This is a genomic window from Desulfuromonas carbonis, assembly GCF_054658035.1.
Window position 1 is genome coordinate 449,925 of sequence record NZ_BAAHXR010000002.1, and the last position, 57,260, is coordinate 507,184.

Annotated in this window: 52 protein-coding genes and 1 other RNA gene (1 of these 53 only partly in view); 6 read left to right on the forward strand and 47 right to left on the reverse strand. The window is 60.3% G+C overall.

Going from position 1 to position 57,260, the window contains the following annotated elements:
- Positions 1–159, reverse strand: partial view of a hypothetical protein gene (locus ACYQ8E_RS04440; protein ID WP_066727344.1) — the beginning only. It extends 615 nt beyond the left edge of the window; 159 of the gene's 774 nt are visible here — the first part of the coding sequence; the start codon lies at positions 157–159; its stop codon lies beyond the left edge, outside the window.
- A gap of 628 nt (positions 160–787) precedes the next feature.
- Here ACYQ8E_RS04440 and ACYQ8E_RS04445 point away from each other — a divergent pair.
- On the forward strand, positions 788–2,296 hold the full coding sequence (locus ACYQ8E_RS04445; RefSeq protein WP_015721260.1) for a Fic family protein: 1,509 nt from the start codon (positions 788–790) through the stop codon (positions 2,294–2,296).
- Positions 2,297–2,319: 23 nt separating this feature from the next.
- A complete protein-coding gene (locus ACYQ8E_RS04450) occupies positions 2,320–2,463 on the forward strand; it encodes a hypothetical protein (RefSeq protein WP_153307311.1) in 144 nt (47 codons plus the stop codon).
- Positions 2,464–2,502: 39 nt separating this feature from the next.
- Here the strand turns inward: ACYQ8E_RS04450 and ACYQ8E_RS04455 are convergent, their stop codons facing one another.
- Entirely contained in the window at positions 2,503–2,928 is a 426-nt protein-coding gene (locus ACYQ8E_RS04455) for a hypothetical protein (protein ID WP_459860241.1), read from the reverse strand.
- 467 nt (positions 2,929–3,395) lie between these two features.
- Between ACYQ8E_RS04455 and ACYQ8E_RS04460 the strand changes: the two genes are divergently transcribed.
- The 3 genes from ACYQ8E_RS04460 to ACYQ8E_RS04470 all read left to right on the forward strand — a co-directional run bounded on the left by ACYQ8E_RS04460 (position 3,396) and on the right by ACYQ8E_RS04470 (position 6,269).
- Complete coding sequence (locus tag ACYQ8E_RS04460; RefSeq protein WP_459860243.1) at positions 3,396–4,460, forward strand: integrase core domain-containing protein; 1,065 nt, start codon at positions 3,396–3,398, stop codon at positions 4,458–4,460.
- A gap of 204 nt (positions 4,461–4,664) precedes the next feature.
- Complete coding sequence (locus tag ACYQ8E_RS04465; protein ID WP_459860244.1) at positions 4,665–5,987, forward strand: ATP-binding protein; 1,323 nt, start codon at positions 4,665–4,667, stop codon at positions 5,985–5,987.
- Positions 5,988–6,116: 129 nt separating this feature from the next.
- Positions 6,117–6,269: a hypothetical protein gene (locus tag ACYQ8E_RS04470; protein ID WP_459860246.1), complete on the forward strand. Its 153-nt coding sequence runs from the start codon at positions 6,117–6,119 to the stop codon at positions 6,267–6,269.
- Between the two features lie 13 nt (positions 6,270–6,282).
- Here the strand turns inward: ACYQ8E_RS04470 and ACYQ8E_RS04475 are convergent, their stop codons facing one another.
- The 14 genes from ACYQ8E_RS04475 to istA form a co-directional block, all read right to left on the reverse strand.
- Positions 6,283–7,251 (reverse strand): calcium/sodium antiporter, encoded by a 969-nt coding sequence (locus ACYQ8E_RS04475; RefSeq protein ID WP_459860248.1) that lies wholly within the window; start codon positions 7,249–7,251, stop codon positions 6,283–6,285.
- Positions 7,252–7,804: 553 nt separating this feature from the next.
- Positions 7,805–8,842, reverse strand: coding sequence for a Fic family protein (locus tag ACYQ8E_RS04480; RefSeq protein WP_459860249.1), 1,038 nt, complete (start codon positions 8,840–8,842; stop codon positions 7,805–7,807).
- Between the two features lie 18 nt (positions 8,843–8,860).
- Entirely contained in the window at positions 8,861–12,109 is a 3,249-nt protein-coding gene (locus ACYQ8E_RS04485; protein WP_459860251.1) for a type I restriction endonuclease subunit R, read from the reverse strand.
- On the reverse strand, positions 12,106–13,515 hold the full coding sequence (locus ACYQ8E_RS04490) for an RNA-binding domain-containing protein (protein WP_459860253.1): 1,410 nt from the start codon (positions 13,513–13,515) through the stop codon (positions 12,106–12,108). Before ACYQ8E_RS04490 ends, ACYQ8E_RS04485 begins: the two co-directional genes overlap by 4 nt.
- A gap of 79 nt (positions 13,516–13,594) precedes the next feature.
- The gene (locus ACYQ8E_RS04495; protein WP_459860254.1) at positions 13,595–14,140 is read right to left on the reverse strand and encodes a hypothetical protein; all 546 of its coding nucleotides are present in this window, start codon (positions 14,138–14,140) and stop codon (positions 13,595–13,597) included.
- Positions 14,137–15,150, reverse strand: a complete 1,014-nt coding sequence (locus ACYQ8E_RS04500) for an AAA family ATPase (RefSeq protein ID WP_459860256.1) — start codon at positions 15,148–15,150, stop codon at positions 14,137–14,139. Before ACYQ8E_RS04500 ends, ACYQ8E_RS04495 begins: the two co-directional genes overlap by 4 nt.
- An 85-nt stretch (positions 15,151–15,235) precedes the next feature.
- The gene (locus tag ACYQ8E_RS04505; RefSeq protein WP_459860257.1) at positions 15,236–16,999 is read right to left on the reverse strand and encodes an ABC-three component system protein; all 1,764 of its coding nucleotides are present in this window, start codon (positions 16,997–16,999) and stop codon (positions 15,236–15,238) included.
- Positions 16,996–17,223 (reverse strand): ABC-three component system middle component 6, encoded by a 228-nt coding sequence (locus ACYQ8E_RS04510; RefSeq protein ID WP_408998232.1) that lies wholly within the window; start codon positions 17,221–17,223, stop codon positions 16,996–16,998. The genes ACYQ8E_RS04505 and ACYQ8E_RS04510 overlap by 4 nt, the downstream gene beginning before the upstream one ends.
- Complete coding sequence (locus ACYQ8E_RS04515) at positions 17,220–18,002, reverse strand: HNH endonuclease (protein WP_459860260.1); 783 nt, start codon at positions 18,000–18,002, stop codon at positions 17,220–17,222. The genes ACYQ8E_RS04510 and ACYQ8E_RS04515 overlap by 4 nt, the downstream gene beginning before the upstream one ends.
- Positions 17,999–19,201: a restriction endonuclease subunit S gene (locus ACYQ8E_RS04520; protein WP_459860261.1), complete on the reverse strand. Its 1,203-nt coding sequence runs from the start codon at positions 19,199–19,201 to the stop codon at positions 17,999–18,001. Before ACYQ8E_RS04520 ends, ACYQ8E_RS04515 begins: the two co-directional genes overlap by 4 nt.
- Complete coding sequence (locus ACYQ8E_RS04525) at positions 19,198–21,312, reverse strand: class I SAM-dependent DNA methyltransferase (protein ID WP_459860263.1); 2,115 nt, start codon at positions 21,310–21,312, stop codon at positions 19,198–19,200. The genes ACYQ8E_RS04520 and ACYQ8E_RS04525 overlap by 4 nt, the downstream gene beginning before the upstream one ends.
- A gap of 2 nt (positions 21,313–21,314) precedes the next feature.
- Positions 21,315–21,743, reverse strand: a complete 429-nt coding sequence (locus ACYQ8E_RS04530) for a helix-turn-helix domain-containing protein (RefSeq protein WP_459860266.1) — start codon at positions 21,741–21,743, stop codon at positions 21,315–21,317.
- 65 nt (positions 21,744–21,808) lie between these two features.
- A complete protein-coding gene (istB, locus tag ACYQ8E_RS04535) occupies positions 21,809–22,564 on the reverse strand; it encodes an IS21-like element helper ATPase IstB (RefSeq protein WP_066723645.1) in 756 nt (251 codons plus the stop codon).
- A gap of 14 nt (positions 22,565–22,578) precedes the next feature.
- Positions 22,579–24,105 (reverse strand): IS21 family transposase, encoded by a 1,527-nt coding sequence (istA, locus tag ACYQ8E_RS04540; RefSeq protein ID WP_066723643.1) that lies wholly within the window; start codon positions 24,103–24,105, stop codon positions 22,579–22,581.
- 393 nt (positions 24,106–24,498) lie between these two features.
- On the opposite strand from istA, the gene ACYQ8E_RS04545 reads away from it, so the two are divergent.
- A complete protein-coding gene (locus tag ACYQ8E_RS04545; protein ID WP_459860268.1) occupies positions 24,499–24,687 on the forward strand; it encodes a hypothetical protein in 189 nt (62 codons plus the stop codon).
- 114 nt (positions 24,688–24,801) lie between these two features.
- Here ACYQ8E_RS04545 and ssrA read toward each other — a convergent pair.
- The 31 genes from ssrA to ACYQ8E_RS04700 all read right to left on the reverse strand — a co-directional run bounded on the left by ssrA (position 24,802) and on the right by ACYQ8E_RS04700 (position 57,144).
- Positions 24,802–25,155, reverse strand: a transfer-messenger RNA (tmRNA) gene (gene ssrA, locus ACYQ8E_RS04550).
- Between the two features lie 114 nt (positions 25,156–25,269).
- Positions 25,270–25,728, reverse strand: a complete 459-nt coding sequence (smpB, locus tag ACYQ8E_RS04555; protein ID WP_459860271.1) for an SsrA-binding protein SmpB — start codon at positions 25,726–25,728, stop codon at positions 25,270–25,272.
- 8 nt (positions 25,729–25,736) lie between these two features.
- Positions 25,737–26,180, reverse strand: coding sequence for a SoxR reducing system RseC family protein (locus ACYQ8E_RS04560; protein ID WP_459860273.1), 444 nt, complete (start codon positions 26,178–26,180; stop codon positions 25,737–25,739).
- A gap of 101 nt (positions 26,181–26,281) precedes the next feature.
- Entirely contained in the window at positions 26,282–27,535 is a 1,254-nt protein-coding gene (locus ACYQ8E_RS04565; protein WP_459860274.1) for an amidohydrolase family protein, read from the reverse strand.
- Between the two features lie 31 nt (positions 27,536–27,566).
- A complete protein-coding gene (gene panP, locus ACYQ8E_RS04570) occupies positions 27,567–29,210 on the reverse strand; it encodes a pyridoxal-dependent aspartate 1-decarboxylase PanP (protein ID WP_459860276.1) in 1,644 nt (547 codons plus the stop codon).
- A 2-nt stretch (positions 29,211–29,212) separates the two neighbouring features.
- On the reverse strand, positions 29,213–30,067 hold the full coding sequence (panC, locus tag ACYQ8E_RS04575) for a pantoate--beta-alanine ligase (protein ID WP_066729781.1): 855 nt from the start codon (positions 30,065–30,067) through the stop codon (positions 29,213–29,215).
- Between the two features lie 67 nt (positions 30,068–30,134).
- The gene (gene panB / locus ACYQ8E_RS04580; RefSeq protein ID WP_066727370.1) at positions 30,135–30,938 is read right to left on the reverse strand and encodes a 3-methyl-2-oxobutanoate hydroxymethyltransferase; all 804 of its coding nucleotides are present in this window, start codon (positions 30,936–30,938) and stop codon (positions 30,135–30,137) included.
- A 294-nt stretch (positions 30,939–31,232) separates the two neighbouring features.
- A complete protein-coding gene (locus ACYQ8E_RS04585; RefSeq protein ID WP_066727373.1) occupies positions 31,233–31,817 on the reverse strand; it encodes a flavin reductase family protein in 585 nt (194 codons plus the stop codon).
- Complete coding sequence (locus ACYQ8E_RS04590; RefSeq protein ID WP_066727375.1) at positions 31,814–36,565, reverse strand: NAD-glutamate dehydrogenase domain-containing protein; 4,752 nt, start codon at positions 36,563–36,565, stop codon at positions 31,814–31,816. The genes ACYQ8E_RS04585 and ACYQ8E_RS04590 overlap by 4 nt, the downstream gene beginning before the upstream one ends.
- A gap of 86 nt (positions 36,566–36,651) precedes the next feature.
- Complete coding sequence (locus ACYQ8E_RS04595; protein WP_066727376.1) at positions 36,652–37,566, reverse strand: peptidylprolyl isomerase; 915 nt, start codon at positions 37,564–37,566, stop codon at positions 36,652–36,654.
- 18 nt (positions 37,567–37,584) lie between these two features.
- A complete protein-coding gene (gene rsmA, locus ACYQ8E_RS04600; protein WP_066727378.1) occupies positions 37,585–38,382 on the reverse strand; it encodes a 16S rRNA (adenine(1518)-N(6)/adenine(1519)-N(6))-dimethyltransferase RsmA in 798 nt (265 codons plus the stop codon).
- A 128-nt stretch (positions 38,383–38,510) separates the two neighbouring features.
- Positions 38,511–38,969 carry a DUF2062 domain-containing protein gene (locus ACYQ8E_RS04605; RefSeq protein WP_459860280.1) on the reverse strand — a complete coding sequence of 153 codons (459 nt, stop codon included), beginning with the start codon at positions 38,967–38,969 and terminating at the stop codon, positions 38,511–38,513.
- A gap of 33 nt (positions 38,970–39,002) precedes the next feature.
- Complete coding sequence (gene tsaD, locus ACYQ8E_RS04610; RefSeq protein ID WP_066729782.1) at positions 39,003–40,025, reverse strand: tRNA (adenosine(37)-N6)-threonylcarbamoyltransferase complex transferase subunit TsaD; 1,023 nt, start codon at positions 40,023–40,025, stop codon at positions 39,003–39,005.
- A 91-nt stretch (positions 40,026–40,116) separates the two neighbouring features.
- Positions 40,117–41,433 (reverse strand): PhoH family protein, encoded by a 1,317-nt coding sequence (locus tag ACYQ8E_RS04615; RefSeq protein WP_066727382.1) that lies wholly within the window; start codon positions 41,431–41,433, stop codon positions 40,117–40,119.
- A 39-nt stretch (positions 41,434–41,472) separates the two neighbouring features.
- Positions 41,473–41,760 (reverse strand): hypothetical protein, encoded by a 288-nt coding sequence (locus ACYQ8E_RS04620; protein WP_066727384.1) that lies wholly within the window; start codon positions 41,758–41,760, stop codon positions 41,473–41,475.
- 34 nt (positions 41,761–41,794) lie between these two features.
- Positions 41,795–42,949, reverse strand: coding sequence for an aminotransferase class V-fold PLP-dependent enzyme (locus ACYQ8E_RS04625; RefSeq protein ID WP_066727386.1), 1,155 nt, complete (start codon positions 42,947–42,949; stop codon positions 41,795–41,797).
- A gap of 17 nt (positions 42,950–42,966) precedes the next feature.
- The gene (locus ACYQ8E_RS04630; RefSeq protein WP_066727387.1) at positions 42,967–43,905 is read right to left on the reverse strand and encodes an SPASM domain-containing protein; all 939 of its coding nucleotides are present in this window, start codon (positions 43,903–43,905) and stop codon (positions 42,967–42,969) included.
- Positions 43,906–44,068: 163 nt separating this feature from the next.
- Positions 44,069–45,073 (reverse strand): GeoRSP system radical SAM/SPASM protein, encoded by a 1,005-nt coding sequence (locus ACYQ8E_RS04635; RefSeq protein WP_066727389.1) that lies wholly within the window; start codon positions 45,071–45,073, stop codon positions 44,069–44,071.
- A complete protein-coding gene (gene pqqD / locus ACYQ8E_RS04640; RefSeq protein ID WP_066727391.1) occupies positions 45,066–45,380 on the reverse strand; it encodes a pyrroloquinoline quinone biosynthesis peptide chaperone PqqD in 315 nt (104 codons plus the stop codon). The genes ACYQ8E_RS04635 and pqqD overlap by 8 nt, the downstream gene beginning before the upstream one ends.
- A 22-nt stretch (positions 45,381–45,402) precedes the next feature.
- A complete protein-coding gene (yedE, locus tag ACYQ8E_RS04645; protein ID WP_066727393.1) occupies positions 45,403–46,470 on the reverse strand; it encodes a YedE family putative selenium transporter in 1,068 nt (355 codons plus the stop codon).
- Positions 46,471–46,481: 11 nt separating this feature from the next.
- The gene (locus tag ACYQ8E_RS04650) at positions 46,482–47,024 is read right to left on the reverse strand and encodes a hypothetical protein (RefSeq protein WP_066727395.1); all 543 of its coding nucleotides are present in this window, start codon (positions 47,022–47,024) and stop codon (positions 46,482–46,484) included.
- Between the two features lie 9 nt (positions 47,025–47,033).
- The gene (locus ACYQ8E_RS04655; protein WP_066727397.1) at positions 47,034–47,951 is read right to left on the reverse strand and encodes a phosphate/phosphite/phosphonate ABC transporter substrate-binding protein; all 918 of its coding nucleotides are present in this window, start codon (positions 47,949–47,951) and stop codon (positions 47,034–47,036) included.
- Positions 47,948–49,036, reverse strand: coding sequence for a right-handed parallel beta-helix repeat-containing protein (locus tag ACYQ8E_RS04660; protein ID WP_066727399.1), 1,089 nt, complete (start codon positions 49,034–49,036; stop codon positions 47,948–47,950). The genes ACYQ8E_RS04655 and ACYQ8E_RS04660 overlap by 4 nt, the downstream gene beginning before the upstream one ends.
- Positions 49,033–49,818 (reverse strand): NosD domain-containing protein, encoded by a 786-nt coding sequence (locus ACYQ8E_RS04665; protein ID WP_066727400.1) that lies wholly within the window; start codon positions 49,816–49,818, stop codon positions 49,033–49,035. Before ACYQ8E_RS04665 ends, ACYQ8E_RS04660 begins: the two co-directional genes overlap by 4 nt.
- Positions 49,809–50,276 (reverse strand): hypothetical protein, encoded by a 468-nt coding sequence (locus ACYQ8E_RS04670; protein ID WP_066727401.1) that lies wholly within the window; start codon positions 50,274–50,276, stop codon positions 49,809–49,811. The genes ACYQ8E_RS04665 and ACYQ8E_RS04670 overlap by 10 nt, the downstream gene beginning before the upstream one ends.
- Entirely contained in the window at positions 50,273–51,784 is a 1,512-nt protein-coding gene (locus ACYQ8E_RS04675; RefSeq protein WP_066727402.1) for a 4Fe-4S binding protein, read from the reverse strand. Before ACYQ8E_RS04675 ends, ACYQ8E_RS04670 begins: the two co-directional genes overlap by 4 nt.
- A gap of 64 nt (positions 51,785–51,848) precedes the next feature.
- Positions 51,849–52,748 carry a HEAT repeat domain-containing protein gene (locus tag ACYQ8E_RS04680; protein WP_066727404.1) on the reverse strand — a complete coding sequence of 300 codons (900 nt, stop codon included), beginning with the start codon at positions 52,746–52,748 and terminating at the stop codon, positions 51,849–51,851.
- Positions 52,748–53,506: a peptidase associated/transthyretin-like domain-containing protein gene (locus ACYQ8E_RS04685; RefSeq protein ID WP_459860287.1), complete on the reverse strand. Its 759-nt coding sequence runs from the start codon at positions 53,504–53,506 to the stop codon at positions 52,748–52,750. The genes ACYQ8E_RS04680 and ACYQ8E_RS04685 overlap by 1 nt, the downstream gene beginning before the upstream one ends.
- A 19-nt stretch (positions 53,507–53,525) precedes the next feature.
- On the reverse strand, positions 53,526–54,554 hold the full coding sequence (locus ACYQ8E_RS04690) for an ethylbenzene dehydrogenase-related protein (protein ID WP_066727408.1): 1,029 nt from the start codon (positions 54,552–54,554) through the stop codon (positions 53,526–53,528).
- Positions 54,555–54,717: 163 nt separating this feature from the next.
- Entirely contained in the window at positions 54,718–56,082 is a 1,365-nt protein-coding gene (locus tag ACYQ8E_RS04695; RefSeq protein ID WP_066727410.1) for a sigma-54-dependent transcriptional regulator, read from the reverse strand.
- Positions 56,083–56,091: 9 nt separating this feature from the next.
- Positions 56,092–57,144 carry a sensor domain-containing diguanylate cyclase gene (locus ACYQ8E_RS04700; protein ID WP_066727411.1) on the reverse strand — a complete coding sequence of 351 codons (1,053 nt, stop codon included), beginning with the start codon at positions 57,142–57,144 and terminating at the stop codon, positions 56,092–56,094.
- Positions 57,145–57,260 lie beyond the last annotated feature (116 nt).

A 57,260-nucleotide genomic window follows, 5' to 3' on the forward strand; every position in this document is an offset into this window, starting at 1 on the left:
ACCCACCCGGACCCAGGCGAACTTCCTGATTTCAAGATTGGTGGTGACGAAAAGGGACTGGCAGTTTTCCGAAGTCTCGGAAGCGGTGATGCTGGCTTGGCTGTCGGCTTTGGAGGCATCCGTGCCGAGGTGACGGATCATGGTGGTCAGAAGGCTCATGGTAATTTCCCTGGAAACGTTGGTAGTCATCGTTTCCGGTTACTTACCGGAGCCCCTGAGCGGGTGACGGAGCTGTAGAAAGGGGTTTCTACGCCGCCACCCTTTCTACGGTACCTTTCTACAAGTAAAAAAGATGTATGTAATCAATAGGTTATGATTATTCTTGTAGAAAGTGTAGAAAGGTAATGGAAGTTACTTACCGCACGGGGATTTTTTCCGTAAGCCAGCTCCAAGGTCGTGGAGCAGAAAAAATCATGAGTCAGGGGGAGTGATCCCGGAAACCTTTCTACCCTTTCTACGCTTCCGAAGAAAATCGATTAAAACCAATTGGTTGCTGCGTAGAAAGTGGCTCCCGGGACATTCTACGGCGTAGAAAGGTCTTTCTACGGGAGGCTGTGCGTCGTCTGCCGGTATCTCGACGGTTTTGATAACTGTTTTTCTTGAAGAATGCCTATTTGTAATCGTATTTTACGATACAAACACGTTTTTTGAGAACCGCTCCCGTTTTGACCTCACCCCAGGCATCCCAAACAATTCTCTTGAAAGTTGCTGCCAATGTAACTATATTTTTAGCGTAAAGGCTTTTGGTAATCATTTTTTGAGATCCGTAACGATTTTTTGAGGTGTGATGACATTGGACACGACACAGAACCGGCTGGCAGGCTATGCGTTTCTGATAGAGCAATACGACTTGAGCGCTTTGCCGAACTGGCACACGTCCTCAGTCAGCCCGACGGGAACGCTGCGCTCGACTATTCAGGATGGGCAGGTGGAATCCGTCTATCCCCAGTCCTATTGGCCCGGAGACGGGACGGGAGACCATCTGGAGTTCGCCCTCAAGTACGACGGCGTCAATCTTGGCATCCTGTCGGCCCTTTTCGACGTGGTCCCAGAAGACGAGATAGCGGCCTGGATCAGCTCGAAGCCAACCGGGAAATACGCCCGCAGGATCTGGTTCCTGTATGAATTCCTGACCGGACGGGAACTCCCGCTGCCGGATCTGACCAAGGGGAATTACACTCCGCTGCTTGAGCCGGACCGTTACTACACCGCAGCGCCCGGTCGTCGCATGCAGCGTCAGAGAGTCATCGACAATCTGCTTGGCGGGAAAGATTTTTGTCCAATCATCCGGCGCACCGAAAAGCTCGCCGCCATGGAAGGAATCGACCTGCAGAAAAGGTGCGAAGAGGTCGTGACCTCCTATCCACCGGAGCTTCTCAGACGGGCACTAAGCTACCTGTATAACAAAGAGACCAAGTCCTCATTCGAGATCGAACACATCAAGCCGAGCGCCTCCCGGACAGAGAAATTCATCGGCTTGCTGGAGATGGCCGAGCACAAGGACTTTTGCGAAAAGCCTCTCCTGATCGACGTGCAGAACCGCATCGTCGATCCCCGGTTCCGGGACACGGACTACCGAGCCAACCAGAACTACGTCGGTCAGACTATTTCCTACCAGAAGCAGCTCGTTCACTATGTCTGCCCGAAGCCCGACGACCTCCCGGAACTGATGGCGGGACTGCTCGCTGCCCACCAAGTGATGAAGGAGGGCGCGGTCCCCGCCATTATCCATGCCGCCGCCATCTCCTACGGCTTCGTCTTTATGCATCCCTTCGAGGACGGCAACGGCCGTATTCACCGGTTTCTCATTCACAATATCCTGTTCCTGCGCGGCGAGATCCCGAAAGGGCTCATGTTCCCGGTCTCCGCCGCCATGCTGAAAAATCCGGCGCTTTACGATCACTCCCTGGAGGCGTTCTCAAACCCGCTGATGCGGCTGGTTGAATACGACCTGGACGATCTCGGCCAGATGACGGTGCCGGGTGAGACCGGACTTCTGTACAGGTACATCGACATGACCGCTCAGGCAGAGGCGTTGTACGATTTCGTTAAGCTCACCATTGAGCACGAACTGGTGGAAGAACTCGATTTTCTGGCGAATTACGACAGGACCAAACAGGCCATTCAGGAAATCGTGGACATGCCTGACCGCCTCATTGATCTTTTTATCCAGCTCTGCCTACAAAACAATGGTCGCCTTTCGGCGAGAAAGAGGGAATCGCATTTCGGGTTTCTGACCGATGACGAGTTGGCCGACATGGAAAATGCCGTCCGGGAAGGATACGCGAGGAACTGAGGTTCAAAGCAATGGGGGTATGAATGAAGAGAATCGATCAAAACGAGCAGAGCAAGCATTCTGTTGCGCTACAAGAAATCCTGGCCCTTGGCGAACGCCAGATCAGGGACGGCAAGATCCAGCCTGCCGCCGATGTGATTAAGAGATTGCGAAAACGACGGGGGTAATCTGAAGGAGAAAGGCGTCCTTCTTTGACAGCTACCGGCTCATTCAACGCGACGGATCGTGTAGAGCTTGGTGCCGTATCGCTTCTGGCCTATTTCAATGTCGAACCCTGCCCCTCGAATAGTCTCCAGATCATTCACCAGCCGCTGTGCGAATTGCCGGGATGAGTCCATCTCGAAACGCAGACCGAAATCCCGAGCGACTCGCTTGAGGGCCACGAACAGGTCCCGGGAAAGAACCTCTCGTAAACTTCCATCGTCTTCAAAACGAATCTGATACCGCTGGACGAACTCCTGAACCGGGTCCGTCCGGTGGTCTCCGTAAACATCCCGCGCATTGGTTTCGGTCGCGGTGCGCCATGCGTTGAACAGGGTCGCCAGCGCGGTGGCCGTATGGTTTGAATCCCGGGCCGTATCCCGACTGGTCCGGTTGAGCGACTCGATCTGCCGAGCGAATGCCGGTGCCAACGCTTCCAGCTGGAGGGAGCGGCGACCTGGCGCAAAACAGCCTCCATCCTCAACTTACCCCATAACTGGAGGGTGCGTCGACCTGGCGCAAAACAGTCTCCACCCTCGACTTGACCCGTAAACTACTGATGTAACATGAGAAATAATGCCCGCCGACATCCGGCGGCGGTTCATGTCAAAGGAAGCGATTTTCTCCCCCGATTTCCCTGCACCGGACGAGGATAACGGGTTTGCAGTCCAACCGGACACCGAAAATCGCGCTCCAACTTCCCCGTCTTATTGCCTTCCATCGACATCGTTTCGTTGTATTTTTACCCGATCCGTGGCATGGATTGTCGGCTTCTTTTCGGCTCGGTTTGCCGGAGGGGAGAAACCGGGTCTTTACTAGGGGTGCGGAAACATATGCACCATTTAAACACTATTGAAATCAGCAGGATATGTATCCTGTGCAGCATCGTGGGTTGGGCATGAAATTCAATCTTTTGTTCGTTCTTTTCACCTTTATGGCGCATCGGTTTCTGCCGAAATACGACGTCCGGATGCAGCTGCTGATGTTTCAGATCAAGATGCTGCGTGACCGGATCGACGATCAGCGCATTGTCCCCACGCCGGAGGAGCGGGCGGAGCTGCTGCGGCTGGGAAATGAGATCAACCACGACGTCGCCGACGTCATGCTGGTGGTCAAGTCGCAGACCTACCGGCGCTGGCTGAGTCCGAAAGCCAAAACCCGCACTCCGAAACCGGTTGGCCGCCCCGGCACCGCCGAAGAGATCGTGGCGCTGATCCTGCGCATGGCGACCGAGAATCTCTCATGGGGCTACAAGCGCATTTTCGGCGAGCTGAAAAAGCTCGGCATTTCCGTGGGGCTGACCACCATCCGCGATATCCTGAAGCGGTCCGATTGTCCGCTGCCTCCCGAGAAGACCAAGAGCATGCCTGCCCTTCCCTGGTCGAAATTCGTCAGCGCCCATATGGAATCGCTGGTGGCCTGCGACTTCTTCACCAAGCCGGTCTATACCCTGCGTGGCAAGTTCGACGCCTATGTGCTGGTCTTCCTGCATCTCGGCAGCCGCCGGGTCTACCTGAGCCAGCCGACCTTTCACCCCGATGAAGCCTGGGTAATGCAACAGGCGCGGAATGTGACCATGTGGCTCGATGACCACGGCATCGAAGCCAGGTATCTGATCCGTGACCGCGACACCAAGTTTACCCGGCAGTTCGATGCCTTCTGGAAAGGAGTCGGGGTGCGCTGTATCCGCATCCCGCCGAAAGCGCCGCAGGCCAACGCCTTCTGCGAATCCTTCATCGGCACCTGCAAGCACCAGTGCCTGAACCACTTCGTCTGCTTCGGTTTGGGCCAACTGGCCCACATCAACCGTGTCTGGCTCGATTACTACCACACCCAGCGTCCCCACCAGGGCACCGGCAACAACGTCATCACCGCCGATTTCCGGCACACATCCAAAGGTCCGGTCAAGCGTCAGGAGCGACTCGGCGGTACCGTCGCCTGGTACGAGCGCGAAGCGGCGTAAACAGCGCTTCCTCCTATGTAACATCCGCGCCTGTTTTCCGCAAAGCTGGATTGTTCCTGGCAAAGATTTCGGACGGCGGTTCGGTTCCCGAAAGCGGAATCGAATGGAATCGACTGCCGTTTCGACAAACCATTTGCTTTTTTCGGCACACCAAGCATGAATGACAGCGGTTGCCAAAACGAACAGGGAGCACCGGGCCATGTCATGATCGAATGCCTGAAACGAATCATCTGCGAATACCAGAACCTTGAGCCTCCGGGCGGACTGCTCCCCCGGCGTGTCGCCATTGGCAGCCTGCCGGGTAAGGTCTCGGTGGTCACCGGCGTCAGGGGTAGCGGCAAGACCGCCTTGCTGCGTCAACGCATCCGTCAGCTGATCGAGAGCGGTGCTCCCCGCGAGAACATCCTCTATCTCGATCTTGCCGATGACCGGCTTTACTGGCTGCGACACGAAAACCCGGATCTCATCCTGAAGGCATACTTTGATATCCACCCGCAGAAACGCGGCAGCGTGACGGTACATTGCTTCCTTGACGAGGTGCAGGCCCTCCCGCACTGGCAGCTCTTCATCGACCGCTTGGTGCGCTCGGAAAAGTGCGAGATCACCGTGGCCGGTTCCTTGCTGCCCGCACTGGAGGAGGAGACCGCCCACCCTCTGACCGGCCTGATCGTCTCCTGGGAGATCTTCCCGTTGTCGTTCAGGGAGTTTCTCGACGGCAAGGGCATCGAAAGCGACGGCCCCTTATCCACCAAGCAGCGGCAGACCATCCAGAAGGCGTTCGATGACTATTGGCAGGTCGGCGGCTTCCCCGGCGTGATTCAACTCGACCTGCGCCAGCGCAGCGAGGCTCATCAGGCCAACTGGGATACCATACTCGCCAGCATCATCGGCTACCACAACATCTCCCACCCTCGGGCTGTGGTCGACCTGGCCCACTGTCTGGTGGACAACTGCGGCTACTTCTACGCCATCAGCCACCTGACCGATTACCTGAAATCCCTTGGCCACCGGGTGCGCAAAAGCTCGGTGGTCGATTGGCTCGTCGCGTTCGAGGATGCCGGGTTGCTGTTCAGTGTGAACATCTTTTCCAGCTCGCCGACCCGGATCAGCGTCAATCCCCGCAAGGCCTACTGCATCGATCATGCGCTGGCGGCCTCAGTCAGCTCCGGCATCCTCACCAACCGCGACAGCCTGCTGGAGAATCTGGTGTTCACCGCGCTGCGCCGGGTGACGCCGGAAATCTTCTACCACAAGACCAAGTCGGGCCGGGAGGTGGACCTTGTCGCGCTGCTGCCGTCAGTGCCGGGACAGGAACGAACCATACTGCTGGTCCAGGTCTGCGCCTCACTGGCCGATCCCCGCGTCAAGCAGAGCGAGGTCCGCTCCCTCTCCGAAGCCATGGTCGAACTGGCGGTGGCGGAGGGGACCATCGTCACCTGGCGCACCGATGAAACCATCCCCGTGGGTTTCGGCACCATCCAGGTGGTGCCGGTCTGGCGGTTTCTGATGGATCTACCGCAGAGCTGATTCAGGACGCATGCAGCGCGGACCATCCAGACAAACCGCCGCCATTTGTGAATATCTGGTGTCGATTTGTCCGGAAGCATGGAATACTGACCAGACATGAAACCACTACCACTGATAGGAGATGAGAAGATGCTTCAAGCCTCTGTTAACGGCGATCCTGCAAAAGCAACCTTCGCATTACTGGAGATTCTGAGACGTGGCGAGCTGCAGATACGGGATGGCAAGGTTCGGCCCGCTGCCGAAGTCCTCAATGACCTGCGCCAACAGCGTAAATCCACTTGAATCCCAAGTCGGCCTATCCGAACACCGTGCTGACCAGGTAGACCGTGTAGCCCACATAACAAGCCAGCAACAACGCGCCCTCGATGCGGTTGATACGTCCCGGCCCCCGGAACCCGTAACCGATGACGAACAGCGACAAGGTCAGCGCGGCCATCACCAATATGTCGCGATTAAAAACCTCCGGCCCTACTGCCATAGGATGAATCGCGCCAGCGATACCCACCACCGCCAGGGTGTTGAACAGATTGGAACCGAGCACGTTACCCAGGGCGATGTCGTGTTCTCCCTTGCGGGTGGCAATAATAGACGAGGCCAGTTCCGGCAGCGAGGTGCCGACTGCGACGATGGTCAGGCCGATGATCAAGTCGCTGACTCCGAATCCATGAGCGATCTCCACCGCACCCCAGACCAGGATGCGGGAACTGACAAGCAAAAACGCCAGCCCGACCACCAGCCAGAAGACCGCCCGGCGGATCGGCATGGCGCGGACGTCCAGCTCCTGCTCCATCTCGCTTCCAAGCGCATCGGCTTTTTTCTGCATACCCTGCCAGATGGTCCAGGCCATCAACCCGCCGAATACACAGAGCAACACCACAGCATCGAACCGGGTGATCTCGCCATCCCAGAGTTGCCATGCCGCCAGCGCTGTCACCACCGTGAGGATGGGCAGCTCCTTGCGCAGTACCTGCGAATGTACGGCGATGGGGCTAATCAAGGCCGTCACCCCCAGGATCAGGGCGATGTTGGTGATGTTCGAGCCGTAAGCGTTGCCCAGAGCGATGCCCGGGTTACCCTGCGAAGCGGCCAGGGCCGACACCACCATCTCCGGCGCGGAGGTACCGAACCCGACAATCACCATGCCGATCAAAAGCGGCGGCATACCGAAATGGCGAGCGGTGGAGGCCGAGCCCTCCACAAAACGGTCAGCGCTCCAGACGAGGAGCGCCAAACCAAAAATTACAGCGATAAAGGCGAGTGTCATACCGTTCCTGTTCTCATCTACAGACCGGGTTCCCCCGGAATTGCCGAAAATCACCCTCAACGACGGGCGTGAACCTACTTGGTCGGTTACTTGGTCGTTACTTGATCGGTGAGGCGGCGGGACGCTCCGGTCGGAAGCCGTGTCGTGGGCTTCCCATGACAGTTGTTAAGCGGTGCTTAATAGCTCGGTCCATCCGCGCATAAACTTCATGCCGTGATTCGTGTCGCGAGTTTGTCGCAAGTTCACCCCCCAAGTCAGCCCTCAAGTCGAGCCCGTCTCAATATGGGCCGGTTTGCTACTGACGGCAGTTATCCGGGTTTTCCGGATAATTGAACCTCTATTCGACTTCAGATCACATCTGCCTCTTTGCCTCCAGACGAGCTGTCAAGGATTACTTGACAGCTGCCCTCAGCCCTCCAAGGCATGAACTATCCGGAATTCCAGGACAGTTGCCACACCAGGCCGTTTTCTCCGTAACTGCGACCTTGTCGCAAGCAGTGTCGTGAGCCTGTCACAAGTTTTGTCGCGAGTTTGTCGCAAGTCACCCCGGAAGTCACCCGGGAAGTCGATAGACCAGCTGATTGGTCGCCCCCTCGGCGGTGATCAGGTTTTTGTCCAGCATTCCCTTCAGATCCCGCTGCAGGCTGCGGCGGTTGACGGTCGGGCAGAGCGCTTCGAAGTCCTGGATGGCCAGCTTGCCGTGCTGGAGGAGATAGCCCAGCGCCTTGCCCTGGCGCTCGTTCAGTGCGTGCTGTTTCACCAGCACATCGCGGCGGATGATCTGCTCACTGCGTTCGCGCACCTCGACCATCTGGGTTTCCAGGCCGGTGACGAAGTAGTCGAGCCAGCCGGTCATGTCCATGCCGTTGTCGCGCACGCTCTGGATCGACTTGTAGAAGGTCGGCCGGTTGCGGTCGTAGTATTCGCTGATGGTGAACAGCCGCTTGAAATCGTACCCCGCCTTGTAGAGGCAGAGGGTTGAGAGCAGCCGCGAGGCGCGACCGTTGCCGTCCAGAAACGGATGGATATGCACCAGTTGGAACTGGGCGATGCCGCTCACCAGCACCGGGTGGATATCGAGTTCGCCGTTCAGCCACTTGACCAGCTCCGACATCATCACCGGCACTTCCACCGCCGTGGGCGGGGTATAGATGACCTGGCCGGTGCCCGCATTGACCACGTAGTTCTGGATACGCCGGTATTCCCCCGGTGCGGCACTGCCGCCACGCACGCCCTCCACCAGCTTGCGGTGGATCTCGCGGATCATCCCCTCGGTGATCGGGTCGCCGCTGTCCAAGCACTCGGAGACAAACTCAAAGGCGGTGCGGTAGTTGAGCAGCTCCCGCGCATCGTCTGGGTCGGCCTCCGGCACCGTTTCGCCCTTCCACAGGCGCTCAGCCTGATCCAGGGTCAGTCGGGTACCTTCGATGTGGGTGGTGTGGTGCGCCTCCAGAATCAGCGCCTGCTCGCCCACTTCGCGCACCCAGTCGGCGGAAAGCTGCGCCGCGTCCAGGAAGCCCCGCGCCCGCTCGATGCGGGTGATCGCCTGGGTCATGCGGTTGGTGATAGTGAAGTTCGGGTTAAAGCTCATATCGTCCTTCGCTACTCTCTACGACGCCATGCTGACGTAGTAGGGTGACGGCACCGTTGGGTACGCCCGGAAGACATGCACGAAAACCGCCTCTGTCTTGTCCCGCACGTCCTCCTCTGAATAGGTTTCCGGCAACCCGGTTTGCTCGCTCCAGAGATAATCCTGAATCGTCAGTCGGACCGCGTCCCGGGTGGATTCCTTGTCGCGCCAGTGATCGATCCGCAGTTTTTCCGCCTTGAGTGTTTCGAGCAGTTCAACGGCCACGGCCTTGATGCGTTTGATGTCACCGGGCGTCAGGTCTGGCTTTCTCAGCAGGTCGAATACGGCAAGACTCTCCTCATCGAGCCCTTCCCGCACGGCGCGGCTCTCCTCATCGTCCATCTCATCCATTATCTGCAGAAGTGCCTCAAAGGTCTTCTCGATGGTCACCCGATCCTTCTCGCGGTTGTACTCGGCGACGATCTCCTCGTAATGCCTTTGGAAATCGGTCCGCAAGGGATTCTGCTGGAGCAGACGTTGCAGGCGTTGTTCGATCGCGGTTTTAAGATTCTGCACGGTGGTGCGTTTGGCCGGGCTGCGCTCGAACTCTCGGCGCAACCGGTCGAAATCGATCTTGCTGATATCATAGATACCGCCTGCGCTCTCAACAGGTCCTTCCCTAACCTCAATGGCACCATCCACAACCTGATGCAGTTGCCGGATGATATCGGAGATATCCGCCTGCTCCCGATCCTGTTGCAGGCTCTTATAGACGATGTTGATCGCGTCGAAGTCTGCCCGGCAAGCATTGACGCCTTCGATGGTGATGCAGGCCTTGAATTTCGAGAACACCGCCCGGCACATCACCTCAAAGCGTTTGCGCGTCTCGTCGTTTTCGTTCGCCGCCTCCTTTGCCGCGAGAATCGCCGCATTTCGGGCAAAACCGGTCTGCCCGATAATCCCATTCAAAGACGCGCTTCGCTCTTCCAAGAAGGATCGGACAAAGGCAATCGCTTCACGAAGATCGGCCAGCAGTTCCTCATCCGGCTTGGCCGGTTCGGTCTCGCCCCCTTCGCCACCGCGCCCGTCGTCGCCCGTTCCGGCAAAGGTCGCGAGCGCCTTGCGTAGGTTCTTCAGGATGCCGCAGTAATCGACGATCATTCCGTTGTTCTTGCCCTCGCTCACCCGATTTGCCCGGGCAATGGCCTGCATCAACGTGTGCGCCTTGAGGGGCTTGTCCAGGTATAGGGTGGAGAGACTGGGAACGTCAAAGCCGGTCAACCACATGGCACAGACGATAGCCACGCGAAACGGGTGCTCATCGGCCTTGAACGCCTCATCCAGCGACAGCCGCTGCATGTTCTGGAACTGCGGCTGTTTCCGCATCGCTTCCGGCAGGTCGATGCCCTCCTTGATCAGGCGGCGGTGCGGGGTGATGTCCAGTTCCCATCTGCGAAACTTCTCGACCTCGCCCTGTTCTTCGCTGACCACCACCGCTATCTGCGTCTGCCGCATCCACTCGATCTGGCGTCGCCGGTACTGTTCGTCCTGCTCATCCGTGGCCTGGGGCAACTGCGCTTCCAACTCGCCGATTCTCTCGTTCCAGTAGAACTCGACCAGCTTGTGCATGCGAACGCAGGTGACCTTGTCGATGCAGACCAGCATCGCCTTGCCGGTTTCCCAACCCAAAGAGTAGTGCTGCACAAAATCGCGGGCCACCTGGTCAAGGCGTTTCCCGGCCGTGATGATGTGATAATCGCGCTTAAGCTCTTGTTCCAGGCACTGTTCCACATCGATATTGCCGGTTTCCAGTTCCTCCAGCTTTTCGGCGATCCGCTCGTTCAGATCACCGACCGCCACGCCGAGCTTGTCGCCACGCGCATCGTAATAGAGCGGCACCGTGGCCTTGTCTTCCACGGCCCGCTGAAAATCGTAGGTGGAGACGTAATCACCGAACACCCGCCGGGTGATTTCGTCGTCCTTAAAGAGCGGCGTGCCGGTGAAGCCGATATAGCTGGCTTTCGGTAAAGCGTTGCGCATGTTGAGCGCCAGGGTACCGTACTGGGTGCGGTGGGCCTCGTCGGTGATGACGATGAGGTCGTCACGCCGGGAGTAGGCTTCACCCTCGCTAACTGTCTGATTGAATTTCTGGATCAGCGAGAAGACGTGCGACTTGTGCTGGGCCAGCAGCTGCGCGAGATGCTCGCCGCTCGCAGCCCGGCACGGGTCGCGGTCGTTGTCCACCACGCCGCACCCGGCAAAGGTCTTGTAAATCTGCGTGTCCAGGTCGTCGCGGTCGGTGAGGATCAGAAAGGTGAAGTTGCCGCCCAGCTTGCGATGCACCTTGCGGGTGAAGAGCACCATGGAATAGCTCTTGCCCGAACCCTGGGTATGCCAGAACACTCCCAGCTTGCCGCTCCTGAGCTTCCTGTCACGGACCGCCTCGATAGCCCGGTTGACGCCCAGGAACTGGTGGTTGCGGGCCAAAATCTTCCGCGATTCCCCGGCCGAGTCGTCGAAAACGATGAAGTTCTCCACCAGGTCGAGGAAATTGGCTTTCGCGCACACCCCCTTGAGCAGCGTCTCCATGGCCACGATGCCCGGTTGATTCTCCGCCAATCGTTTCCACTCGTGGAAATGTTCGAAGCGGCTGGTGAGCGAGCCGAGTTTGGCATCCACCCCGTTGGCCAGCACAACAAAAGCATTGTGATGAAACAGGTGCGGGACGGTGTCCTTGTAGTCCAGAAAATTCTGCTCATAGGCGGCGCGGATATCCTTGCTGACATTCTTCAGCTCCATGAACAGCAACGGCAGGCCGTTGACAAACCCGACGATGTCCGCCCGGCGGCGGTACAGATCGCCGCGCACCCACAGCTCGCGCACGCAGAGAAAATGGTTGTTCTCGGGAACATCGAAGTCGAACACCCGCAGCCGCTGGCGCACCCGTTCGCCCTTGGCATTGCGAAAGGTGACCTGCACCCCGTCCTTGATCAGCTCGTACTTCTCGCGATTGGTGGCGGCCATGGTCTGCGTAGCAGAAATCGTGACAATCTGGCGCACGGCATCTTCATAGGCCGTGGCGGGCAGACCGGGATTCAATTCTTCGATTTTGGCCCGCAGGGTGCGAGTCAACACCACCTCACGATCCGATTCCCGGCCCAGCAGGCTGTCCGGCCCGAAATCCTCGTTGTTGTAGGCGTACACCGACTGCCAGCCCAGTTCCTGTTCCAGGTACTCGGCGGTGGTCTGCTGAACGAGGGTGTCTTCGGTGTAGGGGATGGGGGTCATTCCATCACCTCCCAGTGCCCGGTTTTTTTGGAGCCCACACGCCTCAGAATGCCTGCATCCTTCAGCTTTCCGATATTACGCATCACAGTGGTGCGGTACTTTTGGGTCATGTCCGCCAGTTCGTCATAGGAAACAGCCGGATTTGACCGAATAAAATCCAGCAACCGCACCTGGAGACCAGATAAAGAGGCTTTTACAGGTGCACCATGCATCTTTATTGCACCTTTATCCGCTAACTCCAGCTCCTCCACCGGTTTCCGGTGAACCGTGGCGGTGAACAGGCAGCCATCGTGGTCGTCGGTAAAGTCGATGGCCGACCACTTCTCCAGCGCCCTTTTGATGCCCGAACCCAGGCCGTGGTAGGGGAGCAGCCCCTTGGCGACATAGGAAACCAGGATCGGATTGCGGATATTGGAGTTTCCGGCCCGGATCTTCTCCACCGTCAGGTTGTTGGGCAGGTGGCCGGGACTGATGATCTCGATGCGGTTGTCGAAGACAAACAGGCGGATCGGGGCGCTGACCAGATAATCGCGGTGCACCAAGGCGTTAACCAGCAGCTCCTCGAAAACCGCCTCGGGAATCTCCGGCGTACCGGGCGCGTTCACCCCGCGACCGGCCTGCACCTTGTGCAGGTTGCGCATGACGAAGGCCAGCGCCCCCTCGAAAAGCTTCGGCAGCGGACCGGAAAAATCCTCGGTGTCAAGGTAGTCGGTGGCGTGGATTTTGTTGCCGGGGTAGCGGATCGCCTTGACCACGAATTGCGGCACGATCCACTCCGGCTGCTCAGCAAAGAGCAGCACCCCGGCCAGGTTCAACCTGCCATCATCGGTGGCCAGATTCATGTTTTGCAACAGGCGGGTCAGCTCGTCGGGGGAATCGGGATAGTCCTGTTTGTAGACATCCCGCAGAAAATCACGGAAGCGCAGCTTGTCCAGCTTGTCGATTCCCGCCTTGGTGGGCAGTTCGTCGGCATGGAACTGGTTGGAGAACTGAAACAAGCGGCGCAGCTCCTCCTTGGAGTTCACCCGCCGCTTATCGGCCCCGGCCTTGAGCCAGATCACCCCGTTCTTGTCGAAATAGGGCTTGTCGATCCCCTTGGGCAGGGTCAGTGCGATGACAATGCGGCCGTTTTCCAGCGCCACGTTCTCGGCCTGCACCGCCAGCGGGCTGCGTACCAGATGGCTGGCGGCGTTGCTGATGAGCTGATTGATACGGGCCACATCCTGCCCTGAAAGCCCCGGCGTCGAGCCGTCATCGGCCACGCCGATAAAGATGGTGCCGCCATTGGTATTGGCAAAGGCCGCCATTTCCGAGGCCAGGGAATCGGCGTTCTTCACATCTGCCTTGAACTGGCGGGAGGAGTCTTCGCCGAGGGCGATCTGGGTGAGGAGGGTTCGCTGTTTCATGCGGATTTCCCTCCGCTGTTTCGGCAGTGCCTTCGCGCCATGTCAACCGGGGGGAAATATCTCATACCACTGATTCCGGTCATGCCGCTCCTCCCTGTGCAGGAAGGATCAAGCCATGTTGCCTGGCAAGTTCTTCATTGATGACTGCCACCGAGGTCGGGGCGAAACACCAGGTTTTGACAGTGGAATGAAGCGCTTTTTTCAACGCCTCCTGGATCGGAGGCAGCCATGATTCCTGATGACCGTTAATCACCAACACAAACCGTACCCCGGCCTGCGAAAGATCAAGTGTCTTGAACGGGTCGGGCAGTTCCGCCTCGGCCTGTTGGTGACGTTTCAAACAGGAGGCCCAGCCGAGGGAAAAGGCATTGACCAACTTTTCACGGATCTCCGCGATGAATTCATCGAAATTCGGTTGGGTCTCCGGTCGCGGCGTACTCGATTTGGCCTCCACCACCCAAAGGACGGGTGGTTTTCCATTGTCGATACGCAGCAGCAGGAATTCCGCCATTTGCACACCCTGCTGAATATCCGCATAGGTGTTGCTCTTCTCAATGTAAAAACATCGGCCATCGGCATATGGGCCGAAGGTCATCCCGGATTCGACAATCGGCTGTGTGGTCATTTGAGCGCCAACCCCACTTCTTCCTTGTACAGCCGGATCGACTCATCGATGATCGTGTTTTCCGGCATCCCGTCCTTGAGGTTCGCCGTTGTCCACTGGCTGTCATGGGCAGAAATCACCGGAATGGACAAATCCTGTTCCTGAGCGATCAAAAACAGCTTCTTCACCACGAAATAGGAATGACTGGCGAGAAAGAACTGGATGCCGCGTTCGGCCAGCACAGCCACGATATCGAGAAGTTTGGAAACCGCCACGGGATGCAGGGCGGATTCCGGCTCGTCGATAAAAATGATTGAATTCGTGTCAAGATACCGATTGCCAAGCAGGGTATCGAGTATGGCAATTTTCTTGATCCCTTCCGCCGTCACGCCGATGGGAAACTTCTGGTTGCCCTTTTTGAACTGCCAGCGTCCCGACGCCTCGTCATATTCAACACGGCCGCCGAGGATATCCTCCAGGCTCTGCCGCGACTTGGCGAATTCCGCATAATTCTTGCCCATCTTGGGTGACTGGCGCAGCGCCCGGGCAAGATCCAGATAGGTGTCGTCAAAACCGAAGGCCTTATCCTGCTCGCGGGACTTGAGAATGATCTGGTGCAGGGACAAAACTTCCTTCGCAGGGAGGAAAATGGAGTTGCTCGCCCTGGTTTGGACATGGTTTTCCAGCGAGGAGATCTGCTTGGTCGTGTCCTTGCCGAAGCTGTAGATGAAATTTCGGTTGTCGAACTGCACGGTGCAAGACAAGGCCCCGTCCGCGCCCTTGGTCACCAAGTCGCCGATCTTGTCCGGCTGGAAGGTCCAGTACAGCTTTTCAGCCAGAATCTCCGCCGCCGTGCGCTGGTCATCGCCGCGCTTGTACTCCTCCAGCGTCCGCATGGCGCTGTAGAGAGCTTTCAGGAGGAATGTCTTCCCGGTGCCGTTGCCGCCGATTACCAGATTGATCGGCCCGAGCTTCGGCCAATCCAGTCTGGCGAGCGGGCCGAAATTATTGAGTTTGATTTTATTCAGCATAAACCGCCTCCTTTTATCGCGTATCCAAGCCGCAAGGCAGCCATGCCTTGGGTTGAAGCTGTATGTGCCATATTCGTCCAGAAATTCATCTGCCCGGCCTCTCGAAACGTATGCCCAGCAGACTGTCCGACGGCGAAGCATCCGATAATCTCAGACGCACAAATTGTTGGAAGTCAAAACCTTCGGTGAAGTCTGCTTCTGGAACCATATCCGAATTGATGGTGCAGATATATTGACCGCCAAGAGCAGCAGTGATCTCGTGAGCTCGCTCGAATGCCAGCGCCCGTTGCCGAACATCAACGGAGTCGTACATCAAAGTGTCATGAATGAGAAAATCAATACCTCGTCCGCTTTGCATTTGAAGTTGAAGCACCGCAAGATCAAAGCAAAATATTTTCATTTTCTCGATCCCCTCGCTTCCGCTGCGCTCAATATTCACTTGATACTTGTAGCCGGTATCGCCGACATCGATCACCAGCTTGCCGGGTGATTTATAAAGAGCTTGAGAATGTTCATTGAAGAGGCGCACAACTTCAGACCACTTATCCCTTCTCTCCTCATGGTCGCGTTCAGCTGTCTGAACCAAATCGTCCTTCGCCGCTTTTACTTCTCGTTTCGAGGCCTTTAGACTTTTCATCTCGCGCAATCGGGCCTGCACGCGCTCAAGGGCTCCTTGCATCGATACAAATCTCTCTTGCAGTAACGTCATTTCCTGCAGTGCACCGTGGGTTTGAAGAACCTGCATCACCTCGGCACGTAGATCAGTCTTTTCCCTGATACGTGTTTCTCTGTCGTCGATAACCTGCCGAATACGGGTGATTTCAGAACCTAGGAACTCACGACGATTCGATATGATGTCATGGTGAAACGCCTTGGCTCCTTCCAATGTCCGTTTAACTGTGTCCGGGAAAACTAGACCTGCCTCTTCATACAGACGTTCAAGGGATACCGAAGCGGGTGGCTTCTCTTCCTTGATGGATTCTTCATAACGTTTCAAACGGCGCCTATCGGCAACGTTTTGATTGGCGAGTTCGTGAATTTCTGAGGTCAGCCTGTCTGCTTCTTCCTGTACGGATTCATACTGGGGATGGACTTTGAATGTGTCCAAAGCCTGTTTGGCATTGGCAGCTTGCTGCTCAAGTTGAATGCGTTGGGTCTCCAGTTCACCCACGGAGCCGATTGCGCCTTCCATCGCACCCGTCTTGATCGCTTTTTCAAGCGCCTTAGCGCCTTCTTCTTGGTCTTTCAGGCCTTGCCACCGTGCGGCATACTCCCAGTTCATTCCCAGTACATAGGCAGTGTGAAGCTGGATGTCCCATGTCTTCTGTTGCCGGAAATGTCTGAAAGGGCTCGTATAAGCATCTGGGCCAAGGCGCACGAAATAGGAGATCAAACTTCGATAGCTCGGCTTGTAGGACAACTGATCCGACGAACGAGGCAAATCAAAAAATGCCCATCCCAACAACGCTCGCCATCGTTCCGCCTTGTAGACTCGCTCACCAGTCTGATCGTCCAGGTCGGGCTTTTCCGGCCATCCGTCAGTTGCTCCTTCTACGATAATTCGGTTTTGATCCGCCACCGCTCGCGTGACTTTTACTCGATTGCCGCGAAGGGTGATATCAAGAGTGAAGGCCCAAGATTGCAAGGGTTCGATCAGTAACCCCTTGCCTTTGGTCGGACGGCTTCCGAGGCAGAAATCGATAATCTCAAGCAATGTCGTTTTTCCGACCCCGTTTCGAGTATCTTTCTCTGTGGAAGTCTCAGAACGCTCGGCCAATATGACATTAAGTCCCGTGGTGAACTCTACGGGATGAAACGAGCGATGATTGGCAGTTACGCTGTGGATCACGAGGCCCCCCGGCGGATCATGCCTTTGGAAAGATCAATGACCCCGATGATGTATAAGAGATCCAAGGCAAGAACAAACCGTTCAAACGTCCCCACGGAAGGTTCATCCCTCACTTTATCCCAAAGGCTGGTAATGGTCTGTTGCCGTTCAACGTGACGAAGCACAACAGCGCCTACACCGATCAGCGCTTGTCCTTCAGATATGTGCTTCGAAGGAAGAATCATTTCTCAAACACCTCGCAGGCCTCGAATAAGTGAATCAGCACAGCCAATCCGGCAGACCGTTGCGCCTGCCTCTGAAATCCCTGCTGAGCAAAACGACACATCAATTCAAAAAGATTGCCGCCATTCACTCCCTCTTTCTTTAATCGCCAGTACTCTTCCAGAAAACCCGCCTTGAGTCTCTCTGGGAATTCGCTATCTGTCTGGGCGACACTTTCAATGTACCGGGCAACTTCACCTGCAACACCGAGCCCCATGGCAATTACACCCCGTGCATCGCCATCAAGAGCATTCTTTTGAATTTTGTCTTCGATTTTCAAAAGCGAATAATCGCTCGTTACTGCTGAGGGCTGAACAACGGAGGCCCACTGCGTCGCTTCCTGCAATTCAACAAAGCCGATGTCAGAGAACGCATCAAGCAGGGCTTGACGCACCTTTTTCTCGTGCTCAGCTTTAATTGCTTTCAGTCGGTCGACGGGATAGTCCAATTCGCCCTGTGGAATCGTGTCTATTCTTTTGTGGCAAGCGCCACAGAGATATATGAGGTTGTGGTAGCTGTTCCGTTCTGACTCGGTCATCTTTGGGTTGAATCTTGCCGACTTCTGCTTTTTATCCGATCCGCTATTTTCTCCCGCAATGTGGGCTGCCTGACCTTGATTGATGGGATCACCGTTTACACTGTCAATTGACAGCCTACGCCCCTTCTTTTCGCATTCCGGCAAAGCGCATATATCCCCGCTTCTATAGGCGAGAAGAATTTTCGTGGTTGGGCTAACACTCATACCGCCACCTCGCCGTTCATCAGTTTGGGCAGAAGGATATCGCGGGCTGCACCGAGTCGTTTATTGGCAAAGGCGAGTGTTTTCAGCTGGTTTAGTATGGGATCAATAAAGTCGTTGAAAGCACGAAGCAATCCGTCTGGAGGAAAAGGCACAGGATACTGTTGCATCTGCTTCCAGTCGGCGCGCGGCATCTTGGAGCCCTCTTTCATCTGCTGGGCGGTTACAGCTACAAACCCATCGCTGGATGTCGTCATCAGGACAAGCGGCAAAAGGTGCGAATGAACTGGTCGAATTATGATGGCGTCTGAGGAAGCCACTCCATCCTGGAGCGCAATGCCAACCTTATGAAAATACGGCCGAATCTTCCCGAAGAGAATTTCTCCCTCACGGAAACGATGCTTGCTGCTTGTGACCTGTTCCGCTTGCCCCCACTCACAAAGAGCGATTGAGCGGCGAGGCATGTGTTCAAGGCCGATGTACGGGGTATTTGCTTCAAGGGCACTGGGGGAAACGGTCTCACGAACTTCAAAACATACGTCACCGAGAACCTTCTTTTCCCACCCCTCCGGCACGCCATCGATGATTGGGGTGTGTTCGTGGCCGGGGAAGCGGAGGTGGACGAACCATTCCTTGTAGAGCAGCCGCGCCGCCTGCTCCAGCAACTGAATCCGTCGCCGGTTGTTCTCGATCAGGTCGTCGTAGGCGGAGAGGGTATCGCCGATCCTCTTTTGCACATTTAACGGTGGGCATGGAATAGGAAGCCGTTCGGCATCACCAACCCGAACGTGGTCCACTGTCGCTCCGAAACCCATGCCTTTGAATTTGCCTTGGATTTGAGGTGATTGGAGGGCATACGCCAAAAAGTTCCAATCGAGCTTATTGGGATCTGGTCGATAGTGGAAAAGCCTCTGACCAAGAAATACTTTTTCGTCGTTCGAGGTAAACCTACCAACCTCACCAACGGGGGCTTCTCTCGTGAGAACTACATCTCCATATTGCGGTCTCGAACGACGAGTCCATTTGTTGAACACTTCCTCTGTTACGAAGCGCACCTCTTTTAGATCGATAAAACCACCTTTCACATTGGTGGTTCGAATCATTTTGAACTCGGTTTCGTGTTCTACGGTAGGTGCTGTTTTATTGACGCAATCAACCGCAAGTTCGCACAGTTCAGTCACTGGAATCATCGGCCAGGTCATATGCCTAATTCCCCAAAATTCCTCTTGATCGTCTCCGCCAGCCGCACCGCCTCGGCGTTCAGGTCCTCCAACTCCACATGGATGTCGCGCAGGGCCTCCTCGAAGTCGAAATCCTCGTCCTCTTCTTCCGGTGCAACGCCGACATAGCGGCCGGGGGTGAGGCTCCAGTCGTTGGCCTCAATCTCGGCCCGGTCCACCAGCTTGACCAGCCCTTCGACATCGCGCAGTTCGGCCTTGGGGAAGCGTTCGGTGAGCCAGTGGGCCTGTTTCCAGAAGTAGCGCACCTGCTTGAGCTGCTCCACGGCCAGGGCGCGGACATCATCGGCGGCCTTGCGGGCGCGGGTGATGTCGCGGTTCGCCCAAGTATCATTGTCGCGGGCGGCGCATTCTTTCTCACAGGTCTCGATCAGACGGCAGGCGAGCTTGTAGAGCAGGTCGGCCTGCTTGACCAGATCGCGGCTGGTCTCGGCCAGGGTGGCGAGGCGATCTACGGCTTTTTTCAATTCGCCGTTGGTGGTCTTCTGTTGTCCCCATGCCGCCTGCTGTTCGGTGACGGCCTGCCGGAAGGTCTCCACGTCCGCCTTGAACAGCGGGATGGCGTCATCCAGCTCCTTCAACGGTTCAATATGTGGCGCGTCCTTGGCGAGGGTCTTGAGGAAGGGTTCAATACTGTTGCGCAGCGTCGCCAGCACACCGATGAAATCCGGCAACGGTTCGAACGTTTCGCCTTCGTCATCTTTCATGGTGAAGCAGGCCGCGCCCTCGGCCAGCATGCGCCGGCAGTAACCCGCCACCAGGTCGAGATAGCGCCCGGTCTCGCCCCGGTAGAGCCAGACGATGGCCAGCAGGTTCTGCTCCTGCTCGGGGGAAAAGTCGAAAATCTTGCGCGTCACCTTGCGGTAGATGTTGCGGGCGTCGATCATCAGCACCTTGTCGCGGTGCGCTTCCGGCTTGGCGCGATTGAGGAACCAGAGCTCGCAGGGGACGGTGCGGGTGTAGAAGAAGTTGGAGCGGATGGCGACCATGACATCCACGTCGCCGGTCTCCACCAGCTTCTGGCGCACCTTGGCTTCGTCGCGTCCGGAGCTGGAGGCCTGGGACGACATGACGAACCCGGCCCGGCCCTGTTCATTCAGATAGCTGTAGAAATAGCTGATCCAGACGTAGTTGCCGTTGCTGACCTTCCCCTTCTTGTTGACGCCGGGCAGGCCAAAGGGGAGGCGCGGGTCGCTCTTGACCTTGTCGGCGTCGATCTCGTCGACATTGAAGGGGGGATTGGCCATGACGAAGTCGGCCTTGCGCAGCAGCTCGTGCGGGTCTTCGTAGTAGGTGATCGATTTCTGGATGTCGCCCTCCAGGCCGTGCACCGCCAGGTTCATCTTGGCCAGGCGGATGGTGGTGGCGTTCTTTTCCAGGCCGTAGAAGGTGAGCTTCTCGGTGGGGTTCTCGTGCCGCCGCTCCACCACCCGGGCGCTCTGCACGAACATGCCGCCAGAGCCGCAGGCCGGGTCGAGCACCGTGCCGCCGGCCGGTTCGATGACGTTGGCGATCAACGAGACCAGCGACACCGGAGTGAAAAACTCGCCGCCGTCGTGGGCCTTCTGATCGGCGAACTGGGTCAGGAAGTACTCATAGATTCGGCCGAACACATCGCCGGAGACCCGCTTGAGCTCCTCGGGGTTGAGGGTGCGCAGCAGCTGGCCGAGCACCGCGTTGTCGAGTTCCTGATACTCGCTCTTGGGCAGCACGCCGCGCAGGTTCTCGTAGTCGGCCTCGATGGACTCCATGGCGTCGATGATCGCCTTGGCGCGGTCGGCGCTGTCGGGCAGGGCCACCAGGGTGTCGAACTGGGCCTTGGGCTGCAGGAAGATGGCGCTCTTCTGCGAGAAATCCTCCTTGGTCAGCGGCCGGGTCTTGCCGCCACGGGTTGGCAGGCCCGCTTCGATGGCATCCTTGACGCCGAGAAAGCGACTGTAGGCATGGCGCAGGAAGACCAGGCCCATAACCGGCAGGAAATATTCGTTGCTGGCGTAGTTGGAGTTGGCCCGCAGGGTGTCCGCCGCGCTCCAGAGCCGCTTTTCAATGGCTTCGATATGTTCAAGCTGGGCCATGCCTAGGCTTCCTTCCCAAAATACGTTTTATGCAGGGCCTCGCCTTTGTCCCCCAGGCTGCGCAGCAGGCTCTCGATCTTCTCCAGCGCCAGCGGCGACGGCTTGGCACGGTCGTTCTCCCAGCGGTTGATCGTGGGGAAAGTCACGCCGAGCTTGGCTGCGAACTTTTCTTGAGTCAGACCGGTAAGTTCCCGAAGATCACGGACCAGCCTCGCCATGCTGTGTTGCTCGTCCAATGGATTTCTCCTTGCTGAATCTATCTGATGTACTGGCGCACCATTCATAACGCCCGATTTATCACTTGATATATCATCCATGGGGCCGCAAATGTCAAGCGCGACCTTGAAATCCTTACGGAAATTCTCGTGCATCAGGACAATTTCAAATCCCCGTGCGGATTCCGATGAAAGTTGCCAGCCGTTCCAGCGCAAAGTTGCCACTCGTTCCAAGGCAAAGTTGCCAGTGATCGGAGCGTAGCGACGCTGGAGTTTTTGTCTTACGCCAAGTTGCCGATCGGGTCAAGCTGGGATCGCCGTTTGCGCATCGATTCTCCTTTCAAGGTGAGCCGGTAGGCGTTGTGGATGAGGCGGTCGAGGATGGCGTCGGCGACCGTCGGATCCCCGAGGTAGTCGTGCCAGGCTTCGACCGGAAGCTGGCTGGTGATCAGGGTCGAACGCAGATTGTGGCGGTCCTCGAGGATTTCGAGCAGATCGCGGCAACCGGCGGCGGTCATGGGGGCGAGCCCCCAATCGTCGAGGACGAGCAGTTGAGTCTTGGCGACTCTATCCATCATCTTGGGGTAGCGGCCGTCGGCCCGCGCGAGGGCCAGTTCCTCCAGGAAGCGGGGCAGGCGCAGGTAGAGGGTCTTGCAGCCGAGGCGGCAGGCCTTGTGAGCCAAGGCGCAGGCGAGGTAGCTCTTGCCGACGCCGGTGGGGCCGGTGATGAGAATGTTGTGGCCCTTGGCGAGGTAGCGACCGCCGGCCAGCGCCAGCACGAGGTCGCGGTCGAGTCCCCGGGGTGCCCTCCAGTCGAGGTCCTCGATGCAGGCGCTCTGACGCAGCCGGGCCGTGCGCAGGCGAGTGGTGAGCCGGCGGCTGTCGCGCTCGGTCTGCTCGCGGTCGACCAGCAGGCCGAGGCGCTCCTCGAAGCTCAAGGCATCGGCGGTCTCGCTAAGGCGCTGTTCCTGAAGGGCCTTGAGCATGCCGGTCAGCTTGAGGGCGCGCAGTTTGTCGTCGGTGGGGTGGCTGAGCATGGTGGTCTCCTTGGTCAGTGGTAGTAGCCGGCGCCGCGGATGTTGTCGTGACTCGGCAGCAATGAGAGTTGGGATTCGGTGGACTCGGGGAGCGACTGGCGGTCCAGTCCGGTTTTGAGGATCGAGGCGACGCTCTTGAGGCGACAGGCGTTTGTTGCCAGGGCCCGCTGGCAGGCCGCTTCCAGGCGCTCGGGCGTGTAGGTCTTGGCCAGCCGGATCAGCCCCAGGACGCTGCGGTAGCCCTGCTGGGGATGGGCCCGTGAGGCCAGGATCTTCTCTGCCAAGGCGGCGGTGTGCGGTCCGGTTTTGGCCGCCCAGGAAACCAGGCGCTGCGGCGTCCATTCGGCATACTCCCTGTGGCTTTTGGGCATGTGCTCGCCGAGAGTGGTGTGGCGACCGCGCTCAGAGGAGCGGACATGGGAGGCCACCCGTTGCCCTTTGTGCAGAAATTCGACGGTGGTCGCCGTCAGGCGCACGTCGAGCTGCTGCTTCACCAGCACATACGGGACCGAGTAGTAGTGGTGGTCGACTTCGGCATGGTAATCGATGTTGACCCGCGCATGGCGCCATTCGGCGAACGTATAGGGGGTCGCCGGCAGAGGATTCAGAGCCGGACGTTCCAGGGTGTCGAAGAGCTGCTGGCGGCAGCCGGGAAGCTTCTTGAAGGGGCGCCGGTTGAGGTGCTCCACCAGCTCCCGAATGGCGGCGTTGGCCTCGGCCAGACTGAAGAAGGTACGGTTGCGCAGCCGCGCCAGGATGAAGCGCTCGGCGACCAGAACCGCCGCCTCGACCTTGGCCTTGTCTTTGGGTTTGCGCACCCGCGCCGGAATCACCGCGCAGCCATAGTGAGCGGCCAGCTCCGCATAGGTGGGGTTGATGTCCGGTTCGTAGCGGCAGGGTTTGGAGACGGCGCTTTTCAGGTTGTCCGGAACAACGATCTCGGGCACTCCGCCGTAGAAGGAGAAGGCCCGGACATGCGAGCCGATCCAGTCCGGCAGCCCTTGGGTCCAGGTGGCTTCGGCAAACGTCTGGGAACTCGCCCCCAGGGCCGCGACGAACAGTTGCGCTTCGCGGATCTCGCCGGTGCGGCGGTCGACGATCGGCAGGGTCTGGCCGGTGTAGTCGACAAACAGCTTCTCGCCGGCTTTGTGCACCTGACGCATCGACAGACGCAGTTTGCCGGACCACTCACGGTACAGATCGCAGAAACGGCTGTAGCGATACCCCTCGGGATGGCTGTTCTGGTATTCCTCCCAGAGCAGCCCCAGGGTGACGCCCTTGCGCTTGAGTTCCTGATGGATGGTCGCCCAGTCGGGCATGGGGCGCTGGTCGGCGGGAATGACTGGCGCTGGCGGAAAGAGCAACTGTTCAAGTCGGGTTTCGTCCAGATTCTCTGGCAGCGGCCAAGACAACCCGGCGTGAGCGGCGCGTCTCAGAAATTCGCCCACCGTGGTGTGTGACGTGCCGACGGAGCGGGCGATGGCCCGCTGTGTCAGGCCGGCTTCGTAATGCAGACGCAGAACGTCCTTGATCTTGCGCATGGATAACCTCGTGTGTGCCAATGGGACCACCTCCTGGAAAAAGTCCAGAAGGTTGTACCCCGCGGTTACCCAGCGTCGCGAGAACTTTGATCAGTCTGACAGATTCACCGACCTCTTCCGCTCAAACTGGAAAGTTTGGATCGGAACGGGTGGAAACCTTGCGTCGGAATGACTGGCAAGTTTGGATCGGAATCAGTGGCAAGTTTGCATCGGAATCGGTGGAAAGTTTGGCTCGGAATACGCATCCCCGCCGACACATCCCAACGCCACCCGGTAAGTAAGGTGTCATGGGAGCAGTCACAAAAAAAATTCAGCCACCGCCCGACACTTTCTCCGTCTCTCCGGTAAGTAAGCGGGGAAGCAATCAGAATTCACAACGAGGAGCGACCGACCATGGACATCAACGATCTGTTTGACGGAATCATGAAGAGTATCAACCAGTTTGCCGATGAAATCGCCGAACAGCGGTTGCAGGAAAAAATGCAGGAGTCCGGACGAGGTCCGGAGAATGGGGGTAAGAATGCGGAGAATTTTGAGGGGAAAGAGAAGCGGGGTATGACGGATTTCCCAAAAAGGGAGTGATCGGGGCGGTAGCGCCGACACACTGAAAGCGACGCAAGTCGCTGACAATACGCAGAAAAACAAAACCCGTCCAATAACCGGACGTGGTTAGTGGACGGGTTTGTCTTTTCTAAATGGTGGAGGTGGCGGGAATCGAACCCGCGTCCGAAAATCATCCACGTAAGGCTTCTACATGCGTAGTTCGTGTTTTGCTTTAACCCTTAAGACTCCCACGAACAGGATTCCCTTCGGGTGAGCCTGCTTTAGTTTCGCCCCCGGACCACAGGCCTTCCGAGAACTATCCCGCTAAATTGACGTCTTCGACCCTACGCAGGAACTCAGGCAAAAGACGTGACGGCAATTAAGCCGCCAGTGCGTAACGAACGTCGTTGTCGGCGTTTGTATGTGTGCCAGTTTTTTAACGAGGCCAACTGGCGTCCCCGGCATGCCACCTTCGCTTCCTATTCCCGTCGAAACCTGGGCACCCCCTTGAAATCAGTTCTGAGTAATGAGCGATGAGTTCCGAGAATTGGCTTTAAGCAATTTCCGAAACCCGCGGAATTTTCTTATTTATCTCATATTTCCAGGAAAAGCGCAAGGCGCTCAGCGGTCGCGATCCTTGATCACCTTGGCCATCTCCCGTACCGCTTCCTTCTGTTTGAGGGTCTCGCGCTTGTCATGCAGCTTCTTGCCGCGACCAACGCCGATCTCGACCTTGACCCGGCTCTCCTTGAGATAGATCTTGGTCGGGACCAGGGTCAGGCCCTTCTGCTCGCTGAAACGCCAGAGCTTTTCGATCTCACTCTTGTGCAGGAGCAGCTTGCGCACCCGGGTCGGATCGCCGGGATTCTCCCGGTTCCCCTGTTCGTAGGGGCTGATATTCATGTTGTTGATGAAGACCTCGCCCTCCTTGATGCGGCAAAAGGCCTCCTTGAGATTAACTTTGCCAAGCCGGATCGACTTGACCTCGGTCCCCATGAGGACGATACCGGCCTCGAAGACCTCGTCGATAAAGTAGTCGTGGTACGCTTTCTTGTTGCTCGCGATGATCTTGATGCCCATGGGGGATATCAGTCTTCCTGGAGAATTTCCACCACACGGGGCATGGTGAGATCCCGGGGAATGGCGCGGGAACCGACCCGGATCAGGACAAAGGAACCGCAGAGAAAGGCGATGCCGATAATGGCCGCCAGCAGGTCGGGGTCAGGAGGGATAGCGAGGTAGCCGCCGAGGAATTTGCCGCTCATCGCACCGAGGAGGAGAAAGAGGAGCGGCACGATATAGAGAATAAAGGAGGACTGGAGGAAGGTCCGGGAACTGGTGGCCAGCTTTACCCGGTCCCCGACCCTGGCGCCAAGGAGGTTGAGAGCCTCGACCATGCGGCTGCGGCCGTCGCTGCCGACCTGGCAGCTCTCCATCGAGGCGCAATGGGAACAGAAGCTCTGCTTTTCGCAGAGTACCGTAGCGATCCCCTTCCCTTTCAATTCAACGACGCTGCCGACTTCTTCGATCATCGCTTCCTTGCTCCTGATCCGATCTGTACCGATTGTAGCATGCTCCGCCGCAGCTCCGACAGGGCCGGGATTATAGCCGCTCAGTTTCTGCTTGGCAAGATTTACCGACCATCGAGAACAAGCTGAAAGAGATCCGCGCCGCAGCCGCTGCAGAGGTAGTCATACATTTCCGCCGGGGCCGGCCTTGAGGTTGGCCGCAGTACCTGGAAGTGAGCGCCCCACCCCGCTGCCAGGCTTCCCATTTCTCCCTGCAGGTCGAGGGCGTGGCTGCCGCCGAGGATCGCCATCTCGAGGAGTTGCTGCGGGCTGACAGCCGCTCCGAACCAGCTGCGGGCAAAGGCAAGTTCGTCCCAGATCGAAAGGGTGCCGTTGCTGGCGAGGCTGTCACTCCCCAGCGCCGGCAGAAGGCCGGCGGCCAGGTACTTATCAAGGGGCGCCCTGCCGACTTCGAGCCGGGCATTGGACCGCGGGCAGAGCACCACCCGTGCCCCGCTCCTGGCAATGAGCTGAATGTCGCTGTCATCGACCTGCACGCCGTGTACCAGCAATACCCCGGGATGCAGACCGCCAAGCCTCTGAAGGTAAGCGACGGGCGAAACACCTGCCGCAGGAGGGAGCAGGTTGCCCCAGCCGGCAAGGGGATAAAAGCGCTGTGCCAAGGGCCCGCTCAGATCACGGAAAAATGCGGATTCCTCTGCAGACTCGGCCAGGTGAATCATGACCGGAACCGACTGTTGGCGACCGAGGTCGAGGCTTTGCCGCAGATACTCGGCATCGAGGGTGTAGGGAGAGTGGGGGGAAAGACCATAACCGGGATGCCCCACCGGAGACTCCCCAAGGATGCGGTTGGCCTCGGTCAGCAGCGGATCGAAGCGGTCCCGGGTGCGCCCGAGCAGTTCGAGGAAGATCCGCCCCCGCAGGGGAGAACCGGCATAGGCCTGGCGCGCCGGGAAGTGGCTGAGAATGTCGCCGACGGCGCCAGTACCGGCCTGCAGGGAACGCCGGATCCCTTCGGCGAGGGAGGTGGCGTAGGCTTCCCTGGGGAGGGTGCGCTTGACCTTCACCACCTTGAGGATCCAGTCGACAAAACTGTCGGCCTGGCGGGTCTCCCCGGCAGCCGTGGCCCAGTCGGGGAAATTGGTCAGTTCAAGGTGGGTGTGGGCGTTGATCAGGGGCGGCAGCAGGATGGCGTCACCGAAATCGGTAACCGCGGCGTCGGGAAACTGTCGCATCATTTCCCGGCGGTGACCGACGGCGACAAGGCGCCCGTTCCGAACGCAGAGAGCGCCATCGTCTAGCGGCGGAGCGACCATCGGCAGCAGGGTGCGGGCCAGGAAAAGTCGGGGGCTTTTCATCGGTCACCTGAAACCGTAGGACCGATGGGTCCTAGGAGAGGCAGAAGGACTCCAGCTGGTCGAGCAGGGAACGAACCTCGGGTTGCTGGACGATCGCGCACTGCTCCTCGAGGACCTCCGACAGAATGGCGTCGGTCGTCAGCGGATTGGCGAGAACCACCCGAAAGACAGTGATCTCTTTGCCTCCGTAGGCCGGAACCCGCAGCCGGGTGCGGGAAACAAAGGTCTTGCCGGCTTCACGCTCGATTTTTTGCACCAGCTGGTTGACCTGGTCGAGGAGCTTGTTGATGCGGCAGCGCTCGGCAGCGGGGGCACCGGCGAGGGCCCGCTGAAGCGGCTGCGGGCAGTAGCGATAGGTCAGGATATTCAACTCCGGATCGCTGGTCAGTTCAAACTCGGGGTGCTGACGAATCAGGGCGGCAAAGGTTCGTGCCCGTTCGATCCCCAGGTCGATCAGGAGTTCATACCCCTTGCGACCGATGATCGAGAGACCGGCGTGGACCAGCATCGCCTTTCCCGGCCGCGACCCTTCGAGGGTGTGGCTGCCGAGGTCCTTGGAGCCATGGCGCAGGATGTAGGCCGCATGATGCTCAATGGCAGAGAGGGCGGTCGGGTCCTTGAAGACCACCATCCCCGCCCCCATCGGCACATAGAGCTGCTTGTGGGCATCGATCGTCACCGAATCGGCCCGCTCGATGCCGTCAAGCAGCTGCCGATGCCGGCTGGAAAAGAGGGTCGGTCCGCCCCAGGCGGCGTCGACGTGGAAGTGGCAGCCCAGCTCTGTGGCGAGGTCGGCCATAGCTGCAAGCGGGTCGACATTGCCGGTTTCCGTCGTCCCGGCAATGCCGACCAGCGCCAGCGGATGAATATTCTCTTCTTCCTGCAGCCGCCGGCACTCCTTGCGCAAAAGATCCAGGTCGATCCGGTTCTGGTCATCGGTCTCGACCAGGACCAGGTTGTCGCGACCGATGCCGAGCAGGTCGGCGGCTTTGCCCAGAGAATAGTGGCCGCGCTTCGAGACCAGGATCGCGACCCCGTCCCAGCCCTTGTATTTGAGGGCCCGGGCGAGCCCTTCGCGGGCAATGCCGTGGAAGGAGCCGTCGGCGGCAAAGAGGCGGTTGCGGGCGACCCACAAGGCGGTGACATTGGCGATGGTACCGCCGGAGCAGAAGGCGCCGAGGGCGTGGCGACTGTCATGAATCCAGCGACGGTAAAAGGGATCGCTCCCCTGGTAGACGAGGCGATGGAGCATCGCCAGCACCTGGCGCTCCAGCGGGGTGAAGGCCTTGGAGGTCTCAACCTTGACCAGGTTCTGGTTCAATGCGGTCATGATCCGCGACAGCGGCAGCATGAAGTACGGCAGAGCCGAGGTCATATGGCCGATAAAACCGGGAGCCGCGGTATGGACCGACTGGGCGACCAGTTTCTCCTGCACGAACTCGGTATAGGTGGAAACGAAGGTCGGCTCTTCGGGTATCTGCGAGGAGGAGAAATCGGCCTCGATCTTCTCGAGACTGTGCTCCAGGGCGACGATGTGGGTCTGGAGGAAGCCGGTCACATCGTCGGTAATCGCCTGGTCGATGGCACCGAGGGTCGAGTCGGGGGCCTCGGGGACCGTGAAGATACGGTAGAGGTTTTCCAGGGTCGCCCGCGCTGCGTCTCGGTTTTTGGCCATGGTCAGTTCGTCCCGGAGAGGAGAAAGCCGTTGTCGATCAGCCGGGTCTTGCCGATAAAGACCGCCATCAGCAGGACTGAGTCGCTGTCGACCTCCTCCTGCTCCTGCAACGTGTGCTGGTGGCAGATCTGCAGGTAATCGATGCGCACTGCACTGGCCGCAGCGATCAGGGTTGAGAGTTCGGCAAGAATCTGGTCACTCGCACGCCTTCCCGCAGCCACCATTTCCCGGGCCCGTGCCAGGCCCCGGGAGAGGACCAGCGCCTGCTCCCGCTCGGTGGGCGAGAGGTAGACATTGCGGGAACTCATCGCCAGACCGTCGGCTTCGCGGACAATCGGCATGCCGACGATTTCCATCGGGATATTGAGATCGAGGGTCATCCGGCGAATGACAGCCAGTTGCTGGAAGTCCTTGCAGCCGAAGAAGGCGAGGTGCGGCTGCACCAGGTTGAACAGCTTGCAGACAACGGTGGTGACACCACGAAAATGACCGGGGCGACTGCGGCCACAGAGGGTGTCGGTCAGCCCCTCAACGTTGACGTAGGTCGCATAGCCGGGCGGGTAGATTTTTGCCGGTTCGGGATAGAAGAGGAGATCGACACCAGCCGCACGGGCGAGAGCGGCGTCCCGTTCGAAATCCCGCGGATAGGCATCGAGGTCTTCATTGGCGCCGAACTGGGTCGGGTTGACGAAGATCGACAGGACGAGAATATCGCCCGCTTCCCGGCCCGCTTCGAGGAGCGAGATGTGCCCCTGGTGCAGATAGCCCATGGTCGGCACAAAGGCGAGACGACGCCCCTCCTGACGCAGGTCGAGGCAGATCTTCTGCATGCGCTGATTGTCTTGTATGATTTCCATCGCTTCGAGGTTCAGGGAAAAAGCCTCCCGGCGCTTTTCCAGCAACCCCTCTCCTTTCTGCGGCGGTCTAGAAACTGTGCTCCTTGCCCGGGAAATCCCCCCCCTTGACCTCGCGGATATAGCTGTCGACCCCTTCGCTGATCAGGCTGGCCACGTCGGCATAGCGCTTGACGAATTTGGGGGAGTACTTTTCGCAAAGGCCGAGGATGTCGTGGATCACCAGGACCTGCCCGTCGCAGCCGGCCCCGGCGCCGATGCCGATGGTCGGGATCGGGACTGCCGCGGTTATTTCGTCGGCAAGCCGGGCCGGAATTCCTTCGAGGACGATGGCGCAGGCGCCGGCCGCGGCGACCGCCCGGGCATCCGCCAGCAGTTGCCGGGCCTGTTCGTCTTCCCGTCCCTGCACCCGGTACCCGCCCATGCGGTGAATCGACTGGGGAGTGAGCCCGATATGCCCGACGACGGGGATATCCATGGCGACGATCGCCGCGATGGTCGCGGCGACATTTTCGCCCCCCTCGAGTTTGACGGCCTGGGCGCCCCCCTCTTTGATCAGGCGCCCGGCGTTGCGCCGGGCCTCGGCCAGGTCGACCTGGTAGGAGAGGAACGGCATGTCGGCGACCACCAGGGCGTGATTTGTCCCGCGGCGCACCGCGCGCGTGTGATAGATCATCTCCTCCATCGTCACCGGCAGGGTGTTGTCATAGCCGGCGACGACGGCGCCGACCGAATCGCCGACCAGGATCATGTCGATCCCGGCCTGGTCGAGCAGCCGGGCAAAGGGATAGTCGTAGGCGGTGAGGACGGCGATCTTTTCACCGTCGGCCTTCATGCGCTGAATATCGATTATGGTGACCGGTTTTTTCTTCATAGCTCTTTCCTGAATTGCCGCCTGGAACGAAAAAACCTTTCGGAACAGGTCCGAAAGGCCAGAAAATTTCCGGTCCCGCCGGTATTCGATGCCACCGGGAGCCAGTTTTGCCTTCCGTCCCGGTCCGCGGATCCAGGCGGTCTTGGATGAGTTGAAAACCACCGATCATGGCCTGCTCCGGTACGGGTCCCGGGCGGATCGCGGTCTTCAAAAAAGCGTTCTAGTCTATAGCATGGTGCTGGCGCCACTGTAAAGAGATATCACCGGGGCGCGCCAGGGGTCCCGCTCGCCTGCTTACGATCTGGTCGCAAAGAATCGCCTGCCGTCGCTGTAGGCGGTTCCGATCTTCCCTCCCAGACCCCAGTATTCACGAATACCCCCAAGGTAGACCAGCGGGGCGACCAGGTGCGGATCAATCCGGCCAGTGCTGTCAATAGCCGCGGCGGCGACCTGGATATCGAGGATTTCGCCGAGCAGCAGGCGGTAGTCACCGAGAACCACCTCGCTGGCGACCCGGCACTCGACACACAACGGGGATTCCGCCACCGATGGCGCCTTGATATGGGTTCCCGGCTGCGGGGTGAGACCGGTAAGGTTGAATTTTTCGTGATCCCGCCCCGAGGCCAGGCCGCAAAAGTCGGCAGCCGCCATCATCGATTCGGGGACAAGGGAGACCGAGAATTCGCCGCTGACGGCGATATTGGCATAGGACTGGCGCCCATGATGGAGGGAGAGGGCCAGGGTGGGCGGCGTCTTGCTGACGACACCGACCCAGGAAGCCGCCATGAGGTCACAGGCACCGTTGCTGTCGACGCTGCCAACCAGAGTCATCGGCTGCGGGAAAAAGGTGATGCCGGGGCCGAGAGAGGTGCGGATCATTTGCGGGGCTCCTTGAAGTTCTCTTCATCAATCAGGGCCTCAAGGGCCCGGGAGAGGACGGTAAAGGCGTGAAAGTTGGCCGGCCGGCTCCCCCGCAACGCCTCGCGATGGGCCTGGTAGGCGCGAAACGGAGCGCGGCGGCCGGTGAAATAGGCGTCCGGGTTGCCGGCGCTTTTCGCCAGCACCTGCAGGGTGAGCTGGAAGGCTCCGCGCTGGAAGGCGGCGCCAAGAGCCTGGCGCGCCAGGCGGTCCCAGCGGTCGCGCAGCGGTACCCCGTCCAGCCCGGCGACGAGAAGATCGATTCCGAGCCGGTCGCGAACCTCGGTAAAGGTCTGGGAGACCGAGAAGAGATCGCCGCCGCTCTTCTCCAGCAGTTCGACCAGCGGAACGAAATTGCCAAACCAGCCGAGACTGGCGATGCGCTGCGCCGTTTCCGGATCAAAACCGTTCTTCTCGAGGTCGGCTGAGCGCTCACGACATTGGCTCCAGTCCTCCTCCCGGAGCAGCCCGCCCAGGGATTTGCGGTATTGGGAGACCAGTTCCCGGTAGTGATCCAGCGCTCCGGCCTCCGCGACGACGGGGAGATAGCGCATCAGCGCCCACTCGCACATGACACCCAGCACCTGTTCGATTTCCAGCAGCAGGCGATACTGCTCTTCGATCGGCAGCTTGGTGCCGACAGTCTCGATTGCCTGGCGCATCTCCCTGCCGCCGAGCGCGCCGTCAAAGACAAGGTAGGTCTCCACCACCCGCTCCAGGGGCGCACCCGACTGCTTCGCCAGCTGGTTGAGTACTGCAGAACCGGCCTGGCCGACAAGCTCGTTGGTCAGCACCGTAGCGCAGATCTCCCGGGCCAGCGGGTGTTGCGACAACTCATCGCCGTAGCGCTGCACCACCGCCGGGGGGAAATAGGAGGCCAGCCGCTCCTGCAACGCTTCCCGGTCGGGAAGATCGCTCTCGAGCAGGGTGGCGTAGAGCTGCATCTTGCTGTAGGCCATGAGGATGGCCAGTTCCGGTCGACTCAGCACACCCCCTTCCCGGGCCAGCACCTCCTTGACCGTCGGCAGGAATTCCCCGCGACGATCGAGGAGACCGGCCTGGGTCAGGCGGTCGGTCAAGACAAAGAAGGGTTCGTTATCGACCGCACAGCGGCGCTGATCGAGGGAGAGGCAAAGCCCCTGTTGCCTGTTGTTGGCAAGGACCGCCTCGACCACATCGTCGGTCAATTCGGCCAGAAACCGGTTGCGCTCCTCGCTGCCGGAAAGTTCGCCCCGGCTGAGCACCCCCTGCATCAGGATCTTCAGGTTAACCTCGTGGTCGGAGCAGTCCACGCCCCCCGAATTGTCGACGGCGTCGGTATTGATGCGCCCGCCGTGGAGCGCATACTCGATGCGCCCGCGCTGGGTGAAACCGAGGTTCCCCCCCTCCCCGACCACCTTGGCGCGCAATTCGGCGCCATCGACCCGCAGGGAATCATTGGAACGGTCCCCCGCGTCCTCGTGTTTTTCGGGGCTGGCCTTGACATAGGTGCCGATACCGCCGTTCCAGAGCAGGTCGACCTCGGCGCAGAGCAGAAGGCGAATCAGGCCGGAGACATCGATCCGGTCATGGCGCACACCCAGCCAGCGCCGCACCTCCTCGGAAAGAGGAATCTCCTTGGCGTCCCGGGGGAAGATCCCCCCTCCCGGAGAGATCAGCGCGCGATCGTAATCGTCCCAGGAGGAGCGCGGCAGGTTGAATAAGCGCTGCCTTTCGGCAAAGGAAGTCTTTGGGTCCGGGTTCGGATCAAGGAAGACGTGGCGATGATCGAAGGCGGCCAGCAGGCGAATCTCCGGTGACAGCAGCATGCCGTTGCCGAAGACATCGCCGCTCATGTCCCCGATGCCGACCACAGTAAAGGCTTCCTTCTGGATATCGACACCAAGCTCCTGAAAATGACGCCGGACCCCTTCCCAGGCCCCCCGCGCCGTGATGCCGAGATCCTTGTGGTCATAGCCGTGCGAGCCGCCGCTGGCAAAGGCATCATCCAGCCAGAAGCCGTAGTCGCGGCTGATGGCGTTGGCGGTATCGGAAAACTGTGCCGTCCCCTTGTCGGCGGCGACCACCAGGTAGGGGTCCAGATCATCGTAAGCCACGATCCCGTCCGGGGTGACAACCTTCCCTTCCACCCGGTTGTCGGTCAGGTCGAGCAGGCCGCGCATCAGCACCTGGTAGGCCGCACGGGAGAGCCGGGCCCCCTCTTCGCGGCTGGTGACCGCTTGCTTGATCACAAATCCGCCTTTGGAGCCGACCGGCACGATCAGCGCGTTTTTGGTCATCTGGGTCTTCATCAGGCCGAGGATCTCGGTGCGAAAATCGTCCGGCCGGTCAGACCAGCGAATGCCGCCGCGCGCCACCTTGCCACCACGGAGGTGGATTCCCTCCATGCTGGCCGCATGGACATAGATTTCGAAGAGGGGGCGCGGCGCCGGCATCTCGATAATGCCGAGGGCGCTGATCTTGAAAGCGAAAAAGTAGTCGTCCTGCTCGCGGCGCGAGAAGAAGTTGGTGCGGACCGTGGAATCAATGAGATTGAAGAGGGTGCGCAGGATACGGTCCTCGTTGGGGTCGGCAACCGCTTCGAGCAGGGCGACGAGTTCCTGGCGCAGGGGGGAGAGCCCCTCCTCTTCCCGCCGTGCCAGGTCCTCCCAGCGCGGGTCGGGGAAAAAACGGGCGGCAAAATAGTCGTAGAGGAGACGGGCCACCTCGGGATTGTTGATCAGGGCAAAGGCGACCCGTTTTTTGGTGAAAGGAGAACCGAGCTGGAAATAGTAGTTCCGGTAACCACGAAAGACATCGATCTGCTGCCAGTCGAGGCCGGTCGGAATCAGCAGGCGATTGAGGTAGTCGTTTTCAGCGGCCCCGCGATGGAGGGCAAGAAAGGCCTCGAGCAGGGGTTTGCGCAGTGCGGCGAGATTGGGATGTCCGGCCTGGGCCCCGCGCACGGCAAAGCTCTTGATATAGACCGGATGCGGGTCCGGGGTCAGGGAAAAGTCGACCTCGTCGATCACACAGAGGCCGAGATTTTCCAGGATCGGCATCAGGTCATTGAGATATTTTTCACTGAGGCTGTAGAACTGGAGTCGGAAGTATTCTCCCCCCGGGTCGGGGAACGGCCCCCAGAGGTCAACCCGATCGGCGCCGTCGGTGAGCAGCTTTTCGACCACCTGCAGGTCGCGCATGGCGAACCGGGGATGCACCAGGGTCCGGTATTCCCGGCTGAATGTTTTCCCGTAGCGGCGCCAGAGCCGACGTCCGCCCTGCTCGCCGAAGGCATGGTTGATCTGGCGCTGCAGGCGCTCGTCCCAGGGCCGAACCAGGCGGGTCAGGCCACGTTCCAGGCGGGTCTGGTCGATGTGCAGCTGCTCGGCCCGGGGACGGGCGGAAACATGCAGGCTGAGGTAATCACTGGAGATATGTATCACCCGGGAAGCAAGGTCGTCGGCCTGCAGGGCGCGGCCGAGAAATTTTTCGATCCGCGCCAGGTTGTCGCTGCCGTAAAACTCCCGCGGCATGATCAGTAACAGGGTCAGGCCGCGCACCGCGAGACTGCGGGTGATGACCACCTTGACGCTGCCATGGCGATAAATCTGGGTGAAGGAGCGCAGTACCGAAACCAGTTCGTCTGCGGAGATAAAAAAGAGCTCGACCTTGGGAAAGGTATTCACGATTTCCATGGTCTTGCGCCAGTCGTGGCAATCGCGGGGAATGCCGAGGCGGCCGAGGGCCGCCTCGATGCGCTGGCGCAGGGCCGGGATGGTGTCGTTCGGCGCATTGGTGCTCTGTTCGGAGAAGAGTCCCCAAAAGGCATGTTCGAACCGCTGTCCGTCCCGTTCCTCGAAAAGACCGATATAGACCAGGTTGTCATTCGCCAGGATCGGGCTCGGCAAGGTGGTTGTTTCGACCACCAGACGATGCTGACGCTGCAATCGCTGGCAGGCGTCCGGGTCGGGCGGCAGGTTCACCAGCCCAAGAACGCTGCCAGCAACCTCAGGCAGGGGATCGACCGGCTCGCCTTCGCAATCGGTCAAAAATTGCCGATAGGCAAAGGGGATGTAACTCCCTTCCTGCAGCCAGTGAATAAAATCCCGTTCCGACTTGACGGTGCAGGCATCGCCAAGTCGGGCCAGGACCGACTGCATCGCCGGCCGCGCAGCCTGTACCACGAGAGCGGCTTCGAGTCCGGCCAGGGTCACAGCCCGTACCGAATCGCCCTGCTGGTCCTGGAACCCCTGCAGTAGAATGACAATCAGCGATTCCCTTTCCCCGGCCCCATCCAGCGGTCCAATGCTGCTGATCCGGCCAGCACTGCGGTCGATGGCGAGGAGCGGGTGGCTGACGACCTGGAAGGAAATGCCCTGGCGCACCAGCCCGGCCTGGACCGTATGCACCAGGTAGGGGGCGTCGACCGTATTGGTCAGGAGCAGGCTGCGGTCGCCGGGCAGGGGGTAAAAGGCGACCGCAGGCTCACCCGCGGGATGTTCCAGAAACCGGAATATTCCCAGCAGGAATTGAGCGAGTTCGGGGGGAGCGAGGGGGAGCAGGAAAAAGGGAGGGGTGCTGGCCTGGAGGAGGTCGGCAAGAGCAAGCAGAAGTGGCCGCGCTCCAGGATCGACTTCCTCGACGGCGAGCTGCCGGGCGGCGCTGATCTTGGCAACGAGATCGTCAGCATTGGCGGGTTCGGTAGCATTTTCGAAGATAACGCGCATGATTCCACTCTTCGTTGAGGGGGAATGGAGCTGCCGTTACTGCACCGCCCGTCGTGGGCGGCGACCGTGCCCTTAAGCTTAGGTGATCATCCGGGACTTGACAAGGAGGAGGGCCAGGGGAGTGTGGCGTCGAAAAGACGGATGTCGGCAGCAGCAATCAGGTCGCGGACCAGCGCCTGCAACGCCTGGTTGCGACGTTCTTCATGCAGTTTTTGCCGCAGTTGCGGCAGGGCCTCCTCCCGGGAAAGAGGCCTTGCCTCTTGTCGCTCGAGCACCAGGACCAGATGCCAGCCGAACTGGGTGGCGACCGGACCTCCAATGGCGCCGGCCGGGAGGTCAAAGGCAAGATCCTCGAACTCGGGAGCCATCGTCCCGCGCCGGACCCAGCCGAGGTCGCCGCCGGAAGCGGCACTCGGGCAGGCGGAATGCTGGCGCGCCAGCGCAGCGAAGTTTTCCGGAGTGGCTTCGGCAGCAAGGGCGGCGCACTTTTGCCGCGCCGGCGCCGATTGTCCGCCCGGATCCCGAATCAACAGATGGGCAGCCCTTATTTTAAGGGGCATTTGCAACCGCGGGCCCTGCTCGTTCCAGGCCCGCTCCAGCTCGGTTGCCGTCGGCGGGGCCAGCTCGGCGAGCTGCCGCTCACAGAAGAGATTGACGGTGAGGTCCTGGCGCAGCATGCGAAAATGGTCAGCGGGCGAAATCCCCGCCTTGGCGAGGGTCGCGAAAAATTCTTTGGCGCTGGGAAAGTTGGCACACAGGCGCTCCTGTTCGGCTTCAATTGCCGGGACCGGGGCGACGATCCCGCCGGCAAGAGCCTGCAGAAAGAGGAGCTGCCGGGCAAGGAGCTGTTCCAGGGCCAGTTCGGTCGCCTGCCGCAACTGTTCGGCGCTGAGCTGGTCCATACTCTTGCGATAATGCTGCAGGGCATAGCCCTGAATGGCATTGTCGAGGTCGTTCCGGGTCAGGGGCTGGCCATTGACCCTCGCGATGATGTCGGGCATGAAACCTCCGGTCGGCAGTCAGTTCTCGGCCGTCGCCGCGATAGCAGCACTGAGGCGGGCAAATTCCTCGAGGCTGAGGGTTTCTCCCCGCCGCTGCGGAGCGATGGCACACTGTTCGATGGCGCGGTCGATCTCTCCGGGGAGGAACCCGGCGCCAAGCAGGGAATTACGCAGGGTCTTGCGCCGCTGGCCGAAGGCCCCCTTGACCACACGGCGAAAGAGGCGCTGGTCAGCAATTACGACCCGCGGGGTCGGCAGCGGCACGAATTCGAGCACCACCGAATGGACCTTGGGGGCCGGAAAGAAGGCACCCGGCGGAACCACCGTCACCCGGCGGATGTCGAATTCAAGCTGGCAGAAGACCGAGAGGATGCCATAGGCGGAGGAGCCAGGCGCGGCGCAGAGACGATCGCCCACCTCCTTCTGGAACATCAGTACCAGCCGGGAGAAGCGAACCCGATGGTCGAGGACCTTGAAGAGGACCTGGCTGGAAATATTATACGGCAGGTTGGCAACCAGCTTGTAGGGGGGGAGCGGCAAGGCGGCGGCCCAGTCGAGGTCGAGGCAATCCCCTTCGATGATGCGCAGCCCCGGCTCCCGGCGGGCGGCCAGGCTGGCCACCAGGTCGCGATCGACCTCCATAACGGTCACCTCGCCGGCAGCGGCCAGAAGCTGGTCGGTCAGGGCGCCGAGGCCCGGACCGATCTCGAGGATCCGATCCCCCGCCTCGATCCGGGCGGCACCCAGGATCTTGGCCACGACTGCGGAGTCGCGCAAAAAATTCTGCCCGAAACGTTTTTTCGGTCGATACTGCATCTAAGTCTATCCGTTCATGGCCGGAGAAGGCTCGAAATGAATCTCCCCGCAGCAAGCTACGGGGTATCAAAAGTTTAGATTGATCGCTTTCATCGAAGCAAGCTTCGGGGAATTCGACCCACCTGAGATTAACGCCGGCGCCGGGGCCAGCGGGGAATGCGCCAGTTGCGGACGACCGGAATCATGCGCAGGGTCACGGCATAGGCGAGGGCGCCGGAGACCAGCGCGTAGAGGAGGCTGCCGAAGCAGAGGGGCAATACCACTTCCCAGCCGAGGGGACGCAAGGCCGCGAAGGTAAAATTCGCGGGGAGGTGCACCCGCTCCATCGAGAGGAGGACCCGGCCGGTTTCATATTCGAGGGCATAGATAAAGGGGGCGGTGACCGGGTTGGTGATCCAGACCCCAAGGGCGGCAGCAAGCTTGTTTTCGCGCAGCAGCCAGGCAAAGCAGACGGCAATCGCCATCTGGAAGCCGAAGGTCGGAGTCATGCCGATAAAGATGCCGAGAGCCATCCCCTTGGCGATATCATCCGGGGTCCCGCTGAGCCGGGCAAAGCGGAGAAATTGCAGCTTGACCTGTCGGATCATCCTCCAGCGTCGCCACATGGTGACCGTCCGTCATCAGCCGGGCGTACCAGCCGTTACCCGGTCAAGGGGCCAGCTGGCAACAGCGTTGAGATCGAGGGCGTCGTTGGCGCCCGCTTTGAGGCGAAAATTGCCGGCAACACCGAGCATCGCGGCGTTATCGGCACAAAGGGAGGGCGAAGGGAAAAAGACCTGCCGGCTGCAATTCCGGGCGGCGTTCTGCATCGACTGGCGTAACCCCCGGTTGCAGGCGACCCCGCCGGCGATGACGATCCGTTCGAGGCCGGCCGTTTCTGCGGCCGCCATCGTCTTGCGGGTCAACACCTCGACCACCGCAGCCTGGAAGCTGGCCGCCGTATCGGCACGCCCGCCTTCATCGAGAGCCGGCTGCTGTTGCAGATAATTGAAAACCGCCGTCTTGATGCCGCTGAAGCTGAAATCGGAGCCAGGTTTGTGCAGCAGCGGCCGGGGAAAGGCGACCGCCGCCGGATTCCCTTCCCTGGCGAGGGCATCGATCCGCGGGCCGCCGGGATAGTCAAGGCCGAGGAGTTTCCCGACCTTGTCAAAGGCTTCCCCGGCAGCATCATCAATCGTGCGGCCCAGGGTCTGGTAGCGACCGATGCCGTCCACCCGGTAGAGGTGGGTATGCCCGCCCGATACAACCAGGGCGAGGAACGGGTAGGCGATCGGTGTTTCAAGCTGGATGGCGAGTAGATGCCCCTCAATATGGTGGACGCCGACCAGCGGCAGATTGCGGGCATAGGCGATCGCCTTGGCTGCAGAGAGCCCGACCAGAAGCGCACCGATCAGCCCCGGGCCACGGGTAACGACGACCCCTTCGATCTCCTCCAGGGTTACTGGGGCCTCCTGCAAAGCTGTTTCGATTACCGGGATGACCGCTTCGAGGTGACTGCGGGAGGCAAGCTCCGGCACCACTCCGCCATAACGGGCATGGATATCGACCTGGGAGGCAATGACACTGGACAGCACCTGGCGACCGTCGCGCACAACGGCGGCCGCGGTCTCATCACAGGAAGATTCAAGGCAGAGAAGCAGCATGGGCAGGCTGGTCAAGCGTTAAGGGAGAAGAAAAGTGCTTCAGGTCCAATGGTTTGCCGCTCAATCTTTAAGCTGACCTCTCAACTCTGGCCTAAAGCAGGTTGGCCGCCAGTTCCGCCAGCGGGGAGCGCTCTCCCTTGGTCAGGGTGATATGCCCGGAGATCTCCTGGTCCTTGAACTTTTCCACCACATAGGTCAAACCGTTGCTCGACGAATCAACATAGGGGTTGTCGATCTGGTAGGGGTCGCCGGTCAGCACCAGCTTGGTCCCCTCCCCGGCCCGGGTGACGATCGTTTTGATTTCGTGGGGAGTCAGGTTCTGTGCCTCATCGACGATCATGTACTGCTTGGGAATCGAGCGGCCTCGGATATAGGTCAGGGCCTCGATTTCGAGAATCCCCATGTCGACCAGTTCCCGATAGCCCCGCTTGCGCTTGCCCCGTTCATCGACACTGCCGAGGAGGAGCTCGACGTTGTCAAAAATCGGCTGCATCCAGGGCGCCAGTTTCTCTTCGACATCGCCGGGAAGAAAGCCGAGGTCCCGTCCCATCGGGAAGACCGGGCGGGAGACGAGAAGGCGGCTGTAGGCCCCTTCGTCGGCGGCCTTGAGCAGGCCGGCGGCAATCGCCAGCAGGGTTTTGCCGGTGCCGGCCTTGCCAACCAGGGTAACGAGCTGGATATCCTCGTTGAGCAGCATATCGATGGCAAATTGCTGCTCGCGGTTGCGCGGATGAATCCCCCAGAGCCCCTCCTTGGGCGACTTGATCAGGGGGACGACCCGCTGCTGACCGGCGGCGTAGCGGCCGATGGCGGTATGGGAAGGATTGGTGGACGCAACCAGGGTGAGGCACTGGTTGGGTCGATAGTCCCCATGCAGCGGGAGGAAGCCCTGGCCATAAAAACGATCGACCTCGTCCTTGTCGACCAGGACCTCGGCCGATCCCGGGTAGAGCTCCTCGATGGAAACCTTGTCCGATTCATAGTCTTCGACGGTCAAGCCGATGGCATCAGCCTTGATGCGCAGGTTGGTGTCCTTGGTCACCAGGACCACCGGGCAATTGCAGGTGGACTTCAGCGCCAGGGCGACCGCCAGGATGCGATTGTCGCCGCGATCAACCCGCAACTCCGGAGGGAGCCGCTTCATGGAGTCTTCGGTGTAAAGATCGACCCGCAGCATGCCGCCCCCTTCGAGCGCCACCCCCTGAACCAGGGGCACCTCGCCGCGCAGGCCATCGAGGAGACGGGAGACCTGGCGGGCATTGCGGCCGGTTTCGTTGAGGTCTTTCTTGAAGCGGTCGATCTCCTCGATCACGGTGATCGGGATAACCACATCATTGTCCTCAAAACGGAACAGGGCCTGGGGGTCGTGCAAAAGGACGTTGGTGTCCAGAACGTAGAATTTTTTCATCGGGGGTATCCGATTCGTCAGGGGGTGGTTCCAACCAGGTCAGCGGTCGTAATCGAGGACTTCCAGCCCTTCGCTGGTGGCCAGGATCTTGACATGCACCGGATAGTTCTTGCCGGGGACGTTGCGCTTGGCGGCGAGGATCACTTCACCGTAAGAGTTGAGCGCGTTAAGGACCTGCTCCGGCGATTCCTCAATAATGTAGGCATTGTAGATACGGGTTTTCATCAGCTGTTCGCGGGTAACCGGATTCTCGGGCGGCAGGGAACAGGCCGCGCAGGTGAGGACCAGCAGGGCCCCGGGGATCAGGCGCAAAAGCTGTTTCAGCATCTCGAATCTCCTTACCATGAAAGTCACGTCCTATTCAGTCAGCAGGTTGGTTGGCCAGAAAGGCCAGCGCTGCAAGCAGTTGTTCAATATCGTCGGAAGTGTTGAAGTACCCCGGACTGACGCGAATCGTGCCGCGGGGAAAGGTCCCAAGGGTTTGATGGGCATCCGGTGCGCAGTGCAATCCGACGCGGGTCAGTATCCCATGATCGCGGTCGAGAAGGAAACCGATTTCTGCGGGGTCACGACCGGCGAGGAGGAAAGAAACAGCGCCGCCGCGCTGCTCGGGATCGCGGGGACCGAAGAGTGAGATACCGGGAATCGCCTGCAACCCCTCGAGCAATTGCCCGTTGAGTTGTGCTTCGCGCGCCCTGATCTTCGTCATCCCGACGCTACGGATAAAATCGATCCCGGCCTTGAGCCCTGCCAGACCGGGCGTATTGGGGGTGCCGGCTTCAAGGCGCTCTGGCAACTGCTCCGGCGGCAGTTCGGAATGACTGTTACCGCCGGTGCCGCCATAAATAAGCGGCCGCGGCACCAGCCCCTGGGCCAGGCAGAGAAACCCGGTCCCTTGTGGCCCGTAGAGCCCCTTGTGGCCAGGAGCAGCGAGCAGATCGATAGCGCCGGCCTCAAGATGCAGTGGAAAGAGCCCGGCACTCTGGGCGGCATCGACCAGCAGCAGGATTCCTTCGCGGCGACACCAGGGGCCGAGTTCGTCGATCGCCTGCAGAGTTCCGCTGACATTGGAACAGTGGGAGAGGACCAGCATGCGGGTCCGCTCAGCGCGGCAGGCTTCCATCAACAGCTGCGGGTTGACGCTCCCCAGGGCGTCGCCAGCCACCTTGACCACCTGAACCCCGGTCTCCGCGAGGGCGCGCAACGGACGTGTGACCGCATTGTGCTCCATGCTGGTAGTCACAACCCGGTCGCCCGGCGCAAGAAAACCAAAGAGTGCCAGGTTCAGGGCCATCGTCGCGTTGGCGGTAAAGACCACGCGCGCCGGATCACCGACACCAAACATTTCACTGACCGCTTCGCGGGTCTCAAAGAGAATGCGGCCAGCGTCAAGGCTGAGACGATGAGCCCCCCGTCCGGGATTGCCGGCAGCATCGGTCAGGGTTCGGGTGACCGCTGCTGCCACGGATGGAGGTTTCGGGAAGGTGGTCGCCGCGTTATCGAGGTAAATGGCCATGAGTCCGTTTCGTCCGCTCAGCGCGGACCGTCGCAGGCGGGGTCGCGCTCGGTTCCGTGCGCAAAGGTTTCGGCGAGGCCACGGCAGCCACCAAAGCAGACGGGATAGTCCCGGCAACCACGACAGCCGGCAGGAACGGTCGCTATCTGTTCACGAATGGCCAGTCTCTGCGCCGAGTGCCAGAGCTCGTCGAGTGAATGTTCGAGCAATGAACCGATCAGTCGCGGCCAGGAAGAACAGGGATAGAGGTCACCGCTGGCATCGACATAACCGACACTGTTGCCGGCCTGACACCCACCATATTCGCTGCGCTCACCGCCGCCACCCGGAAAGAGAATCTCCCAGAGGAAAAGGTCGTGGACCTCGAGGGCAAGACCCCGGCCGAGATCACTGCCTGCGGCAGCTATGGACGACTGGAACTCCCGGAGTGCAACAGGGGGCAACGGTGGCTCGGAGGAGCGGCCAAAGTTAGCATCGATACGTACGTTTGGCAACTTAAAACGGCCGATTCCGTGATCGCGGCAGAAGTCGGCAAGTACTGGAAGTGAGTGAAGATTTGCGGTATTTGGGACCAGCAGGAGGCCGGGATTTGCACCAGCCTTGCGCAGAGCGCAGAGTGCGGCATGGAGGGCAGGTTTATCGACCGCCGCACGCGTAACAAAACGGCTCGCATCAAGCAGCAGGTCGTCCGGCAGCGGTCCATTACTGGCCGCGGCCAGTTCTATCTCCGTACCGCGGCAAACCACCGTGACCTGGCAGTTGCCAGCGCGCAGCAGCGCGATAATTTCCGCAAACCCGGGATGAGCGAAAGGCTCTTCTTCCAAAAAGACGAAAAAGACCCCGGCCGCGGCGACCTTGCGGGCAACTTCCCGGGCAATATCCATGGGAACCGGGTCGGACCCGCCATGCAAATCCCAGGTCAGCCGCAACGGAGCATCAAGGAGATCGAGTGACATAAAAAAAATCGGGGGCAGTCTTCACTGCCCCCTTTCTTTGTTCAGCAGGGATGGACGTTCGAGGAACCAACCACCCGGGGCTTCAAATACGCTTTCATGGGCCTCACCTCCTTTGGAATTGTGTGGATCAGACGTCTATTCGCAGGCACCACCACGGCGCCAGTTATTTCCAGCAATGGGGATCGGGTTGATTGAACTCGCCAGTGGTGGCAAAGGCACGAGCGGTGCAGCCACCGAGACAGTCGGCAAAGGAACCACAACCGGAACATTTGCCGGTCGCTTCTTTATGCCGCATCCCCTTGAGGACCGGGGAATCGTACCAGATCGCATCAAAATCGTCCCGCAGGATATTACCAACCACCAGGGGGATGAATCCACAGGGAGTAATGTCGCCATTGGGCCGTAAATGCAGCGAAAGCTTACCACAACTGCTCCCTTTTACCAACGGGTTTTCCTGGTACCCGGGGAGGGAGGCGATGACCGGATCGTCGAAAGAGATATTCAAATCGGTCGTTTCGGCCTTCACCTGCAAGGCCTCCTGATAAAAGGCTTTCCACTCGCCGGGATCGAGGTCGAGCTCTTCGCGATTCTTGAAGCCGCGCCCGCTGCATTTGAAGTTGTGCAGGTAAACCTGGCCAACCCCGTAGGAACGGGCCAGATCGAGGAGGCGGGGATAGTCGCGGTAGTTGATGCGCGAGATCACTGAACTCATGGTACTCGCCAGACCGACGCTGCGCAGGGAATCCAGGGCCCGCAGCGCCCGATCATACGATCCGGGCATGTTCCGGAAATCGTCATGCAAGAGGGCATCGGCGCTGTCGAGGCTGATGCCGACGCTGGCAAAACCTGCGTCCTTCAACTTTTGGCCCACCGCGCCATCGATCAACCAGCCGTTGGAATTCATCGAGACCCGCAGCCCCTTGCTGCTGGCATAGGTTGCAACCTCGAAGAGATCCTCGCGAATCAACGGTTCGCCGCCGCCGAAATTAATGAAGGGCACCTGGCGATCGGCCAGAATGTCGACAATCCGCTTGAGGTCGGCAGTCGATAACTCCTCGGCAATCTCGTCGCGGCTATAGCAGTGTGAACAGCTGAAGTTACAGCGGAACGAAAGGGTCCAGTTAAATGTCAGTGGTGCGGAGAGAAGCTCCGTTGTCGCGTCAGCCATCGATCAGCCACCCCCTTCCCTGGAGGTCCTCCAGAAAGATCGCCACGTCGGCTTCAAGTTCGTTGCGCTCGGCGTCGAACTCCGTCGCCAGCGCCTCGACAATCTGCTCCCGACTGCGATTGCCGTCACAGAGGCTCCAGATCATGCCGCCGACCAGATTAAGCTGGTGCATGGTCCCACCTTCAAGCAGGATCACAGTTCCCCGCTCGGAGACGTCCTCGCCCTTGGCCATGGCGGCCAGGATCTCTTCTTCACGTCGTTTTTCATGACGCCAGATAAGCGCCGGGTTGCGTTTGGGTTGTTGCAAACCAGATCTCCTTGTAAAAGCTTCAGGCACAGCTCCGTTCCCGAAAGAGCAGACAACTGACGAGAACAAATACGAGGCCACAGAGGACCGCCACCTTGCCGAAAAGGGGAACACCGGCAGCTGTACCGGCAAGGCCCCAGGCCTGAACCAGAGCACCGCCGGCAAACATGCCGAGAACGGCGAGTCCGGCGTCGGCATCCCCCTCCCCGGCCTTGATCAATTGTCGGAACGGGCAACCACCGATCAGAACCGAAACCCAACCGACCAGCAACATGCCGATGCCACTCCAGAGCGCGTCAAGGTGGGAACCGGGCTGCCCGTAGTAGCCGCTGTGGAACTGCCCGGTGCCAATATTGGCGGCCAGGGCGACCACGAAGAAAGCGGCCAAACCCCACCCCAGGGGCGCCCGGCGTCCCATCAAAAGCAGATCCCGCAGGCTCCCGGTGATGCAGAAGCGGCTACGTTGGGCGAGCCCACCGAGGGTGAGTCCCACACCGAGGGAGATCAGCATCGGTGCATGCTGGGCCCCACTGCCGCTGCTTGAAAGCGCAAGAAACGCCGGTTGCCAGAAGAGCAAGCCCAGAAAAAGCAAGAAGAGTGCCGGCAACCAGAGACCGCTCCCTCCCGATTGGCGATGGCCGCTGCCAAAATGTACCCCGGCTGCCAGGCAGCGCAGGCCGACCCAAACCCCGCCAACCAGACCTACCATACCGGCGACAGCGGTCCAGTCACCGGCGGTCAGGCGCAACACCAGCTTGATCGGGCAACCGATAAAGACCGCACAGCCGACAATCAGAAAGAGCCCGGAAACAAAGCGCGGCAACGGAGCGCTGCCGCCGCGACTGCGGAATTCGCGAAACAGGGCGGCACTGAGAGTTCCACCGAGCAGAAAACCGATCAACTCGGGACGCAGATATTGCATCCGCTCGTTGCCGTGCAGACCGAGGGCGCCGGCGCTGTTCTCGATAAAGCAGGAGACGCAGATCCCTGAGTTCTCCGGGTTGCCCCAGGCTGCCAGCATCACTCCGGCGAGACCCAGGGCCGCGCCAGCGAAGAGAATCAACCAGCCATGACGGTCAAATCGTCCCAAACAGCAATCCCCTATTCACAACCGCCGGCGAGCCGGCTTTGCAGGTAGTAGACATTTTTCAGGGCTGTCCCCAGAGTCGGATTCCCCGGAGTCAGGCGGGCCTTTTCGGCGAGGGAGGAGAGCCCCACATCGACCAGTTGCTGAATGACCTGGCGCTGGGAAAAGGGCGAGTCCCGATCGACGTAATCGCCGTTGCGGCGTACCGCTCGCACCGCAGCGGCCACTGCTTCGGGAAGCGCACCGAGCCGCAACAGGCTGGCCGCGCGCAGGATGTCGCCATGGGCCTCGCCGGGATAACGCCGGCCCAGTTCTTCCAGTTTCATCAGCGCCTGCTGGTCATTTCCGGCCGCTTGCAAGCTGACGACCGGAGCATAAGTCTGCTCGAAAAAAGCGAGTCGTGCCCGTGCGGCAAGATCCCGTTCCAGGTTGCGGTCGACAGCCACTGCGCCAGCGGTCCCACTCTGCCCCTGGGTCACCAGCAGGCCGCCGAGGGAACACAGAACCACCAGCAGCAGAACCACCAAGATCCGGTCGAAACGATCGCGAGGTATCATCCAGCTTTCCTAGAATTTCTGATACGGAGGCATGTTGGCGCGTTGCGCCCAGCTCCGGATCAGGTCATAGTCCTGGTCCGTCAATTGTTCAAAACCGTCGATCCACGCCGACTTCAGCACCTTGACCTGTTCACCGTCAATGTCAACGGTCGTCTCCGGGGTCAGTTCGACCAGGGCCTTGCGAAACCGCTCCACCAGCTGCGGGTCGACCTGGTCAGATGCGCCGAAGGTGCAGTAAGGAATAATCGGGCTCTGGCCAAGAATGGTGATGTCATCCGCATCAATTTTCCCGGTTTCGATCATCACTTCGAGATCGAGAGCCGGCGCGGCAGCGACGTCGTAGGCACCGAAATAGATGGCGTAGATCACCTTTTCATGTTTGTAGGACCCGGAGGGAATGGCGTAATAGGCCAGATCCCGCTCCGGGTCGAGACCGGCATCGAGCATCAGGTTGTACTGGGCAAGATAGCCGGTCGGGGCGAGCTGGGGCCCGAAGACCATGCGCTTCCCCTTGATATCCTGCAAGGTCTTCATACCGCTGTCGCTGCGGGCAATAATCGCCCCGGCGGTGCGGGCACCGAACTGCCCGCGCTTCTCAGTGGCGATCAGCTGCAGGTTGTGGTTCTCCTTGAGAATGATGTAGAGGAGCGAATTGCCGTGGGTGAAGGCGAATTCTCCTGCGGCAAAGCGTTCCTCGAAATCCTGGGTATCGACCGGAACCGCCTCGAAATCGATGTCGAGAGTCTCCGAAAGGTAGCGGGTCAGGGGCCGGAACCGCTGCAAGGTCTCGGGAGCGCTGTTGCAATTCATAAAGCCGATCTTCATCTTCGGTCGTTCCCGCTGCGGTTTGCAAGCGGCTGGGATCAGGACAAGACCGAGGAGGAGACCGGCGCAGACCAGTTTTTTCAGAAAAGAGCTCGACATCATTTCACTTCCATGCGGATTGAAGGTGCAGCGGGCAAAGCGGGCGATAGCGTGACCCTTCCGAGTCCGGGCCGGTCGGCACCGTCGCGGACCAGGGTTTCGAGGCGTACCGGGTCGGTCGTCCCCCACCAGTTGCCGACGGCAAAGACCTCAGTGGTACCGTCGTTGATCAGGGCGTACTCGCCGTTGCCGGAAAAGTCATTGTTGGCCAGGGTGACCCCGGAGTTGACGATGCGCAGCCCGGCCCGGCCGTTGCCGGTGAGGCGGTTGCCGATAAAATCACAGGCAGAATCTTCAAGAAGGGTGCCATGCTCGCTGTTGTCGGCGATCAGGTTGCTCCGAATCCTTCCCTTGGAGCGCTGCAGATAGAGCCCTTTACGATTGCCGGTGAGGCAGTTGTGCTCGGCAAAGAGGGTCGAATCGCGCAGATTGGCACCGTTTATCCGGTTCCTTTCGATGCGGCAGCCACTCATCGTCAGCAGGCTGTAGACGCAGCGCAGCCCCCAGTAGTTACCAGCGATCCGCGTGTCATGCAGTTCGACGGTCGAATCCCGGAACTGCAGTCCGTTGAGGTTGTCGACGAAGCGGCAGCGCTCGATAGTCACCGTCGACTCCTGAAACTGAGCGCCGCGGGTGTTGTAGCGGAACTCGGAATCGCTGAGATGGCCGCGGGCAAAATGGGCGTGAAAACCGCGGTAGGCATATTCGACGATGCAGTGGTCAAGCCGGTTGTCCTGTTCCGAGGCCATCATATTGATCGCCCCCCAGTCCCCAGCCTGCGGCTGCGCCTCGGCAGAGGTAAAGAGGATCGGTGCCGCCGCGTTACCGAGGGCGAGAAAGGTCCCCTGAACAAATATTTCATGTTCACCGATCTGATCGCCGTTGCTGTCGTTTCGGGTGAAGCGAACGACGCTGCCGGGGCGGATTTCCAGCGTCACCCCAACCGGAACCGTCAGGATTCCGTCTACCAGCACCGTGCCGTCCCAGACCGTATCGCTGAGCAGGGTCTGTTCGCCGTGGTAAACAAGCTCCGCGCCCCAGGCGAATCCGGGCCAGAGCAGTAACAACAACCAGCCGAGGCACCTCATGGCCGCCCCCCCAGAAACATCCGATCGACCCGGTTGCCAGTGATCGCGGTGGTGTCGGCCGGCAGATCCCGGGGGCCGAGCACCAGGCCGAGGTCGTTACTGGTAACTTCGTTGCGGTCGAGCCAGGGGCGACTCCAGCGATCGACATAGATCCCTTCTTCGGCCTGTCCCCGAATCCGGTTCCCTTTCAGGTAGGGCCGGGCGCCATCCCAGCAGAAGATGCCGCCCTCCCCGTTTTCAACCGTGTTGTCGAGGATGTTCGGCGCGCCGCCGGCCTGGACGATAATGCCGTAGCGGCTGCCGCTGATGCGGTTGCCTTCGATGCGCGGCGAACAGCCGATCACCAGCAGGCCGGTCTCCGCCCCCTCAATAATGGCCCCCTCCACACTACTGCCGAAGGCTTGATCAAGAAGAATTCCGGCCCAGGCGTAGTTGTCGTCGGCATCCCCCTTGCCGTCGGCCAAAAAGCGCACCGGGTCGGTTGCGGTTCCGAGGACCTCGAGGCTGCCGCGCACCAGCAATTCCGTACCGGAGGAAAGGAATTCGGGGTCGATGCGGGTTGCCTCGGCAGGAGTGACGCGAACCGTGGTGCCAGAAGCGATGGTGAGATGGCTGCCGGCAGGGATCAACACGTCGCCGACAAGATGGATCTCACCCTGCCAGTGCAGGGTGCCGGTGAGAACGCCGGAGACCTCGACCGGAGCGCTATTCTCGGTAGCGCCGGCCGCCAGGGACGGGCTGAGAACGAGAAGAACCAGGAGCAGGAACCGATTCAGATCCATCGACGCTCCTGGAGGAAGCGTCGCGCCGCGGCTGCGGCCGGCTCACCGGCGGCAACGGCAGCCTGCAACCCGGCGAGATCTGCACTACCGAAGAGTCCAGCCAGCTTTTCCAGCGCTGGCATGACAGTGGTGAACTGGAGGTCCTGGCGGGGTCGCGGACCGACCGCCACACTCGGTCCGGCGCCAGTCGCGAAGAGGCGGTCGGCCCCTTTCAGGCCGCTGGAGATGGCGAGATCAATCTGGTCGGCGGCAAGTTCCGCCTCCCCTTCCCTGGCGCCGAGCGCGACCCGCTCGGTTTCGATGCCGGTCTTCTCCTTGACGTAGAGGATGACCACTTCCGCCAGTACCTGGCTCGCCGGGTCGGCACCGATCCCGACGTGGAGCTTGGGACCGAAGCAGGCACCGGCGGCGCCGGGCAGAAGCAGCAGGAGGATAAGGAACAGCGGCCACTGTTTCATCGGATGAAGAGCCAGCGGATGATGGTGGCGCCATAGAGCCCAGCGACCAGCGTGACGCCCACAACCGAGGCAACGAGGTAGCGGCGCGCGGTGCCGGCATCGCTGAAGAGGCGTGGCGCGGCGCGGCGCGCGGCGGTCAGGGCAAGGAGATAGCCGGCCACAAGCAGGCCGAGGACCAGCCACTTGAGGATATCGAGGGGAATCATTACGCCCGGGGTGTTGACGGTGCGCATGACGTTCATCGCCAGATAGCTGCGAACTCCGCTCGGGTCACCGAGGACAAAGGGGAGAAACGCCCCCTTGGCGTTGATCTTGACTGCCGCCAGGACGACGTGGGCGGCGAGGACCAGCGGGATGAAGGGCAAGGCGAGGCGACCGACACTCCCCCAGAATCCGAAGTCGCCTCCCGCCGGTTGCGGCATGGCGCTCGGCGTAGCGGGCTGTTCGACCTCGCCTTCAAACCGGACCCGGCCGAGCCGCAGCAGCAGATAGCCGGGAAGAACCAGCAGCAGCGGCAGGCCAATGGCGACCCAGAGGGCGGCCAGGACATAGTAGCCGGAGGCTTGCCAGCCGAGGAGTACCGCGCCCTGTTGCGGCAACCAGAAGATCGCCTCACGCAGATCGACGTAAACCTTGGCAAAGTTGGCGGTGAGCATGCCGAGCAGCACCAGGAAAAAGACACTTTCCGAGGGGCTGAGATAGCCGGGGCCGAGATCGGCGAGCCAGGGGCGGCGGCCAAGGAGGATATTGTCGTGGCAGCAATTTTCGGCGCAGTGCAGACAAAGAGTACAGGCGGCGCTGTCCTCGAGTTGGGCCGGGACCAAGTCAACAGGGCAGTCGGGCCGGCAGCTCTGCCAGTAGAGGACGGCGGGTCCCGTCGCCAACCGCTTCCAGACCGGTGCGCCGGAAATGCAGGACTGGCTGTCGCAACCAGCACAGATATCGGGATCTTTCACCCGCAACTGGAAGGGTGCCACCCGCGCGTAGAGACCAAAGACTGCCCCGGCCGGGCAAAGCAGAGTGCAGAAGGCGCGTTTGCGGAAGATGAGCCCGCAGAGGGCGGCCAGCAACAGGACCAGGGCGATGAGGGTTGCAGTGTAGTCGGGGTAGCGGTGAATCGCCAGGAAGTAGACCGCAAGCTGCAACGCCACCAAAGTCAGGGTTACCGGGATAAAGTTCTGCAGCCAGCGCGGCAGCGGCCGCTTCAGGCCGATGCGGGCGAAGAGCCCGTTGAGCCAGCCGACCGGGCAGACAGTGCACCAGCCGCGCCCGAAGAGGAGAGCAACGAAGACCACCCCCATGATCCAGATAACCCAGAACAGATAGTTGGCGAGGTTGGTATACATCAGCGGGTCTTTGACCGCGACCCCGGGGATGGCGTGCTGGTGCCAGCCGTATGCCGCCATCGCCACGGTCACGATCAGGGCGGCGAGGCGGACCAGGCGCCAGCCCCAGGTGGAACGCAGCAGGCGGCCAAGACCGGGTATGTCAAAAAGGTTTTTCAGCAAAGCCCCAACGTCCCTTATGAGTTAATGCAATGGGTGAACATTACTCCGCCAACAGGCCATATTATCAATGATAAATGGCGTAGGGAGCGACATACTCCCCCTTCTCGTTTCGGTACTTGACGTGCTTGCCGCCGATCATCTCGAGGGAGCGGGCCGACCACTCGCGCACCACGTGGACCTCGTCTTCCATACTCCGCTGCAAGGCCTTGATCGAGGCAGGACCGCCGATCGGACCGAGGGCCATCGCCGCATTCATCCGCACCTGCCAGTCGCTGTCGCCAAGACCGGCGATCAGGGCGTCCTCCGCGCGGGGATCGCGCAGCTTGCCGAGGGCGGTAAAGACCTCGCGCCGGTTGGGACCATCGACCCGGGCGAGCAGGGCGTCGAGGGAGGCGGGATCGGCGATGTCGCCGAGGGCCCGCACCATCCCCGCCCCGGCCACGTCCGAGGCCTTGGGCAACGCGGCGAGGAGCGCCGGCACCGCCTGGCGATTGAACTTGATCAGCGAACGGGTCGCGTACTTGCGCACCTCCGCATCCTGGTCATTCAGTGCGCTCACCAGCGCCGGGATCGCTGCCGGATCGCCGATCTCGCCGAGGGCCCAGGCGGCGACATAGCGCCGACCGAGGGCCGGGTCGGCGAGGACCTTGATTATCGCCGGCAGCGCCGCCTTGACCTTGAGGTTGCCGAGCGCCGCGATCACATGCTCGCGCTGTTCGCGGTCGGAACTGGCGACCTTGGTCAGCAGCTTCGGCACCGCCTTGTCGCCGAGATCGACGAGAATCTGGTAAGCCCTGCCGTTGACATTGTTTTCGGCCACAGCAAGAAGGTCGACCAGCTCGGAGACCGCAGCAGCGTCACCGCCCCGCGCCTTCCCTTCGAGGGCGCCGAGGTCGATGGGACCGCGGCGCTCGGTGCAGGCGACCAGCAGGGTCAGCAACAACAGGATCGACAGTAGGCGCATCACCAGACCTTGGTCACGGTAATATTGACGTCTTTGAGGACTTCACCCTGGCGAACGACGATCGCCGAAGGTTCAATCGTCCCCTGGTCGTAACGACCGTAAAGATCGCCGAGCTTGGGCGGGCCGCCAAACTTGTCCCGGGCCGCCAGGTAGTAGGTTCCACCCGCGGGAAGATAAAGCAGGTAACGACCATCGGGGCCGGTCTTCTCGGAAACAAACTTGGGACGCTCCGACATCTGCACATGGTCATAGACGTGAACCCGCGCCCCCTCCACCGGCTTGCCGTCGGCGTCGGTCACCAGGCCGGAGAGGCCGGTCTTGGTCACTTCGGTGTCGGTCGTCAGGCGGCGGCTGTCGCCAACTTTGGTGGGGGCGACGATGGTCAGTTCGCGCCCGGCTTCGGTCACGGTGATATTGATGAAGTCGCTCTTATTGTCCCCGGCCAGCACCGGCCCGGCATTCTCGCCGTTGACCCGGCGCCGGGCGACGACGATGTAATCGCCGGGCGGCAGTTGCAGATCAAAGCTGCCGTCAGCGCCGGTCGCTTCGGAGAGGGCAAAGGCCGGGCCGTAGAGGTCCATCCCCTTCTTGTAGACGTAGAGCAGGCTCCCCTCGAGGGGGGTAACGATGGTGCCATGCACCCGGCCGAGGCCGCTCCCCCCACCCGCCGCTGACGGCGCCGGCGTCTCCTGCTGGCAGGCGACAAGTACGGTGAACAGGAAGATAAGAAGCAAAAGCGGCCAAACGGATCGACGCATCAAACGAACCTCCATAAAGTCAGGGACGGAGCAGAACCAGATGTTCCTCGGTAGTCGAGGCGTAATGTTCCATCAGCGTATTGTCCATCAGCGACAGCCCGAAGGCGACGCCGGCTTCGTCGCCGGGGACAAAGATCACATCGCGGGGATCGCCGGTATCGAGCTTGCGGTGCAGGATTACGGTCCAGCGCCCGTCGTGGTAGCTGGACATCGCCGGGATATCAGCGCGGCTCCCGGTAGGACGCTCGGTCAGGTAACCCGGAGCCTGGCTCCCGGCGGGCAGGAAGGCTTTGCTGACCGGGGTGTTGTCGGCCAGCACCAGCGGCGCGTCTCCCTTGGCGAAGGGCTGCAGCCCATCTTCCGGGTGGAGTGCGGCCTGGGAATTGGGCCGGAACAACTCGCCGGGGAGATCGCCGTGCATGCCGTCCTTGTCGAGGTAGCGATCGTCGGCGAAACCATGGCTGCCGGTGCGCTGTGCCTTCCAGTTCCAGAGATCGAGCTGCGTGCCGTCACGGGTCAACTTCATCTTGTTCAAGGCATGGAAGTTGTCGCCGCTGACGCCGAAATCATCGATATGGCAGGCGTAGGAGCAGGAGAAGCGGGGATAGGCCGCCCGGCTGTCCCAGAGCAGGCCGAAGCCGTCCTCGAAACCGCCGGTATTATGCCATTCCTGGCCATCCCAGCGCCAGTTCATCATTCGTTCATCGTGAGTGGCGTCGGCCCAGGAGAGTCGCAGCCAGAGCTCACTGTCCGTGTAAAAGGCGCGCAGATCGACTTCGACCGGATCGGGCAGAGACGCACCATGATGACAGGAGGCGGTTGTGACGTGAACCGTGTCCTGGTCGATATCGGGGATAAGCGCCTCCTTGTGGAGTCGCCCGCCCCGCACCGTGATATCCCGCGGCAACGCCCGTTCCCAATCGCTGGCATCCGGCGTGTGCCCAAGGTGCAGGGCATAGAGTCGGTCGGCAGGAACCTCCCGGCAACTGACCGGGAGCAGGAAGAGGCTGAGCAGGAGCAGCTTGATCAGTAAACGCGGATGAATCACTAAAATCTCCGGGGGATGAATTCGACCGCAACGGGCCGTGCCCCCGGGGAGTTTTAGCAAGGAGCATACCAGCGTCATCCCCCGCAACAGGGGGCTTTCATCAAGCAAAAAGGCCGGCATTCGGCGCCGGCCGGGTCAAGAGTGGCAGAATCCTGTCAACAACTCAGGAGAGGAGTTGATATTTTTCCAGCTTGTAGCGCAGGGTCGTGCGTTTGATGCCGAGGGCATCGGCGGCGCGGGTCTGCGACCCCCCTTCCCGCTTCAGCGTCTGCATGATCAGTTGCCGCTCAAGGTCTTCGAGAATCTCCGGCAGGCTGCCGCCCCGCTCGGGCAGCTCAAGGCAGATCTGCCCATCCCCCTGCAACCCCTGGGGAAGATCGCGCGGCGTGATCACCTCGCCTTTGGCGAGGACGACCGCGCGCTCGATGGCGTTCTGCAACTCGCGCACGTTCCCCGGCCACTCGTAGGCGAGCAGGCAACTCAGGGTGCGCGGCGCCAGATCCTGGATTTTTTTGCCGGTCTCCTGCACGTACTTGGCGAGGAAGTGGCGGGCCAGCCCCTCGATATCCTCGCGTCGCTCGCGCAACGGCGGCAGCTCGATATTGACGACGTTCAGTCGATAGAAGAGATCCTCGCGAAACGTCCCCTTCTTCACCTCAGTTTCGAGGTTTTTGTTGGTCGCCGCCACCAGCCGCACATCGCTGCGAATGGTGCGGGTGCCGCCGACCCGTTCGAATTCGTGCTCCTGCAACACCCGCAGCAGCTTGACCTGCGCGGTCAGCGACATCTCGCCGACCTCGTCGATGAAGAGGGTCCCCTCGTGGGCGAGTTCGAAGCGCCCCTTCTTGGTGGCGGTGGCGCCGGTAAAGGCGCCGCGCTCGTGGCCGAAGAGCTCGCTCTCCAGCACCCCTTCGGAGAGGGCGGCGCAGTTGAGGACGATGAAGGGCTTCTCCTTGCGCGGCGAGCTGAAGTGGATCGAGCGGGCGATCAGCTCCTTGCCGGTACCGCTTTCGCCGGTGATGAGGACGTTGGCATTGCTCTGCGCCACCGAGGAGGAGATCTCGAAGACCTCCTGCATCGCCAGCGACTTGCCGACGATGCCGGAGAAGGCGTAGCGCCCTTCCAACTCCTGGTGCAGATAGCGGTTCTCCGCCAGCAGCCGTTCCCGTTCGAGAGCCTTGGCCACGGTCAGCTTGATCTCGTCATTCTCGAAGGGCTTGGTGATGTAGTCGTAGGCGCCGGCGCGCAGCGCCTGGACCGCGCTTTCGACGGTGCCGTAGGCGGTGATGACAATGATCGGCAGGGCCGGGTCGAAGGCTTTCAGCTCGTGCAGCAGGTCGAGGCCACTCATCCCGGCCATCTTGATATCGGTAATGACAAGGTCGAACTGCTCGCCGCCGACCAGGCGTAGCGCTTCTTCGCCGCTGGCAGCAGTGGTCGGCTCGTACCCCTCGCGGGAGAGGACCCGGGAGAGGAGCCGCCGCATCCCTTCTTCGTCATCGACCAGGAGAATTTTTTCGGAGGCCATGCGAACCTTTCAGACCGGGTCCGGGTGGTGGTAGACCTTGTTCTTGCCGTGTTTCTTGGCCAGGTAAAGAAGGTCGTCGGTTGCCTTGAGGAGGGAATCGAGATCGAGACCATCGCGGGGATAGCAGGCGACGCCGGCGCTCGCCGTGACCCCGTGCCCGGAGATCGGGCCGAGGCTCTTCGGGGTCTCGGTCTGAATCGCCAGCCGTGCCCGCTCGGCGGCAATCAGCGCTTCGGCGAGGCCGGTCTCGGGGAGGATGGCGATAAACTCTTCACCGCCGTAACGGAAGACAATATCGCACTCGCGCAGGGCCTCCTGCAGGATATGGGCGACATCGACGAGAACCTTGTCACCGTTAGGATGACCGTAGGTGTCATTGAACTTCTTGAAGTCATCGACGTCGAACATGACCAGTGCCAGCGGCTTCTCGTAGCGAATGGTGCGCGCCATCTCCTCGCGGAAGACCTGCTTGAACTGGCGGTGGTTGTAGAGACCGGTGAGACCGTCGGTACAGGCGAGCTGCCGCGTCTTTTCGTGGAGGCGGGCGTTGTCGATACTCATGGAGGCAAAGGAGGCGAGGATCGAGAGGGGCTTGAGGCGTTTCTCGGGGAAGGTGCGCGGTACAAAATCATCGACATAGAGCACCCCGACAATCTTGTTCTGAACCTTCAGGGGGACCGCGATCAGGGAACGCAGGCCCTCGGCGACCGCCAGCGGGTTATTGAAGAATTCGGCGTTGGCGGTATCCTCGACGATGAAAAGCTCCCCCTCCTCGAGAATCCGATGGGTGAGACCGCCGGCCTTGACCTTCCAGCGCACCTTGGCGACGAACTTCTCGCTCAGGCCGGCATGACAATGGAGTTCCAGCTCCGAGCGTTCCTCGTCGTAGAGCGCGATCGACCCGGCCGGCATCTCCATGATCGCCATGGCGCTGCCGAGGATATTCTCCAGCACCTCGTCGAGTTCGAGAGAGGAGACAACCACCTGGGCGACGCTGAGGATCGAGCGCAGATCGCGGAGCTCTTCTTCGAGATGGGCGGCTTTGGGAGTGCGGCTGGTCATCGATAGGGCCCTGCTTTGGACGTAATCGCCATCCGAAGGTGGACGGTAACTGTGGGAAACTAGCATGCAGCGTTGGTATTGTCCACGATTTTAGGCGGATTGGAACCACTACCTTG

Coding starts and splice junctions, on each gene's coding strand:
- ACYQ8E_RS04595 (WP_066727376.1), bottom strand. CDS start 37,566: ATGCCCGACATCATCGCGAGGGTCAATGGCCAGCCCCTGACCCGGAAC.
- ACYQ8E_RS04590 (WP_066727375.1), bottom strand. CDS start 36,565: ATGCGCGTTATCTTCGAAAATGCTACCGAACCCGCCAATGCTGACGAT.
- ACYQ8E_RS04520 (WP_459860261.1), bottom strand. CDS start 19,201: ATGACCTGGCCGATGATTCCAGTGACTGAACTGTGCGAACTTGCGGTT.
- ACYQ8E_RS04585 (WP_066727373.1), bottom strand. CDS start 31,817: ATGATCCGCACCTCTCTCGGCCCCGGCATCACCTTTTTCCCGCAGCCG.
- ACYQ8E_RS04480 (WP_459860249.1), bottom strand. CDS start 8,842: ATGAGCTTTAACCCGAACTTCACTATCACCAACCGCATGACCCAGGCG.
- panP (WP_459860276.1), bottom strand. CDS start 29,210: ATGGCCAAAAACCGAGACGCAGCGCGGGCGACCCTGGAAAACCTCTAC.
- ACYQ8E_RS04665 (WP_066727400.1), bottom strand. CDS start 49,818: ATGGATCTGAATCGGTTCCTGCTCCTGGTTCTTCTCGTTCTCAGCCCG.
- tsaD (WP_066729782.1), bottom strand. CDS start 40,025: ATGCTGCTTCTCTGCCTTGAATCTTCCTGTGATGAGACCGCGGCCGCC.
- ACYQ8E_RS04625 (WP_066727386.1), bottom strand. CDS start 42,949: ATGGCCATTTACCTCGATAACGCGGCGACCACCTTCCCGAAACCTCCA.
- istB (WP_066723645.1), bottom strand. CDS start 22,564: ATGCTCAGCCACCCCACCGACGACAAACTGCGCGCCCTCAAGCTGACC.
- ACYQ8E_RS04670 (WP_066727401.1), bottom strand. CDS start 50,276: ATGAAACAGTGGCCGCTGTTCCTTATCCTCCTGCTGCTTCTGCCCGGC.
- ACYQ8E_RS04620 (WP_066727384.1), bottom strand. CDS start 41,760: ATGCTGAAACAGCTTTTGCGCCTGATCCCCGGGGCCCTGCTGGTCCTC.
- istA (WP_066723643.1), bottom strand. CDS start 24,105: ATGCGCAAGATCAAGGACGTTCTGCGTCTGCATTACGAAGCCGGCCTG.
- ACYQ8E_RS04605 (WP_459860280.1), bottom strand. CDS start 38,969: ATGATCCGACAGGTCAAGCTGCAATTTCTCCGCTTTGCCCGGCTCAGC.
- ACYQ8E_RS04565 (WP_459860274.1), bottom strand. CDS start 27,535: ATGAAAAGCCCCCGACTTTTCCTGGCCCGCACCCTGCTGCCGATGGTC.
- ACYQ8E_RS04460 (WP_459860243.1), top strand. CDS start 3,396: ATGAAATTCAATCTTTTGTTCGTTCTTTTCACCTTTATGGCGCATCGG.
- ACYQ8E_RS04655 (WP_066727397.1), bottom strand. CDS start 47,951: ATGATGTCGAGCTCTTTTCTGAAAAAACTGGTCTGCGCCGGTCTCCTC.
- panB (WP_066727370.1), bottom strand. CDS start 30,938: ATGAAGAAAAAACCGGTCACCATAATCGATATTCAGCGCATGAAGGCC.
- ACYQ8E_RS04525 (WP_459860263.1), bottom strand. CDS start 21,312: ATGGCCCAGCTTGAACATATCGAAGCCATTGAAAAGCGGCTCTGGAGC.
- ACYQ8E_RS04450 (WP_153307311.1), top strand. CDS start 2,320: ATGAAGAGAATCGATCAAAACGAGCAGAGCAAGCATTCTGTTGCGCTA.
- ACYQ8E_RS04475 (WP_459860248.1), bottom strand. CDS start 7,251: ATGACACTCGCCTTTATCGCTGTAATTTTTGGTTTGGCGCTCCTCGTC.
- ACYQ8E_RS04470 (WP_459860246.1), top strand. CDS start 6,117: ATGCTTCAAGCCTCTGTTAACGGCGATCCTGCAAAAGCAACCTTCGCA.
- ACYQ8E_RS04545 (WP_459860268.1), top strand. CDS start 24,499: ATGGACATCAACGATCTGTTTGACGGAATCATGAAGAGTATCAACCAG.
- panC (WP_066729781.1), bottom strand. CDS start 30,067: ATGGAAATCATACAAGACAATCAGCGCATGCAGAAGATCTGCCTCGAC.
- ACYQ8E_RS04660 (WP_066727399.1), bottom strand. CDS start 49,036: ATGAGGTGCCTCGGCTGGTTGTTGTTACTGCTCTGGCCCGGATTCGCC.
- ACYQ8E_RS04635 (WP_066727389.1), bottom strand. CDS start 45,073: ATGGCTGACGCGACAACGGAGCTTCTCTCCGCACCACTGACATTTAAC.
- smpB (WP_459860271.1), bottom strand. CDS start 25,728: ATGGGCATCAAGATCATCGCGAGCAACAAGAAAGCGTACCACGACTAC.
- ACYQ8E_RS04510 (WP_408998232.1), bottom strand. CDS start 17,223: ATGATTCTTCCTTCGAAGCACATATCTGAAGGACAAGCGCTGATCGGT.
- ACYQ8E_RS04495 (WP_459860254.1), bottom strand. CDS start 14,140: ATGACCACACAGCCGATTGTCGAATCCGGGATGACCTTCGGCCCATAT.
- ACYQ8E_RS04490 (WP_459860253.1), bottom strand. CDS start 13,515: ATGAAACAGCGAACCCTCCTCACCCAGATCGCCCTCGGCGAAGACTCC.
- ACYQ8E_RS04515 (WP_459860260.1), bottom strand. CDS start 18,002: ATGAGTGTTAGCCCAACCACGAAAATTCTTCTCGCCTATAGAAGCGGG.
- ACYQ8E_RS04680 (WP_066727404.1), bottom strand. CDS start 52,748: ATGCGCCTACTGTCGATCCTGTTGTTGCTGACCCTGCTGGTCGCCTGC.
- ACYQ8E_RS04630 (WP_066727387.1), bottom strand. CDS start 43,905: ATGTCACTCGATCTCCTTGATGCTCCGTTGCGGCTGACCTGGGATTTG.
- ACYQ8E_RS04465 (WP_459860244.1), top strand. CDS start 4,665: ATGATCGAATGCCTGAAACGAATCATCTGCGAATACCAGAACCTTGAG.
- ACYQ8E_RS04560 (WP_459860273.1), bottom strand. CDS start 26,180: ATGATCGAAGAAGTCGGCAGCGTCGTTGAATTGAAAGGGAAGGGGATC.
- ACYQ8E_RS04695 (WP_066727410.1), bottom strand. CDS start 56,082: ATGGCCTCCGAAAAAATTCTCCTGGTCGATGACGAAGAAGGGATGCGG.
- ACYQ8E_RS04700 (WP_066727411.1), bottom strand. CDS start 57,144: ATGACCAGCCGCACTCCCAAAGCCGCCCATCTCGAAGAAGAGCTCCGC.
- ACYQ8E_RS04615 (WP_066727382.1), bottom strand. CDS start 41,433: ATGAAAAAATTCTACGTTCTGGACACCAACGTCCTTTTGCACGACCCC.
- ACYQ8E_RS04485 (WP_459860251.1), bottom strand. CDS start 12,109: ATGACCCCCATCCCCTACACCGAAGACACCCTCGTTCAGCAGACCACC.
- ACYQ8E_RS04445 (WP_015721260.1), top strand. CDS start 788: ATGACATTGGACACGACACAGAACCGGCTGGCAGGCTATGCGTTTCTG.
- ACYQ8E_RS04500 (WP_459860256.1), bottom strand. CDS start 15,150: ATGCTGAATAAAATCAAACTCAATAATTTCGGCCCGCTCGCCAGACTG.
- ACYQ8E_RS04650 (WP_066727395.1), bottom strand. CDS start 47,024: ATGATACCTCGCGATCGTTTCGACCGGATCTTGGTGGTTCTGCTGCTG.
- ACYQ8E_RS04685 (WP_459860287.1), bottom strand. CDS start 53,506: ATGCGTCGATCCGTTTGGCCGCTTTTGCTTCTTATCTTCCTGTTCACC.
- rsmA (WP_066727378.1), bottom strand. CDS start 38,382: ATGCAGTATCGACCGAAAAAACGTTTCGGGCAGAATTTTTTGCGCGAC.